52 protein-coding genes and 2 pseudogenes (1 of these 54 running past the window's edge) are annotated in these 57,434 nt (G+C 65.8%); 24 read left to right on the forward strand and 30 right to left on the reverse strand.

Features of this window, described 5'->3' with window-relative positions; genetic code table 11:
- A partial coding sequence (locus tag K359_RS64040; RefSeq protein WP_210164113.1) for a hypothetical protein occupies window positions 1-263 on the reverse strand: 263 nt, incomplete at its 3' end.
- A gap of 658 nt (window positions 264-921) precedes the next feature.
- Between K359_RS64040 and K359_RS0132785 the strand changes: the two genes are divergently transcribed.
- Window positions 922-2,889, forward strand: coding sequence for a methyl-accepting chemotaxis protein (locus tag K359_RS0132785; RefSeq protein WP_029083100.1), 1,968 nt, complete (start codon window positions 922-924; stop codon window positions 2,887-2,889).
- A 204-nt stretch (window positions 2,890-3,093) separates the two neighbouring features.
- Here K359_RS0132785 and K359_RS0132790 read toward each other — a convergent pair whose 3' ends face one another.
- Window positions 3,094-4,005: a sterol desaturase family protein gene (locus K359_RS0132790; protein ID WP_029083101.1), complete on the reverse strand. Its 912-nt coding sequence runs from the start codon at window positions 4,003-4,005 to the stop codon at window positions 3,094-3,096.
- A gap of 112 nt (window positions 4,006-4,117) precedes the next feature.
- Between K359_RS0132790 and K359_RS0132795 the strand changes: the two genes are divergently transcribed.
- From K359_RS0132795 to K359_RS0132805, 3 genes are read left to right on the forward strand one after another with little or no spacing between them, the layout of a single operon-like run.
- Window positions 4,118-4,723 (forward strand): TetR/AcrR family transcriptional regulator, encoded by a 606-nt coding sequence (locus K359_RS0132795; RefSeq protein ID WP_029083102.1) that lies wholly within the window; start codon window positions 4,118-4,120, stop codon window positions 4,721-4,723.
- Window positions 4,724-4,734: 11 nt separating this feature from the next.
- Window positions 4,735-5,514, forward strand: a complete 780-nt coding sequence (locus K359_RS0132800) for a sulfite exporter TauE/SafE family protein (RefSeq protein WP_029083103.1) — start codon at window positions 4,735-4,737, stop codon at window positions 5,512-5,514.
- Between the two features lie 35 nt (window positions 5,515-5,549).
- Window positions 5,550-5,996, forward strand: a complete 447-nt coding sequence (locus K359_RS0132805; RefSeq protein WP_029083104.1) for a DUF1801 domain-containing protein — start codon at window positions 5,550-5,552, stop codon at window positions 5,994-5,996.
- Between the two features lie 6 nt (window positions 5,997-6,002).
- Here K359_RS0132805 and K359_RS53665 read toward each other — a convergent pair.
- Together K359_RS53665 and K359_RS0132815 are read right to left on the reverse strand one after the other, a co-directional pair.
- A pseudogene (locus K359_RS53665) lies at window positions 6,003-8,191 on the reverse strand (putative bifunctional diguanylate cyclase/phosphodiesterase).
- A gap of 351 nt (window positions 8,192-8,542) precedes the next feature.
- Window positions 8,543-8,977, reverse strand: a complete 435-nt coding sequence (locus K359_RS0132815) for a L,D-transpeptidase (protein ID WP_245284794.1) — start codon at window positions 8,975-8,977, stop codon at window positions 8,543-8,545.
- A gap of 195 nt (window positions 8,978-9,172) precedes the next feature.
- Between K359_RS0132815 and mepA the strand changes: the two genes are divergently transcribed.
- The 6 genes from mepA to K359_RS0132845 all read left to right on the forward strand — a co-directional run bounded on the left by mepA (window position 9,173) and on the right by K359_RS0132845 (window position 14,525).
- Entirely contained in the window at window positions 9,173-10,120 is a 948-nt protein-coding gene (gene mepA / locus K359_RS0132820) for a penicillin-insensitive murein endopeptidase (RefSeq protein ID WP_029083106.1), read from the forward strand.
- A gap of 114 nt (window positions 10,121-10,234) precedes the next feature.
- Entirely contained in the window at window positions 10,235-10,744 is a 510-nt protein-coding gene (locus K359_RS0132825) for a hypothetical protein (RefSeq protein ID WP_029083107.1), read from the forward strand.
- A 191-nt stretch (window positions 10,745-10,935) separates the two neighbouring features.
- Window positions 10,936-11,721 carry a molybdate ABC transporter substrate-binding protein gene (gene modA, locus K359_RS0132830; RefSeq protein WP_029083108.1) on the forward strand — a complete coding sequence of 262 codons (786 nt, stop codon included), beginning with the start codon at window positions 10,936-10,938 and terminating at the stop codon, window positions 11,719-11,721.
- Between the two features lie 2 nt (window positions 11,722-11,723).
- Window positions 11,724-12,419, forward strand: a complete 696-nt coding sequence (modB, locus tag K359_RS0132835) for a molybdate ABC transporter permease subunit (RefSeq protein ID WP_029083109.1) — start codon at window positions 11,724-11,726, stop codon at window positions 12,417-12,419.
- Window positions 12,420-12,421: 2 nt separating this feature from the next.
- Window positions 12,422-13,093, forward strand: a complete 672-nt coding sequence (gene modC, locus K359_RS0132840; RefSeq protein ID WP_029083110.1) for a molybdenum ABC transporter ATP-binding protein — start codon at window positions 12,422-12,424, stop codon at window positions 13,091-13,093.
- A 193-nt stretch (window positions 13,094-13,286) separates the two neighbouring features.
- Entirely contained in the window at window positions 13,287-14,525 is a 1,239-nt protein-coding gene (locus K359_RS0132845; protein WP_156928776.1) for a hypothetical protein, read from the forward strand.
- Window positions 14,526-14,528: 3 nt separating this feature from the next.
- On the opposite strand, the gene K359_RS0132850 is transcribed toward K359_RS0132845, so the two are convergent.
- Window positions 14,529-16,322: a potassium/proton antiporter gene (locus K359_RS0132850; RefSeq protein ID WP_029083112.1), complete on the reverse strand. Its 1,794-nt coding sequence runs from the start codon at window positions 16,320-16,322 to the stop codon at window positions 14,529-14,531.
- Between the two features lie 323 nt (window positions 16,323-16,645).
- Between K359_RS0132850 and K359_RS0132855 the strand changes: the two genes are divergently transcribed.
- Complete coding sequence (locus K359_RS0132855; RefSeq protein ID WP_029083113.1) at window positions 16,646-17,962, forward strand: mechanosensitive ion channel family protein; 1,317 nt, start codon at window positions 16,646-16,648, stop codon at window positions 17,960-17,962.
- 270 nt (window positions 17,963-18,232) lie between these two features.
- Complete coding sequence (gene map / locus K359_RS0132860) at window positions 18,233-19,057, forward strand: type I methionyl aminopeptidase (protein ID WP_029083114.1); 825 nt, start codon at window positions 18,233-18,235, stop codon at window positions 19,055-19,057.
- Window positions 19,058-19,078: 21 nt separating this feature from the next.
- Here the strand turns inward: map and K359_RS0132865 are convergent, their stop codons facing one another.
- Window positions 19,079-19,798, reverse strand: a complete 720-nt coding sequence (locus K359_RS0132865; protein ID WP_029083115.1) for a DNA-3-methyladenine glycosylase I — start codon at window positions 19,796-19,798, stop codon at window positions 19,079-19,081.
- Between the two features lie 288 nt (window positions 19,799-20,086).
- Between K359_RS0132865 and radC the strand changes: the two genes are divergently transcribed.
- Both radC and glgX read left to right on the forward strand, forming a co-directional pair.
- Window positions 20,087-20,800 carry a DNA repair protein RadC gene (radC, locus tag K359_RS0132870; RefSeq protein WP_029083116.1) on the forward strand — a complete coding sequence of 238 codons (714 nt, stop codon included), beginning with the start codon at window positions 20,087-20,089 and terminating at the stop codon, window positions 20,798-20,800.
- A gap of 479 nt (window positions 20,801-21,279) precedes the next feature.
- A pseudogene (gene glgX, locus K359_RS53670) lies at window positions 21,280-23,395 on the forward strand (glycogen debranching protein GlgX).
- Window positions 23,396-23,503: 108 nt separating this feature from the next.
- Here glgX and K359_RS0132880 read toward each other — a convergent pair.
- Window positions 23,504-24,391 carry a LysR family transcriptional regulator gene (locus K359_RS0132880; RefSeq protein WP_029083117.1) on the reverse strand — a complete coding sequence of 296 codons (888 nt, stop codon included), beginning with the start codon at window positions 24,389-24,391 and terminating at the stop codon, window positions 23,504-23,506.
- Between the two features lie 107 nt (window positions 24,392-24,498).
- Here K359_RS0132880 and K359_RS53675 point away from each other — a divergent pair, with 107 nt between their 5' ends.
- The 5 genes from K359_RS53675 (at window position 24,499) to K359_RS0132900 (ending at window position 29,627) form a co-directional block, all read left to right on the forward strand.
- Window positions 24,499-25,245 carry a DUF1254 domain-containing protein gene (locus K359_RS53675; RefSeq protein WP_371261215.1) on the forward strand — a complete coding sequence of 249 codons (747 nt, stop codon included), beginning with the start codon at window positions 24,499-24,501 and terminating at the stop codon, window positions 25,243-25,245.
- A gap of 11 nt (window positions 25,246-25,256) precedes the next feature.
- Window positions 25,257-25,526 (forward strand): DUF1214 domain-containing protein, encoded by a 270-nt coding sequence (locus K359_RS66305; RefSeq protein ID WP_371261216.1) that lies wholly within the window; start codon window positions 25,257-25,259, stop codon window positions 25,524-25,526.
- Between the two features lie 117 nt (window positions 25,527-25,643).
- The gene (locus tag K359_RS0132890; protein WP_029083118.1) at window positions 25,644-27,509 is read left to right on the forward strand and encodes a sigma-54-dependent Fis family transcriptional regulator; all 1,866 of its coding nucleotides are present in this window, start codon (window positions 25,644-25,646) and stop codon (window positions 27,507-27,509) included.
- 211 nt (window positions 27,510-27,720) lie between these two features.
- Window positions 27,721-29,208 carry a hypothetical protein gene (locus K359_RS0132895; RefSeq protein ID WP_245284795.1) on the forward strand — a complete coding sequence of 496 codons (1,488 nt, stop codon included), beginning with the start codon at window positions 27,721-27,723 and terminating at the stop codon, window positions 29,206-29,208.
- Window positions 29,208-29,627, forward strand: a complete 420-nt coding sequence (locus K359_RS0132900) for a hypothetical protein (RefSeq protein WP_035977546.1) — start codon at window positions 29,208-29,210, stop codon at window positions 29,625-29,627. The genes K359_RS0132895 and K359_RS0132900 overlap by 1 nt, the downstream gene beginning before the upstream one ends.
- Window positions 29,628-29,677: 50 nt before the next feature.
- On the opposite strand, the gene K359_RS0132905 is transcribed toward K359_RS0132900, so the two are convergent.
- From K359_RS0132905 to K359_RS0132930, 5 genes are all read right to left on the reverse strand, one after another.
- Window positions 29,678-31,636, reverse strand: a complete 1,959-nt coding sequence (locus K359_RS0132905) for a DEAD/DEAH box helicase (RefSeq protein ID WP_029083121.1) — start codon at window positions 31,634-31,636, stop codon at window positions 29,678-29,680.
- Window positions 31,637-31,845: 209 nt separating this feature from the next.
- Window positions 31,846-32,601: an SDR family oxidoreductase gene (locus K359_RS0132910; RefSeq protein ID WP_029083122.1), complete on the reverse strand. Its 756-nt coding sequence runs from the start codon at window positions 32,599-32,601 to the stop codon at window positions 31,846-31,848.
- Window positions 32,602-32,885: 284 nt separating this feature from the next.
- Complete coding sequence (locus K359_RS0132920; protein ID WP_029083123.1) at window positions 32,886-33,440, reverse strand: flavin reductase family protein; 555 nt, start codon at window positions 33,438-33,440, stop codon at window positions 32,886-32,888.
- Between the two features lie 80 nt (window positions 33,441-33,520).
- A complete protein-coding gene (locus K359_RS0132925; protein WP_029083124.1) occupies window positions 33,521-34,621 on the reverse strand; it encodes an LLM class flavin-dependent oxidoreductase in 1,101 nt (366 codons plus the stop codon).
- A 229-nt stretch (window positions 34,622-34,850) separates the two neighbouring features.
- Window positions 34,851-37,193, reverse strand: coding sequence for a mechanosensitive ion channel domain-containing protein (locus K359_RS0132930; protein ID WP_029083125.1), 2,343 nt, complete (start codon window positions 37,191-37,193; stop codon window positions 34,851-34,853).
- A 337-nt stretch (window positions 37,194-37,530) separates the two neighbouring features.
- Here K359_RS0132930 and K359_RS0132935 point away from each other — a divergent pair, with 337 nt between their 5' ends.
- Window positions 37,531-39,258 carry an ATP-dependent Clp protease adaptor ClpS gene (locus K359_RS0132935; protein ID WP_029083126.1) on the forward strand — a complete coding sequence of 576 codons (1,728 nt, stop codon included), beginning with the start codon at window positions 37,531-37,533 and terminating at the stop codon, window positions 39,256-39,258.
- 109 nt (window positions 39,259-39,367) lie between these two features.
- Window positions 39,368-39,649 (forward strand): helix-turn-helix domain-containing protein, encoded by a 282-nt coding sequence (locus K359_RS0132940; protein ID WP_029083127.1) that lies wholly within the window; start codon window positions 39,368-39,370, stop codon window positions 39,647-39,649.
- Window positions 39,650-39,695: 46 nt separating this feature from the next.
- Here K359_RS0132940 and K359_RS0132945 read toward each other — a convergent pair whose 3' ends face one another.
- Window positions 39,696-41,786 (reverse strand): tetratricopeptide repeat protein, encoded by a 2,091-nt coding sequence (locus K359_RS0132945; RefSeq protein WP_051346547.1) that lies wholly within the window; start codon window positions 41,784-41,786, stop codon window positions 39,696-39,698.
- A 342-nt stretch (window positions 41,787-42,128) separates the two neighbouring features.
- Between K359_RS0132945 and K359_RS0132950 the strand changes: the two genes are divergently transcribed.
- Window positions 42,129-42,593 (forward strand): Rrf2 family transcriptional regulator, encoded by a 465-nt coding sequence (locus tag K359_RS0132950; protein WP_029083129.1) that lies wholly within the window; start codon window positions 42,129-42,131, stop codon window positions 42,591-42,593.
- Window positions 42,580-43,398 carry a class I SAM-dependent methyltransferase gene (locus K359_RS0132955; protein WP_029083130.1) on the forward strand — a complete coding sequence of 273 codons (819 nt, stop codon included), beginning with the start codon at window positions 42,580-42,582 and terminating at the stop codon, window positions 43,396-43,398. Before K359_RS0132950 ends, K359_RS0132955 begins: the two co-directional genes overlap by 14 nt.
- 59 nt (window positions 43,399-43,457) lie before the next feature.
- Here the strand turns inward: K359_RS0132955 and K359_RS63515 are convergent, their stop codons facing one another.
- The 8 genes from K359_RS63515 to K359_RS0132995 form a co-directional block, all read right to left on the reverse strand.
- Complete coding sequence (locus K359_RS63515) at window positions 43,458-43,619, reverse strand: hypothetical protein (RefSeq protein ID WP_165127456.1); 162 nt, start codon at window positions 43,617-43,619, stop codon at window positions 43,458-43,460.
- Between the two features lie 90 nt (window positions 43,620-43,709).
- On the reverse strand, window positions 43,710-43,994 hold the full coding sequence (locus K359_RS0132965; protein ID WP_029083131.1) for a hypothetical protein: 285 nt from the start codon (window positions 43,992-43,994) through the stop codon (window positions 43,710-43,712).
- A gap of 72 nt (window positions 43,995-44,066) precedes the next feature.
- Entirely contained in the window at window positions 44,067-44,480 is a 414-nt protein-coding gene (locus tag K359_RS0132970; protein WP_029083132.1) for a DUF3597 domain-containing protein, read from the reverse strand.
- 287 nt (window positions 44,481-44,767) lie between these two features.
- Complete coding sequence (locus tag K359_RS0132975; protein ID WP_029083133.1) at window positions 44,768-45,268, reverse strand: Rab family GTPase; 501 nt, start codon at window positions 45,266-45,268, stop codon at window positions 44,768-44,770.
- A complete protein-coding gene (locus K359_RS0132980) occupies window positions 45,268-47,019 on the reverse strand; it encodes an OmpA family protein (RefSeq protein ID WP_029083134.1) in 1,752 nt (583 codons plus the stop codon). Before K359_RS0132980 ends, K359_RS0132975 begins: the two co-directional genes overlap by 1 nt.
- 1 nt (window position 47,020) lies before the next feature.
- Window positions 47,021-47,404, reverse strand: a complete 384-nt coding sequence (locus K359_RS0132985) for a hypothetical protein (RefSeq protein WP_245284796.1) — start codon at window positions 47,402-47,404, stop codon at window positions 47,021-47,023.
- Between the two features lie 139 nt (window positions 47,405-47,543).
- A complete protein-coding gene (locus K359_RS0132990) occupies window positions 47,544-48,200 on the reverse strand; it encodes a response regulator transcription factor (protein WP_029083136.1) in 657 nt (218 codons plus the stop codon).
- A 153-nt stretch (window positions 48,201-48,353) separates the two neighbouring features.
- A complete protein-coding gene (locus K359_RS0132995) occupies window positions 48,354-49,424 on the reverse strand; it encodes a sensor histidine kinase (protein WP_084518585.1) in 1,071 nt (356 codons plus the stop codon).
- Window positions 49,425-49,711: 287 nt separating this feature from the next.
- Between K359_RS0132995 and K359_RS0133005 the strand changes: the two genes are divergently transcribed.
- The gene (locus K359_RS0133005) at window positions 49,712-49,999 is read left to right on the forward strand and encodes a hypothetical protein (RefSeq protein ID WP_245284797.1); all 288 of its coding nucleotides are present in this window, start codon (window positions 49,712-49,714) and stop codon (window positions 49,997-49,999) included.
- Window positions 50,000-50,178: 179 nt separating this feature from the next.
- Here K359_RS0133005 and K359_RS0133010 read toward each other — a convergent pair whose 3' ends face one another.
- The 9 genes from K359_RS0133010 to K359_RS0133050 all read right to left on the reverse strand — a co-directional run.
- Entirely contained in the window at window positions 50,179-50,526 is a 348-nt protein-coding gene (locus K359_RS0133010) for a RidA family protein (protein ID WP_029083139.1), read from the reverse strand.
- A gap of 13 nt (window positions 50,527-50,539) precedes the next feature.
- Window positions 50,540-51,661, reverse strand: a complete 1,122-nt coding sequence (locus K359_RS0133015) for an FAD-binding oxidoreductase (protein ID WP_029083140.1) — start codon at window positions 51,659-51,661, stop codon at window positions 50,540-50,542.
- A complete protein-coding gene (locus K359_RS0133020; RefSeq protein ID WP_029083141.1) occupies window positions 51,658-53,076 on the reverse strand; it encodes an NAD(P)/FAD-dependent oxidoreductase in 1,419 nt (472 codons plus the stop codon). Before K359_RS0133020 ends, K359_RS0133015 begins: the two co-directional genes overlap by 4 nt.
- The gene (locus tag K359_RS0133025) at window positions 53,073-53,369 is read right to left on the reverse strand and encodes a (2Fe-2S)-binding protein (protein WP_029083142.1); all 297 of its coding nucleotides are present in this window, start codon (window positions 53,367-53,369) and stop codon (window positions 53,073-53,075) included. Before K359_RS0133025 ends, K359_RS0133020 begins: the two co-directional genes overlap by 4 nt.
- Before the next feature lie 11 nt (window positions 53,370-53,380).
- Window positions 53,381-54,508, reverse strand: a complete 1,128-nt coding sequence (locus K359_RS0133030) for an FAD-binding oxidoreductase (RefSeq protein WP_029083143.1) — start codon at window positions 54,506-54,508, stop codon at window positions 53,381-53,383.
- Window positions 54,509-54,516: 8 nt separating this feature from the next.
- Window positions 54,517-55,323 (reverse strand): ABC transporter permease, encoded by an 807-nt coding sequence (locus K359_RS0133035; protein ID WP_029083144.1) that lies wholly within the window; start codon window positions 55,321-55,323, stop codon window positions 54,517-54,519.
- Window positions 55,320-56,225, reverse strand: coding sequence for an ABC transporter permease (locus tag K359_RS0133040; protein WP_029083145.1), 906 nt, complete (start codon window positions 56,223-56,225; stop codon window positions 55,320-55,322). The genes K359_RS0133035 and K359_RS0133040 overlap by 4 nt, the downstream gene beginning before the upstream one ends.
- The gene (locus tag K359_RS0133045) at window positions 56,222-57,265 is read right to left on the reverse strand and encodes an ABC transporter ATP-binding protein (protein ID WP_029083146.1); all 1,044 of its coding nucleotides are present in this window, start codon (window positions 57,263-57,265) and stop codon (window positions 56,222-56,224) included. The genes K359_RS0133040 and K359_RS0133045 overlap by 4 nt, the downstream gene beginning before the upstream one ends.
- Window positions 57,266-57,334: 69 nt before the next feature.
- A protein-coding gene (locus K359_RS0133050) for an ABC transporter substrate-binding protein (protein WP_029083147.1) crosses the window boundary here: on the reverse strand, window positions 57,335-57,434 show its end. Its footprint extends 938 nt past the window's final position; the window shows 100 of its 1,038 coding nt (coding positions 939-1,038); its start codon lies beyond the right edge, outside the window; it ends in the stop codon at window positions 57,335-57,337.

Genomic DNA, 57,434 nt, shown 5'->3' on the forward strand with positions numbered 1-57,434 from the left:
AGTTCGCTGGCGTTCCAAAGCTCACTCTTCCCTTCAGTGAGCGCTTTAGCCACTGCACTCGCGAAACCGTCGCCGGCTGGAGGCTCTCTCGAAATGATCCGATAGCGATCCAATGAGGGGCTCGTCGGCATCGCCATCGTAAGCCGCCGACAAATATTTGCAGCCACGGCGGCTGCATCGGCTGGAGGTATGCCCTTTTCGTCGCGCAAGGTTTGCGCGATTATTCGTTCTGCTTTGCCCGCGTCAATTCGAAGTTCTGTCATTTTTAGCCCCATTCTGAGGAAGCCACTCTGCTCTGGGAGCGCCGAACTCTCGGCCGTCTTTGACAAAAGACGATGCTTGTTAACTAAGCACGATTTGACAAAATACAATCGGTTCTTGGCCAGTCAGCGATACCGCGACGTCCGAACGAGGCGTTTACTGGTTCAACGGGCGCCACACGGACAAATGCGCGAGGTCTGAGATGGGTCATTCTCGACCGATTTCAACGTGGCTTCGCGATGTCCGCTTGTTCTCCGGAAGCGAACATCGGACCGCTGGCGTTTATGAGTACACGTCCCTAACGACCGCGAGGACGCTGCGCTCCCTCTCCCGTTTGCGGGAAGGGCTGGGGTGGGTATCACCCCGATTCCCATCGTGGAGAGAGCCCCCACCCGCCGCACTCCGGACGACGCTTCGCGTCGCTCGGCGCGCGTCGGCCTAAGAGCGAACTTCGCTCGTCTCGACCCCGCAAGCGGGAGAGGCGAAACGAGTCTGCGGTCCGACTGATTCAACTCAATCTCATCGCGCTTTGGCGGACAGTACGAAAGTAGCACCGGCGGCAATGGTCGCTGTACGAATACCGGCGGCAACAACACCCGGTTGTTAAGCTTTTTCTGAGACTTTGCGGACGGCGCTAATGCCTGGAGTTCCGCTGGTCCCATGTTCACGCTTCGCTCGATTGCCGCCCGCCTGATCCTGGCGATTTCGCTGACCGTTGCAGTCGCCTGCGCCATCCTCGGCGGCTTCTCCATCAGCCAGCAGCGCGCGTTGACGCGGCTCGCGCTCGATCAGCAGCTCAAGCTGCAATATGACAGCGTGATTGCAGCGATCGATTACGAGGGGCGCGCGGCACTGGCCGTGTCGGCTGTCATCGCCGCCTTGCCGCCGGTCGAAGACGCCATGGCCAAGGGCGACCGCGATGGCCTCGGCAAGCTGCTCAGCGCTCCTTGGGCGTCGATGAAGGCACAGGGCATCCCGCTGATCTCGTTCTGGCAGGCCCCTGCGACGAGCTTCTACCGGGTCCACGCGCCAAAACTGTTCGGCGACGACGCGTCCGCGCGACGCACGACGGTGGTGGAATCGATCAAGGCCGGGAAGCCGATCGTCGGCGTCGAGCCCGGCCGCGAAGCGCTTTCGATCTTCGGCATGACCCCGATCATGCACGACGGCAAGACGCTGGCCAATGTCGATGTCGGCGCCGCCTTCGGCAAGGAATTCGTCGACCGCGCCAAGAAGCGTTTCGGCATCGACCTCGCCGTGCATTCTTTCGACGGCCAGAGCTTCAGGCGGCTGTCCTCGACCTTCGGCGACACCGTGGTCGCGACCCAGGACGAGCTCAAGGGTGTGATGAGCGGTTCGGCGCTGCTGCGCGACGCGACACTCGACGGCCATGCCGTGGAGCTCTACCTCGGGCAGATCAAGAACTATGCCGGTGAGCCGGTCGCCGTGCTCGAGATCATCAAGGACACCAGCGACTATGAAGCCGCGGCGTCAAGCGCGCAGCGCAATCTGATCCTCGGCACGGTCGCGATCCTCGCCGCAGCGGTGTTGCTCGCGTTCCTGCTCGGCCGCGGCCTGTCCCGGCCGCTCACCGCGATCACCGCGGTGATGAACCGCCTGTCGAGCGGCGACACCAGCGTCACGATTCCCGGCAGCGAGCGCCGCGACGAGCTCGGCACGATGGCCAAGGCGGTCGACGTGTTTCGCCGCGGCATGATCGAGAGCTCTTCGCTGCGCGATGCGCAGGAGGCCGACAAGGTGAAGGCTGCGGTCGACAAGCAAGCGCTGCAGCGGCAGATGGCCGACCGTTTCGAATCCGACGTCAAGGGCATGGTCGCCGCCGTCGCGCGGTCGTCGAGCGACATGCAGCGCGTCGCCAACGAGATCACGACCAGCGTCAACGGCGCCTCCGAACGCACCTCGGCGGCAGCCGCCGCGTCCGAGGAGGCATCGGCCAGCGTCAATGCGGTCGCAGCCGCCACCGAAGAGCTGGCGTCCTCGATCACCGAGATCGGCCGCCAGGTCACCCATTCCAGCCATGTCGCCGACAATGCCGTCGCCAAGGCCAGGGAGACCACCGAGATGGTGACGAGCCTGGCCGCATCCGCCGAGAAGATCGGCGACGTGCTGCGGCTGATCAGCGCGATCGCCAGCCAGACCAATCTGCTGGCGCTCAACGCCACCATCGAGGCGGCGCGCGCCGGCGAGGCCGGCCGCGGCTTTGCCGTGGTCGCCGCCGAGGTGAAGGGATTGGCGAGCCAGACCGCGAAGGCGACCGAGGAAATTGCCGGCCAGGTTGGCGCGATCCAGTCAGCCACCGGCAATTGCGTCAGCGCAATCGGCGACATCAGCGGCACCATCCGCGAGATCTCGGGGATCGCGACCGCCATCGCGGCTGCCGTCGAGCAGCAGGACTCGGCGACGCGGGAGATCGCCCGCAGCGTGCAGCAGGCCTCCGCCGGGACCGTCGAGGTCTCCGCCAATATCGCCGGCGCGAGCGAGGCCGCCGGCCAATCCCGCGCCCTCACCGGCAATGTGCTGGATACCTCAGGCCAGCTCGGCGATCACGCGTCCGCGCTGTCGCACAGCGTCGACACCTTCCTCGCCGGACTGCGCAACGCCGCCTAGAGCATGACAAGACTAGGTTGATCTGGAGCGCCAGCGGAAGTCCACCTCTCCCTTGGGAGAGGTCGGCGCGTAGCGCCGGGTGAGGGATTACGGTCTCTCGTTGGAGCCGCGCCCCCTCACCCGATTTGCTGCGCAAATCGACCTCTCCCCAATGGGGAGAGGTAAACCCGGTCCGCAAACCCGACCTGCGGCGCAGTGTTCGAGTCATGGCCAGGGCAGCACAGGCGGCGGCGCCGATCGCTCCGCCTTGTCGTCCGGCCCTGACCCGTTCAGCCCCCAACTGCCCATGAACGGCATTTTGAGCAGCCCGCGCAGTGACTGCTTCTCTGGATCATCGAAACCGTCGAGGCCGTAACGCAGCTCCGCGAAGCGCGGACCGCGATTGTAGGTGCCGCCGAGCCGGTCCCAGATCGAGAGCAAATTCGAATAATTGCTGTCGGTCTCCGGCTGGTGACGGGAATGATGCATCTTGTGCATGTTCGGCGTCACGAAGACGAGCCGCAACCAGCGATCGAGCCGCTCGGGCAGACGGATATTGGCATGCTCGAACTGCGCGTTCAGCGCCGACAGCGTCAGATAGGTGACCAACACCCAGGCCGGCGTTCCGAACACGATCACGCCGGCGATGTGCCAGCCGATCCGCCACAGCGTTTCGCCGGGATGCTCGCGGAAGGCCGTGGTGACATCGACGAAGCGGTCGGCATGGTGCATGCGGTGGAAGCGCCACATCCAGCCGAGCTTGTGCATCGAGACGTGGGCGAAATAGGCAAACAGGTCGAGTCCGATAATGCCGAGCAGCAGCTGGCTCGGCGGTGACAGGCCGAGCCACCAGGACAGGCCGAATTTCGCATCCCACGTCCATTGCGCAGCCAGCGGCGACAGCGGGCTGAGCAGCAGGTTGACGCCGACGAAGATCACGGTGATGGCGACGTTGCGGCCGATGTTACGCATCCGCTCGCCGCGGCCATAGCTGAACAGTGGAAACGCGGCCTCGAACAGCAGCACGATCGCGAAGCTCGCGAGCAGAAACGCAATGCGCGCACCGGTCGACGGCAGCTCGACATTGGCCATCTCGCCTGCACCCGGATGCCACAGCAGCTTTGCAAAACCGATCATACCGATCGCTCCTCTCTTTACAAAACGAATATTCGTTCTTTATAGTGAGCTGAGATGTTCGTCAAGCCGGCCCGGCAGTCGTGGCCGCATTCGCGACTGACAAGGACCGACAATGCCGAAGGTGAAACCCGAAACCCTGGCGATCCGCCGCGAGGAGATCCTGCAGGCCGCAGAAATCTGCTTTGCCCGCCAGGGATTTCACCAGACCACGATCCAGGACGTGATCAAGCAGTCCGGGCTCAGCGCCGGCTGCATCTACGGGCATTTCGCCGGCAAGGAGGAGCTGATCCAGGCGATCGGGGAAAGCCGCCATGGTCGCGACAGCGCCCTGCTCGCGCTCAAGGGCCCGTCGGACGACGTGCTGCAGAGCCTGCGATCGATCGCCCGCGCCTTTCTCGGTGACCTGCAAAAGGAAGAGGGACTGCGCGCCCGCCGCGTCGCCTTGCAGCTCTGGGCGGAAGCGCTGCGCGACGACGTCGTCCGCGACCAGGTGACCAGCGGAATCCGCCAGCCGATCGCCATGATCGTGGAGCTGCTGCGTCGCGGCCAGAAAAGCGGCGCGATCGACCGCAGCGTGCAGCCGCGCGGCGCAGCGCGGGCGATGGTCGCGATGTTCCAGGGCATCGTGCTGCAACGGCTGTGGGGCGAAACCGTCTCGACATCGGAGGCGATGCAGGCCTTCGACATCTTCCTCGCGGGCCTTGCCGCCAGGCGCTGACGGAGCACGCGGTGAACATCCACGACCTCATTGCCGGCATCGTCACGGGCCTCGCCGGCGGATTGACCGCAGGCCTGCTCGGCGTCAGCCCCGGCGCCGGCCTGGTGGTGTTCTCTGTGCTGCTGCTCGGCGCCGGCCAGCACGTCGCGCAGGGCATCTCGCTGGTCGCGCAGGTGCCGCCGACCAGCCTGACCGGGATCAGGCGCTATTGGCAAAGCGGCAACCGCACACCGCTGCGCTGGATCGCTCTCTTGACTGTTGGTTTCGTTGGCGGCGGCGCTGCCGGCGCGCTTGCAGCGAACCATGTCGCCGAGCCCGCGCTGCGCTGGACCTATGTGGCCTATCTCGTCGCGCTTGACGCGATGCTGATCCTGCGCGGCGGCCGCGACAAGCCGGAGCATGACGGCCACGCCACGCGCGACCTATCGTGGCCGGCGCTGCTCATTGTTGGCCTGCTGGCCGGCCTGTCGTCCGGCTTTCTCGGCATCGGCGGCGGACTGGCGACCGTGGTCGGATTGAGCGCCGTGTTCGGGGTGCCGCAGCATCAGGCGCAGATGGTGAGCCTCGTGATGTCGCTGATCCCGACCACGATCCCGTCGGCCTGGATCTATTGGAGCGAGGGCTCGCTCGCGTCATGGCCGGTGCTGGCGGGCGTCATCGTCGGCCTGCTCGCCGGCACCGATCTCGGCGCCCGCGCCGCCAACCGCATCAACCGCGCGACGTTGCGCATCGCCATGATCTTCTTCGTGTCGCTGATGGCGGTCTATATGACCTTCAAGGCGCTGTGGTAGATAGAAGCGATACGTCCTCCTTAGCGGAGCCCGCCATGCGCAAGCCGGCAAGATCGACGAGCAAAGCGGCACGACGTCCGCAAGCGAAATCGACAGACGCGCTGTTCGACGCCTACCCTGCCCCCGTCAAGGCCAGGCTGCTGGCGCTGCGGCGCCTGATCTTCGAGACCGCGAAGGCGACCAGGGGCGTCGGCGCCCTGGAAGAGACGCTGAAATGGGGTCAGCCGAGCTACCTGACGCCGGAGACCGGCAGCGGCAGCACGATCCGGATCGATCAGGTGAAGCCGGCCGCCGGCCAGGTCGCGGTCTACTTCCATTGCCAGACCAATCTGGTCGAGACCTTCCGCGAACTCTATCCCGAGCTCAGCTACAGCGGCAATCGCGCGATCCTGCTCGATGTCGCCGGCAAGCTTCCGGAGCCCGCGTTGCGCCATTGTGTTGCGCTGGCGCTGACCTATCATTTGAACAAGAAAGCGACTTAGGCTTCGCTACGCCGCCGTCGCGACGCGCTGCGCCTTCAGCAGGCTGATGACCTCGGTGTTCGGCCGGGCGCGGCTGAACAGAAAACCCTGGCCCTCGTGGCAGCCTTCGGCGCGCAGGCAGCTCAGCTCCGCTTCGGTCTCGACGCCCTCGGCGGTGATGGTGACGCCGAGCCCCATGCCGAGGCTGACGATCGAACGCACGATCGCCTGCGCGTCCGGGTTCGCGCCGAGGTCGCGCACGAACGACTGGTCGATCTTGATCTTGTCGAACGGGAAGCTGCGCAGATAGCTGAGGCTCGAATAGCCGGTGCCGAAATCGTCCATCGACATCCGCACCCCGAGCGCGCGCAGCGCATGCAGCGTCGCGAGCACCTGACTGCTCTTCTCGAGCAGCAGCGTCTCGGTGATCTCGAGCTCGAGCCGCCGCGCCGGCAGGCCGGATTGCCGCAACGCATCGGTGATCAGCGCCAGCAGATTGCCGGTGCGGAACTGCAGCGGCGACAGATTGACCGCGACGCGCACGTCATCGGGCCATTGCGCCGCATCCATGCAGGCGCGATGCAGCATCAGCGAGCCCAATGGGTTGATCAGGCCGGTCTCCTCGGCCACCGGAATGAACTCGCCGGGCGAGATCATGCCGCGTTCCGGATGCGGCCAGCGTACCAGGGCCTCGAAGCCGGTGATGCGCCCACTCGCGAGATCGACCAGCGGCTGGTAATAGGGCCGCAGGCCTTCGTTCTTGATCGCATCGCGCAGATCGATCTCGATCTTGCGGCGGCTCTGCGCGCGCGCATCCACCTCGGCCTCGAAGAACGAGAAGGTGCCGCGGAATTCGCTCTTGGCGCGCGACAATGCCATGTCGGCGCTCTTCAACAGCTTTTCGGAATCCTCGCCATCGCCGGGCGACATCGCGATCCCGATGCTGGCGCCGATCACCACCGAATGTCCCTCGAGCAGATAGGGCCTCCGATCGCATCCAGGATCCGCCGTGCCAGCAGCACCGCGTCCTCAGGCCGCATCACGCCGCCTTCCACGATGGTGAATTCATCGGAGTTGAGACGCGCCAGCGCATCTTCCTCGCGCAGCGTCGAGCGCAGGCGCTTGGCGACCCCGCGCAACAGCTTGTCGCCGATGCCGTGGCCGAGCGTCTCGTTGACCGCCTTGAAATTGTCGAGCCCGAGGATCAGCACCGCAACCTTGTCGGTCGAGCGGCGGGTGTGCTGCAGCATCTCGTCCATCTGCTGACGCAGCAGGTTGCGGTTGGGCAGGCCGGTCAGGCTGTCGTGCTGGGCCATGAAGGCGAGCCGCGCCTCGGCGCGCTTGCGCTCGGTGATGTCCATCAGCGCGAGCAGCATCGCCGGCTGGTCACCATGCATCAGCTGGCGCGAATAGATCGCAAGGTCGATCAGCGTGCCGTCCGCGCGCACATGCTTCCAGGTCCGCGCCGCCTGCTCGTCGCTGCTGCGGCCGGCGGCCCATGGCAGTTCGGTATCGAACGCCTGCAGGCTCCTGATCGTCATTCGCTCGAATTCGGCACGGACGTAACCGTAATGCGCGATCGCGGCGTCGTTGACGGCGAGGATCCGTTCGCCGTCGAGCGCACACAGGATCATCGGCACCGGATTGCCGTCGAACAGCAGGCGGAACGACGCTTCGCGCTGCTTCAGTTCGGTGATGTCGACGCGCAGACCGACGATGCCGCCATCCGAGGTCAGTCGCTCCTCGATCAACACCACGCGGCCGTCGGCCAGCACCTGCTCGTGCCGTTCGCCCGGCTGGTACATCTTCTTGACCCGTTCGGCGATCCACTCTTCCTCGCGGCCTTTGGCCTCGGGATAATCGCCGCGCGCGACGCCGATGCGGATGGTGTCTTCCAGGCGCGCACCGTACTCGAACAGATCGGAGCTGCGCTGGTAGATTTCCGAGTATTTCTTGTTCCAGAGCGTGTAGCGGCCCTCGGGGTCCAGGAACACGATGCCCTGCGGCAGGATGTCGATCGCCTCGCGCAATCGCGCGTTCGACTTGCGTGCCTCTGCGATCGCTGCCTCAGCCTGCGCGCGCTGGCGCACCAGCTCGCCGATCTCGACGGCAGGGCGGCGCCAGCTGCCCGATACTTTCGGCACCGCCTGGGGCCGACGCCCCCGGGAGCGGGCCAGTTTGGCCTGGTTTGGTTTCTTGATCTTCTTCGGCCGCATCATCGGTATCGCACGCCCCACGCGCATTCCAGCTCGGCGATATTTCTGCAATAAGTCTCTGAAAAATTGGTATCTCCTGGCGAAGCGCTGCGCTGTATGAGATATCAGGGCATGCCTGCTTTGCAGGCGAGTTCACGCCACGCGCGAGTTGCCGGCGGTGTGCAAGCGACGAACAGCGCAGATTTGCAGCGTGGAAGCGCCGAAGCGTGGTGAAGGAAGCGTAAATCAGCGCGCGAATGCCTAATGAATGCGCCGAATGCGCTGCAAGCGCATCAATGTTTACCAGCATGTGACAGGGTTATCGCAGGGTTAAGCCGCTGCGCGCCTATGCCCGTCCGCGTGCCATGCCGGCTAGTTGGTGATCTCGATCCGCGTGCCGCCGCGGCCGTTGCGCTCGACCAGCCCATAGAGCTGTGCTGCGTGCGAGGGATGCAGGCGCACGCAACCATGCGAGGCCGGCCCGCCGAGACGCGTGAGCTCGTAGGTGCCATGGATGGCAAAGCCGCCATGGAAGAAGATCGAGTACGGCATCGGCGAGTTGTAATACTTCCGCGAGTACCAGCGGCGCGCCAACATCTGCGGACGGAAGGCTCCGCTCGGCGTGCCATAGCCGCGGCGGCCGGTCGACACCGGCCAGTTGTAGCGCGTCGCGCCGTCGACGCTGACCGCCATGCGCTGGGACGATTTGTCGATGTGAACGACGATGTCGGCCCGCGCCGGAGACAATGCCAATGTCGACGCGGCAGTCGCGGCGGCAAACGCCAGCCGTACGCATACGCTTGTCATAATGACGCCTACCCTGAAATTATTGCAGGCATGATGTCGCCTGCAACGTGTGCTTGTAAAGTGGCGTGGCTCATATGCGCGCCAGCAAGCCGCGGGTAATCTTAATCCGTCTTGTGGGCGATCAAGCAAATGGGATGAATGCGCGGTCCGCCTTGTTCGAATTCATGCTAGCCTTGCGCAGACAGAGTGATCCGAATGACCCCCCGCCTTCATCTGATCCCGCTCCTGATCTCAATCCTCGTCGCCTGCACCATATCCGCGCGGGCGCAGGACAAGGGCTCGCTCACTCCGCAGCCGTTGCCGCCGCTCGCTAACCCTAACGATCCAAAGATCGGGGCGAAGGAGCTGTTCGCACGCAAGGTGCTGCCCGCGGCGATGCCGACGCGGTCGATCGGCGGCTACACCAAGGGCTGCCTTGCCGGCGCGGCGCAGATGCCGCTCAATGGCGACACCTGGCAGGTGATGCGCTTGTCGCGCAACCGCTACTGGGGTCACCCCGACATGATCGCGCTGTTGAAGCGGCTCGCGGCCGGCGCGCACAAGGACGCCGGCTGGCCCGGCATCCTGGTCGGCGATATCGGCCAGCCGCGCGGCGGCCCTGCGCTCACCGGCCACGCCAGCCACCAGGTCGGGCTCGACGCCGATATCTGGCTGACACCGATGCCGGATCGCAAATTGTCGCGCGAGGACCGCGAGGAGATGTCGGCGGTGATGATGGTGCGCGACGACCGGCTCGACATCGATCCGCGCGTGTTCACGCCGGGTCATGCGCTCGTCATCCGCGATGCGGCGCGGGAGCCGGCGGTGCAGCGCATCTTCGTCAATCCCGCGATCAAGAAGGCGCTGTGCCGCGACGCCAAGGCCGACCGCAGCTGGCTGTCGAAGGTCCGGCCGTGGTGGGGCCACGACTACCATTTCCACATCCGCATGCGATGCCCGTCCGGCAGCCCCGAATGCGAGGGACAGAAGCCGCAGTCGGAAGGCGAAGGCTGCAAGCCATCCGATCTCGCTTACTGGTTCAAGGATTCGGTGTTGCATCCAAAGCCGCCGCCGAAGCCGCCGAAACCGCGCCCGCCGATGACGCTGGCGCAGCTGCCGGCGGACTGCAAGGCGGTGCTGAACGCGCCCGACGCCAAACAGTAGCATCCAAGCCAATAACATCTTCGTCAGGCGGCTATGCCGGTCGGCTCGAACTGCGTTATGATCTGATGTCGTCGCGCCGTAAGCGCGGTCGAGCGATGGATCGGGGCCGCTGACATGCGCAAATCGCTCCTCGCCGCATCGCTCCTGCTGATCTCGGCTCCCGCTTTCGCAGCGGAGGAGCCGAGCGGCTGCGACAAGTTCAAATGGTCGATCGACCGCGCACGCGCCGCGCTCACCGCGCCGGATCGCGCCAAGCTCACCTCGGGCAGCGAGCAGACGGCACTGCCATCAACCGCCATCACGCTGGCGCTGGTCACGCCCGGCGACGCCAAATTGCCGAGCCCGCCGGAGCGCGCGCCGAAGGACGGCACCTTCGCCGGCTTCACCAGCTTCAAGGCCGCGCCGAAGGCCGGGCTCTATACCGTCAGCCTCTCAGCCGGCGCCTGGGTCGACCTGGTGCAGGACGGGCATTTCCTGAAGCCGAAAGCATTCAGCGGGGCAACCGATTGCGACGGTATCCGCAAGACCATGAAATACGACCTCGCCGCCAGCCCCTTCGTGCTGCAGGTCAGCGGCTCAAAAGAGAACTCGCTGTCGATCGCGATCCAGCCGTCGGATGAATAGGACGCCCGGTTAGACAAACGGTCGCCTTTACCGTAAGTCCCAGCCTGCTATGTTTGCAGTGCGATATCCCCCGGGACCGTAAGTCCTTCGGGGACCAGCGGAACAGCGCGTCCGCCTGTCGCGCCCAGACCCCAACCAACGCCTGATTTGCGCGTGGCCGTTCGCGCGCGAGCTCGCACGGAGCGCTTTCCATGTCACGATTTGCCGGACTTTTCATTGCCTTCGTCATCCTGCTCGGCGCGATCCATCCGCCCGCGAGCGCTCAGGACAAGACGCTCACCGTCTTTGCCGCGGCCTCAATGAAGAACGCGCTCGACGACATCAATGCGGCCTACACCGCCAAGACCGGCGTCAAGATCAGCGCCAGCTACGCCGCAAGCTCGGCATTGGCAAAACAGATCGAGCAGGGCGCGCCGGCCGACGTGTTCGTCTCCGCCGACACCGACTGGATGGACTACGCGATCAAGCAGAAGAACATCAATGAGCAGACCCGGGTCAACCTGCTCGGCAACTCGATCGTGCTGATCGCGCCGAAGGATTCCAAGATCGACAACGTCAACATCGGACCTGGGTTCGATCTCGCCAAGCTCGCCGGCGACGGCAAGATCGCCACCGGCGACGTCAAGGCGGTGCCGGTCGGCAAATACGCCAAGGCCGCGCTCGAGAAGCTCGGCGCCTGGCAGGCGGCGGAGCCGAAATTCGCGATGGCCGACAGCGTACGCGCGGCACTGACGCTGGTGGCGCGCGGCGAAGCTGTGCTCGGCATCGTCTACTCGACCGACGCCAAGGTCGAGCCCGGCGTCAAGATCGTCGGCACCTTCCCGGCCGACAGCCATCCGGCCATCATCTATCCGGTCGCGGCGACCACGACCGCGAAGCCGGAGACGGCCGAGTATCTCGCCTTCCTGCGTTCGTCGGCGGCGAAGACGAGCCTCGAGAAGTATGGCTTCAAGTTCCTGATCAGCCCGACGACCTGAGCGTGTTCGAGATCTCGCCGACCGAATGGACGGCGATCCTGCTGTCGCTGCGGGTCGCTGTCATCGCAACGCTGGTGGCAACCCCGTTCGGGATCGCGCTCGCCTGGCTGTTGGCGCGGCGCGACTTCTGGGGCAAGTCGCTGCTCGATGCCGCCGTGCATCTGCCGCTGGTGCTGCCGCCCGTCGTCACGGGCTATCTCCTGCTGCTGACCTTCGGCAAGCGCGGCCTGGTCGGCGGCTGGCTGGCCGATCACCTCGGCATCGTGTTCGCGTTCCGCTGGACCGGCGCGGCGCTGGCCTGCGGCGTGATGTCGTTTCCGCTGCTGGTGCGGCCGATCCGTCTCTCGATCGAGGCGGTCGATCGCCGTCTCGAGCAGGCCGCCGAGACGCTCGGCGCCGCACCGTGGCGGGTGTTCGCGACGGTGACGCTGCCGCTCGCGCTGCCGGGCGTACTGGCCGGCATGGTGCTCGGCTTTGCCAAGGCGATCGGCGAGTTCGGCGCCACCATCACCTTCGTCTCAAACATTCCCGGCGAGACCCAGACCATTTCGTCGGCGATCTATTCGCTGATCCAGACGCCTGATGGCGACACCGCTGCAGCCCGGCTCGTCATCATCTCGGTCGTGCTCGCGGTCGGCGCGCTGGTCGCAGCCGAAGTGTTCGCGCGCCGCGCCACCGCGCGCCTGCACGGGCAATAGCGATGCTGCGCGTCGACATCACCAAGCAGCTCGGCGAGTTTACGCTTGCCGCATCGTTCACCAGCGAGGGCCGCGTTACCGGGCTGTTCGGCGCGTCCGGCTCCGGCAAGACCTCGCTGATCAACACGATCGCGGGACTGGTGCGCCCTGACCGCGGCACGATCGTGATCGATGGCGAGACGGTCGACGACACCACCGCCGGCATCCACGTCCCGACCTGGCGCCGCCGCATCGGCTACGTCTTCCAGGACGCACGGCTGTTTCCGCATCTCGATATCAGGCAGAACCTCGACTACGGCCGCCGCATGAACGGCCTCGCCGAGGATCCCGCGCAACACAAGCGCGTCGTCGACCTGCTCGACATCGGCGCCCTGCTCGACCGCCGCCCCGGAAAGCTGTCCGGCGGCGAGCGCCAGCGCGTCGCGCTCGGCCGCGCGCTGTTGTCGAAGCCGCGGCTGTTGCTGCTGGACGAGCCGCTTGGCGCGCTCGACGAAAGCCGCAAGCTCGAGATCCTGCCCTATCTGGTGCGGCTGCGGGACGAGGCCGGCGTCCCCATGGTCTATGTCAGCCACGACGCGGCCGAGCTGCGCCAGCTCGCCACCCAGATCGTGATGCTGCGCCGCGGCCAGGTGACCGCGTTCGGCGGTGTCAAGGTGCTGACATCAGGCGCCTAGAGCTCCGGTTCTGATTGAAGCAGAACCGAAGCTCTGGATTCTTGTTTTGACGCGTTTTCTTCACGCGAACCGGTGTCCACTTCGCTCGAAAACGCTCTAGCTGGCCGTTTTTCCGAAAGTCGGCATAAGATAGCCAATCTTGTCTGCTAGGCCCGCATCGGGACATCCGATCGGGCATGGGGAAGGGCACATTGTGCGACTGACAGGCTGGGTATTGCTGCTGATCGGCGCGGTGCTGTGCGCCACGATTTCGTGGGCCGCGCTCGGCTTTCTGCTGATGGGCGTCGGCCTGATCGCGCTGCAGGTCGCCGAACGCCGCCGAAGCCCGGCAGATGATGCCGCGCCGGCAGCCGCCGCGGGATTTACCCCTCCGCGGCTCAGTGCCGGGCTGCGGCCGCCGACCCTCGACCCGGTCACCGGCCAGGACGCCGGACCTCAGCGTCAGCCACGCCGGGTGGCTTGGCCCGACAAGAACGGCGCGCCCTACGACCGGGAGGCGTGGCGACGGCTGGTCGAGAGCGATCCTGATCTGGCCCAGATCGCGCATGTGCTCGCCGATTACGGCCCGCAATATGTCGACGAGCTGGCGGCCAGCTATCTCGCCGCACCCGACAAGAGCCGCCTCGGGGCGATCGTCGACGGCATCATCGCGCGCGCCCGCAGCGGTCAGCCGGTCCCGCCGGCCCCACCGCTCGAGGCATCGCGGCCACCGCCGGTGGTCGAGGTATCGCGGCCGCCGCCGGTGCCGGTGCCGCCACGGCAGGAGCCGAAGGTGGTGGTCGCCCCTGTCGCCAAGCCAGCGGCGCCGCCGACACCGCCGAGCAATCCCGCCGATGCGCTGGAATCGTCCCTGCTCGCCACGGTCGAGGAGGCTTCCGCGAGGCTCGCCGCCGAACGCGCGGGTCTCTTCAAGCCCGGCAGGGAGCCCAGCAAGGCAACCGAGAACCGGCCGCCGACGGCGAACCAGCGGGAACCGCTGTTCGGTCGCGCGCCCCGGGACACGAAGCCCGCCGCGCCGCCGCCGGTGCCGATGACGGCTGAGACTCCCGCCGATCTCGAAGCATCATTGATCGCCGCCGTCAGCCAGGCCGCCGCCAGGCGGGCGGATCCCCCCAAGCCTCCACCGATACCGGCGCCGATCGCGGCGAAGCCCGAACCGGAGACCCGAATCGTCGCGCCCAACCAGCCGAAGCCCGCTCCGCCGGCGCCGCTGCCACCTCCGCCCGCCATCATACCGCTCGCGAAGCGACCAGCCGGAAAGACAGCAGCGGACGATCTCGATGAGACACTGCTCGCGGCGCTGGCCGAGATTTCCGGCCAGAAGTTCAAGGACGAGCCCAACCCGGACTCGCCCGGCCCGCCGGCCGACGACGGCCTGTCCGAGATGATCAAGAAGTTCGCGCCGGATTCGCAGTTCCTGCGCAAGCAGTAGCGCTCAGACCCCCGCCACCGACGCCCAGATATCGGCGAGCTTGCGCCGCACGGTCTGCATCCGCGTCTGCGGCGCGACCTCCTCCTCTTCCTCCGGCAGCCGCAGGCCGACGACATTGACGCGGCCGCCGCTGATGCTGCGCGCCACCAGCACGATCTCGTCGAGCGCAAGCTCGGCGCCTTCCTTCGGCGCGCGGTCGAGATTGATGTCGAAATAATCCGCCAGCGTCAGCTTGGCCTGGTGCTCATCGACCTTGACGCCGTAGATCTCGGCGAGCTCGCCCAGCGTATGCTCGCCCGAGACCATGAAGTCGCCGAGCAGATGCGGATCGGGCGTGCTCGATGGCGCCATGTCGACGAAGAAGCGGTCGAGCGCCTCGGCGCGCTCCGGCGGCGCCAGCAGATAGATGTAGTCGCCAGGCGCGACCGGATCGGCCTCGACAGGCGTCAGGATCCGTTCGTCGCGGATCACCAAGGTCGGCTTCGACCAGGACGGAATCAGCCCGCGGCGGAAATACAGGCTCTTCGGCCGCACCGGATAGCCGACCAGCTGCTGCTCGAGCTGGCCGGGCAGGTCGAGCTCGACGCGACGCGGGCCGCGTTCGGCGCGCGGCAGCGCGACATGCAGCCGCCGTGCCGCCGGTCCCAGCGTCCAGCCCTGCAGCAACAGCGAGATGATGACGACGACGAAGGCGACGTCGAAGTACAGATAGGCCTTCGACAGGCCGACCAGCATCGGGATCGAGGCGAGGAAGATCGCGACCGCGCCGCGCAGCCCGGTCCAAGCGATGAAGATCTTTTCCCGCCAGTTGAACTTGAACGGCGCAAGGCAGATCAGCACCGCCAGCGGCCGCGCCACCAGCATCAGCGCGAACGCCACCAGCACCGCGCCGCCGGCGCTGGAGAGCAGGCGATGCGGCGAGACCAGGAGGCCGAGCAGCACGAACATCACGATCTGCGCCAGCCAGGTCGCGGCGTCGAGGAATGTCACCACCGAATTATGCGCGCGGGTCGGCCGGTTGCCGATGATGATACCGGCGAGATAGACCGCGAGAAATCCCGAGGCATGCACGATCTGCGAGCCGCCGAAGATCACCAGTGCCGCTGTGGTAACGAACGGCGCATGCAGGCCCTGCGGCAGCGCCACATAGTTCAACGCCAGCACCACCAGCCGGCCGCCGATCACCCCGATGATGGCGCCGAGCACCGCTTCCTGGACGAACTCCATCGCGATGTGCGAGGCGGAGCTCTGGCCGATCGAGATGAACTCGACCAGCATCAAAGTGAGGAAGATCGCGAACGGATCGTTGGTACCGGACTCCGCCTCCAGCGTCGCGCCGACGCGCGGCCGCAGGCGCAGGCCCTGGGTGTGCACCAGCAGGAACACCGCCGCGGCGTCGGTCGAGGCCACCACGGCGCCCACCAACAGCGACTCGGTCCAGTTGAGGTCGAGCACATAGCGGGCGACCGGCGCCGTGATCAGCGCGGTCAGCAGCACGCCGGCGGTCGCCAGCACCATCGACGGCACCAGCACGGTGCGGATGCTGGCAAACCGCGTCTTCAAGCCGCCGTCGAACAGGATCAGCGCCAGCGCCACCGAGCCGACCAGATAGGTGGTGCGGACGTCGTCGAACTGCAGCCTGCCGGGGCCGGAATCGCCCGCCAGCATGCCGACCAGCAAGAACACCAGCAGCAAGGGGGCGCCGAACCGCAACGCCAGCAGGCTCGAAAGGATGCCGGCCATCACCAGCACCGCGCCGAGCAGGATCGCTATACTGACGGAGTCGAGGGATGCCATGCGCCTTCGGGGGTCTCAAATACTTGCAATTGCATCCTTATCGTCGACACACCGGGACGCCAAACGATTTCTGCCATAGGCGGCAATGTGCCCGGTCCCGCTGCCCCGAGATCCTTTTCCGTTCCGACAAAATCGGAACGGGGCTCTCGATTCTTGTTCTGATGCGTTTTCTTCACGCGAACCGGTGACCACTTCGCTCGAAAACGCTCTAATGCGCCTCGACACTGTGGTGTATCGATGGTCGCGCGCGCGCCGTTGTGGGAATCTCCCAACACCTTCGAATCACATTTGCCTGACCCGCACTGCAAGTTGAGAATTTGCCGATGGACATGAGCTGGAAGGACGTCCTGGAATCGATCCAAATGGCCGCGCGCTCGGTCGGCGCCGAGGTCGCCTCGCCCTGGTTCTATCTGCAGTTCGGCATCATCCTCGCCGCCGCGGGCCTCGCCTACGCGGCCGATACCGCCATTCACTCACGGGTCGAGTTGTCGTCGCTGGCGAGCCGGTGGCCGCTGCCGCTCCGGCACTTTGCCCGCGTGATGGTGACGAGCGCCTCGACCGCCGTGTTCGCGGTGCTGATGGTGATCTCGCGCATCGTGATGTGGCACGCCACATGGCCGAGCCGCAGCTACCTGATCGCGGTCTCCGCCAAGCTGGCGCTGGCCTGGCTCGTGATCCGCCTCGTAACCTCGGTGATCGACAACGCCTTCATCGTCAAGACGGTGTCGATCGCAGCCTGGGTGGTTGCGGCGCTCAGCATCGTCGGCCAGCTCGATTGGGCGGCCGACACGCTGGATTCGTTCGCCGTCGTCATGGGCGGTCTGCGGCTGTCGCCGCTGCTGCTGATCAAGGCCGGCGCGGTGCTGATCCTAGCGTTGTGGCTGAGCAATATCGCCAGCAATTTCATCGACGGCCAGATCACCCGCTCGACCGATCTGACCCCGTCGATCCAGGTGTTGTTGGTCAAGATCATTCGCATCGGCCTAATGGTGGTCGCGGTCGCCATTGCCTTGAGTGCCGTCGGGATCAACTTGTCGGCTCTGGCGGTGCTTTCCGGCGCCGTCGGCGTCGGCATCGGTTTCGGCCTCCAAAAGATTGTCGCCAACTTCATCTCGGGGATCATTCTGCTGGTCGACAAATCGGTGAAGCCGGGCGACCTCGTCACCATCGGCGACAGCCAGGGCCGCATCAGCGCGATGAAAACCCGCTACATCTCGGTCGCCGCCGGCGACGGCCGCGAGTTCCTGATCCCGAACGAGGATTTGGTGACGCAGAAGGTCACCAACTGGACCTATACCGACAAGAATACGCTGGTGAAGATCGCCTTCGCCGCCAATTACGACGCCGATCCGAGACTGGTCTGCAAGCTCGCGATCGAGACCGCCGCGGCCCACGCCCGCGCGCTCAAGGGCAAGCCGCCGAACTGCATCCTGACCGAATTCGCCGAGCTCGGCATGAAGTTCTCTCTGACCTTCTGGATCGCCGATCCCGACGGCATGGACAATGTGAAGAGCGACGTCATGCTGGCACTGTGGGACGCCTTCAAGCAGCAGGGCATCAGGGTGCCCTATCCGGTGCGGGAACTCCGGATCCGCGGCGGCGCGCTGCCGGTCGAGAGCGTGGTCGAGGTCTCCAGCTAGAGCGTTTTCGAGCGAAATGGATACCGGTTCGCGTAAAGAAAACGCGTCAAAACAAGAATCTAGAGCCCCGTTCCGATTCCATCGGAACGGAAAGGGCTCTAGCGTTTGCGCACAGTTTTTTCGGAGGACCGGCTGCCGCTGTTCCGGATTGGGCCGCAAAATCAAGCTGTTTGGGAATTGTCCCCATGCCTAACCTTGGCTTGCACCGGGCGCGCCGATCATTAAATTAGAGCCTGAAATCAGCCCCTTCCCTGCAGAAACAGCCCGCCCATGAGCTATATCGACGCCACCGACACCTCGCTTCGCAAGACCGGCCAGATCAAGCTGCACGGGCAGAGCGGCTTTGCCGGCATGCGCAAGGCCGGTGCGTTGGTGTCGAAATGCCTCGATGCGCTGACCGACCTCGTCAAGCCAGGCGTCCCGACCTCCGATATCGACGACTTCGTCCGCAAGTTCGCCTTCGACCACGGTGCCTATCCGGCGACGCTGATGTATCGCGGCTATCGCTACTCGACCTGCACCTCGATCAATCACGTGGTCTGCCACGGCATGCCGGGCGATCGTCCGCTAAAGGAAGGCGACATCGTCAATGTCGACGTCACCTTCATCGTCGACGGCTGGTACGGCGATTCCAGCCGGATGTATGCGATCGGCGCCATCGCGCGGAAGGCCGAGCGGCTGATCGAGGTGACCTATGAGGCGATGATGCGCGGCATCGCGGCGGTGAAGCCCGGCGCCACTACCGGCGATATCGGTCACGCCATCCAGAGCTATGTCGAACCGCAAGGCATGAGCGTGGTGCGCGACTTCTGCGGCCATGGCCTCGGCCGCCTGTTCCACGACGAGCCGAACATCATCCATATCGGCCGCCCCGGCGAGGGCGTGCCGTTGAGGCCCGGCATGTTCTTCACCATCGAGCCGATGATCAATCTCGGCAAGCCGCATGTGAAGATCCTGTCCGACGGCTGGACCGCGGTGACCCGCGACCGTTCGCTGTCGGCGCAGTTCGAGCACTCGGTCGGCGTCACCGCCGACGGCGTCGAGATCTTCACGCTGTCCGAGCGCCATGGCGAGAAGCCCTGGGTTCAGGTGTAACCGGGGCCATCCTCGACAAGGTCAATAATCGCTTCGCGTCCGCTCGACGATCTCCTCGGGCGTGTGGTTCTCGCCGATCGACATCGCGCAGATCCGCGACAAATGCAGATAGGACAACCCGGTCTCCTCCGCCCAGGCGTTGAACTGCGCCTGCACCTTGGCGAGATCGCGCTTCGACTTGACCTCCTCGGCAATATCGAGGCCGGCATCGCGCAGGCAGGCGACGACGTCGCGCGAGGTGACGAAGCCGTCCCAGCCGAGAAAGCGCAGCAGCATCTGCCCGGTGTTGCCGCCGAGCCGGCTGCCGCGCTTGGTCAGCAGATCAAGCAACCCGACCTCATCCGACGACGGCCATGCCGCGAGGAATTTGCCGAAGCTGCCGTGCTCGCGCGCGATCTCCTGCACGAAGCGGCCATTGTCGCGCACTGACATGATCTTGGCGCCGTTGCGCACGATCCTCGTGTCGCTGGTCAGCTTCTCCCAGAATTCATCTGATTTGAAGGCGAGCTTGGCGGGCTCAAAGCCGAGGAACGCCTGCTCGAAACCCTCCCACTTGGCGTCGATCACGCTCCAGGCAAAGCCTGCGCAGAACACGCGCCTGGTCATCTCGGCCAGCACGCGGTCGTCGCCGAGCTTTGCCAGCACCTTGGCGCCCGCCGGCGGCCGCAGCAATTTCTCCAGTGCCTTCGGCCCGCCCTTGCGCTTCTCGGCGCGCGCGCGGATCACCTTGAATGACGTCACGCCGTCCTCCCCCTTTTCGATCTCGAACCGTTGCAGCGAACGGTAATTCGCCCGTCGCATCGTGGCAAACCGGGGAAGTGGGCGCCTCACACACGATCGTCGTTCTGGCAAAAGCCAGGACCCATTTGCGGTGTCATCACCCGCGAAAGCGGGTGATCCAGTATTCCAGAGACGCCACCGCTTGAATCGAGAAGCCGCGGCGTACTGGATCGCCCGGTCGAGCCGGGCGATGACCGTGGGTTGCATCGCCCCTTGCAAAACCCGGCAGGCACGGCATGGTTGTGGCCGATGCCCGCCAAAGCCAGTGACAGCACCGACCAGCCCGACGAGATGCCGCATTATCATGGCCATCGCGAACGGCTGCGCGAGCGTTTCCATGCGGCCGGCCCCGACGCGCTAACCGACTATGAGCTGCTTGAGATGGCGCTGTTCGCCGCCATTCCGCGCCGCGACACCAAGCCATTGGCCAAGGCGCTGCTGAAGAAGTTCGGCTCCTTCGCCGAAGTCGTGCACGCGCCGGTGGCGCGGTTGCGCGAGGTCGAGGGCATCAAGGACGCCTCGATCAACCAGCTCAAGCTGCTGGCGGCAGCCGCCGGCCGGATCGCCAAGGGCGAGATCAGGCGCAACATCGCGCTGTCGTCCTGGAACGACGTCATCGACTATTGCCGCACCGGCATGGCGTTTGCCGAAAAGGAGCAATTCCGCCTGCTGTTCCTCGACAAGCGCAACCAGCTGATCGCCGACGAGGTGCAGCAGACCGGCACCGTCGATCACACCCCGGTCTATCCGCGCGAGGTGATCAAGCGGGCGCTGGAATTGTCGGCGACCGCGCTGATCCTGGTGCACAATCATCCGAGCGGCGACCCGACGCCGTCGCAGGCCGACATCCAGATGACCAAAGCGATCGTCGATATCGCAAAGCCGCTCGGCATCGCGGTGCACGATCACATCATTGTCGGCAAGAACGGGCATACGAGCTTCAAGGGCATGCGGTTGATTTAGCATTGCACTCAACAAGCCCCCCGCTGTCGTCCCGGCGAAGGCCGGGACCCATTACCACAGGGTGAACTGTTGAAGCGGGCTGCGGCCCCAGCATCGCCAACCAACTGATATCTGGGGTTATGGGTCCCGGCCTTCGCCGGGACGACGGTGTCAGTCTGATTCAATGTGAAACAGCCTTTCCGATGTCATCACCCGCGAAAGCGGGTGATCCAGTATTCCAGAGACAGTCGTGTTTGAGCGGATGGGCCTCGGCGTACTGGATCGCCCGGTCAAGCCCGGCGATGACAGCGTGGTTGAAGACACAGCTCCGCATTCTCACGACACGGTGCGCAATTGGGCACCCGGGGGCATCGCGAAGCGAGAGCCCGGAATGACGATGGCGTCATACGAACCGCGCGCGATGCCACTAAAATAACCAATGCAACGTTTTCCGCGCGGCGGCGTTTGTTGCAGATTGATTTGATGGTTTGGGGGACGCGATGTCCGATTTCGTGGTCGAGGAAGGCCTGCCCTATCCGCTGGGCGCGCATTGGAGCGGCCGCGGCACCAACTTCGCGGTGTTCTCCGCCAATGCCAGCAAGGTCGAGGTCTGCCTGTTCGACGGCGAGCGCGAGACCCATCGCCTCGAGCTGCCCGAATATACCGACCAGGTGTTTCACGGCTTCATCAACGGCGTGCAGCCGGGGACGCTTTACGGCTATCGCGTCTCGGGTCCCTACCAGCCCGACGGCGGCCACCGCTTCAATCCGAACAAGCTGCTGCTCGATCCCTATGCGCGCGCCCACGCCGGCAGCCTGACATGGAATCCGGCGGTGTTCGGCTACAAGGTGGAAAGCGGCGACGATCTGACGTTCGACGAGCGCGACAGCGCGCCGTTCATGCCGAAATGCGTCGTGTGCGATCCCAATTTCGACTGGGCCCAGGAGCCGCAACGGCAGGAAGCCCACTGGGACGAGACCGTCGTCTACGAGACCCACGTCAAGGGCTTTACCAAGCAGCATCCCGGCATCCCCGAGAACCTGCGCGGCACCTATGCCGGCCTCGGATCGAACGCCGCGATCGATCATCTGAAGGCGCTCGGCATCACCTCGATCGAGCTATTGCCGGTGCATTCCTTCGTCAACGACAGCAATCTGCTGGACAAGCACCTCACCAATTACTGGGGCTACAACACCATCGGCTTCTTCGCGCCGGACCCGCGCTATGCCGCCGACGTACCGAACAGCCTGCGCGAGTTCAAGGAGATGGTGGCGCGGCTGCACGGCGCCGGCCTCGAGGTGATCCTCGACGTCGTCTACAACCATACCGCCGAAGGCAACGAGCGCGGTCCGACGCTGTCGTTCAAGGGCATCGACAATGCGAGCTACTACCGGCTGTTGCCCGACAAGCGGCGCTACTACATCAACGACACCGGCACCGGCAACACGGTGAACCTGTCGCATCCGCGGGTGATCCAGCTGGTGATGGACAGCCTGCGCTACTGGGCTGGCCACATGCATGTCGACGGCTTCCGCTTCGACCTCGGCACCATCCTGGCGCGCGAGGTCTACGGCTTCGACGAGCAGTCCGGCTTCCTGAAGGCTGTCAACCAGGACCCGCTGCTCGCGACCGTCAAGCTGATCGCCGAACCCTGGGACTGCGGTCCCGGCGGCTACCAGGTCGGCGGCTTTCCGGCGGGCTGGGCGGAATGGAACGACAAGTACCGCAACATTGTGCGCGACTTCTGGCGCGGCGAGGCCACGCCCGGCGCGCTGGCGCCGCGGCTACTCGGCTCGCACGACGTGTTCAACCGCGAGGGGCGCCGCACCTGGGCCAGCGTCAACTTCATCACCGCCCATGACGGCTTCACGCTGAACGACTGGGCGAGCTACAACTTTAAGCACAACGAGGCCAACGGCGAGAACAACAACGACGGCTCGTCCGACAACCATTCCTGGAATTGCGGCGCCGAGGGCCCGACCGACAATCCCGACATTCTCGTCTTGCGCGAGCGCCAAAAGCGCAACTTGCTGGCGACCCTGCTGGCCTCGCAGGGCACGCCGATGCTGCTTCGGCGGCGACGAGTTCGGCCGCACCCAGCGCGGCAACAACAACGCCTATTGCCAGGACAACGACATCTCCTGGTTCGACTGGAATTTGTCCGACGACGCGAACAAGCAGCTCGCCTTCACCAAGCGGATGATCAAGCTGCGGCGCGATTACCCGATCCTGCGCCGCAGCCGCTTCCTCTCCGGCGATCGCGACGCAGAGCTCAACATCCGCGACGTGGTCTGGATCAGCACGTCGGGCGTCGAGATGACGCGGGCCGATTGGACCACCGGCTGGATCAAATGCTTTGCCGCGCTGCTCGACGGCCGCGCGCGCAAGACCGCGACCGCACGCGAGGGCGAGGACGACACCGTGCTTGTCATCCTCAACAGCTATGAGGGCGAGGTCGACTTCAAGCTACCGACGACATCCGCCGGCGCGCACTGGTCGCTGCTGCTCGATACCAGCGCGCCGGAGCAAGCGGCGGGCGCGCAATTCGCGTTCGACAGCACCTACAAGGTGACGGGCCGCTCCTTCGTGCTGCTCACGACCGGCGAGGTGAAGTAGCTCTGTAGGGCGGATTAGCGAAGCGTAATCCGCCGTTCTGCGTTGGACGCGGAGCGGTGGATTACGCCTTCGGCTAATCCACCCTACGAAGCAGCTTACGACTTCCACTCAAACCGTGCACGCCTGCACGATCTTCGGCAGAAAGCCCTGGCAAAAATCCAAATAGGTCCTGACGATGGTCGATTGGTGACGGTGCGGCGGATAGACCAGGTTGAGCGACCACTCCGGCAGCGGATGCTGCGGCAGCAATCGGACCAGGCGCTTCTCCCGGATCGGCGCCGCCGCAAGGAAGGGCGGCAGCTCGGTGACCACATCGCCACGCAGCGCGCGCCTGCACAAATGCTCGTAGTCGTTGGTGGCCAGCACCGCCCTGGGCTCGACGACATGCCCGGCCAAGTCCCAGCGCGCCTGCTCATCGATGCGCGAGGCCCACGTCGCGCATGGCAGATCATGCAGCGCATCCGGATGTTTTGGCACGCCGAGGCGCTTCACCAGTTGCGGGCTGGCCACGAGGATATTGCGGGACGAGAGCAGGTGTCGCGCCACCATGGCCTCGTGAACGATCGCGCCGACACGAAGCGCGACATCGATGCCGTCCTCGACCAGGTCCACGCGACGCTCGGTCGTGTAGAGGTAAATCTCGATATCGGGATAGCGCCGCTGGAACGCGGCCAGCAACTCCCACCACGGCTCGAACGTCGGCGGCAATGACAGCCGCAGGCGTCCCTTCAGATGGGCCTGGTCGTTCACGATCACCTGCTCGGCCTCGAGCAGCGTCTCGATGCCGCGGCCGGCGTGTTCGTAAAGCCTTGCGCCGGCATCGGTGAGCCTGGCGCCGCGGACCGAGCGCTCAAGCAACTGGACCTTGAGCTGCCGTTCGAGATCGCGGATGCGGCGGCTCAATGTCGGCAGCGGCATTGCAAGGCGCGTGGCCGCCGCGGACAGGCTGCCCGCCTGCACAACCGCAACAAACATCCTGACGGCGTTGAGATCCATCCGGCACTCCTACCATATTCGGTAGGATATCTGCCAATCGTGGTCATTTATTTTCGTATTTGGACAGACTACCAGCTCGCACGGAGAGGACCTCATCCGGAGCGCCTATGAAAACGAGCATCCTGGCAGCCATGTCATTTGCATTGGCGGGAACCATCGCGTCCGCACAAACACCCCCATCGGCCCCGCAGCGCGTCACCATCGACACCTACAACCGCGCCCAGACCGATACCTATTTCGCCGGGGTGGCCGGCAGTGGCGGCTTCGGAAAATTCCGTCATGGCCGCGAGCTTGCTGCTCCGGTCCAGCAGGGCATCGTCCGTCCCAACCGCGACACGCTTTATTCGCTTGCGGTCTTCGATCTCGATGCCGGACCGGTGACAATCGAGCTACCCGGCGGCGCCAAGCGTTTCATGGCGATGCAAATCGTCAATGAAGACCAGTACACCCTTGCGGTCCATTACGGCGCCGGTCGCCACACCCTGACCCGCGACGCGGTCGGCACGCGCTACGCCGTTGCGGTCGTCCGCTTCCAGGTCGATTTTGCGAACGCCGAGGAGGTCCGGCAGGTTCACGCCCTGCAGGACGCGGTCAAGGCCAGCCAGGACCGGCCCGGCGCATTCGAGATCCCGAACTGGGATGCGGCAAGCCTGAAGACGGTGAAAGCCGCACTGTTGCAGCTTGGCGCCACGGTCTCCGATACGCGGCGGATGTTCGGCGCCGACGCGCATCAGGTCGATCCGGTGCGACACCTGATCGGAAGCGCGATGTTGTGGGGCGGCAATCCGGAGCAGGATGCGCTTTATCTTCCGATCACGCCCGCGCGCAATGACGGCGCACCATCTACCGGCTGACGGTCAGGGATATCCCGGTCGATGGTTTCTGGTCGCTCACCGTCTACAACAGTGAAGGCTACCTGCAACCGAACCCGGCCAATGCCTATGCGGTGAACAGCATCACCGCAAAGCAAGCCTCCGATGGCGCGGTCACCATCCAGTTCGGCGGCTGCGACGGCAAGGTCGCCAACTGCCTGCCGATCACGCCGGGATGGAATTACACCGTCCGGCTGTTCCAACCGCGCGCCGAGATCCTCGACGGCAGCTGGAAATTTCCCGAGGCGCAGCCTGCGGACTGAGCCGCGTCCGGTACCGCGATCCTCCACCCAAGGTCCCTCCCCGCGACCCCGCCGGCCAATTGACATTCGGCCGCGGGGTGCCAGACTTTGGCAAAAATACAGGGTGGAGACCTCTGGATGGCCAATCTTTCGGCCTCAAATCACGTCGCCCGTGTTTTATCGGCGGCCAATCAGGCGGCCGGCGTCGACACCGAGACGCGGATTGCCGCGTCCTGGCGGCGCTGCCTGGTCAATCACAACCTCGACCCGGCCCGGCGCGGGCCGCCGCAGACCCTCACCGAAGCCGAGGTCCGGCACATCGCCGAACCGATGGAGGACCTGATCCAGGTCGCGATCCCGGAGATCGAGGACCTCGCCCGCGTGCTCCACGATAGCGGCTACTGCGTCAACCTCGCCGATCCCAACGCCACCATGCTGGTGAGCCGGCTGCCCGAGGGCGACTACGCGCGGATGTTCCTGGAATGGAAGATCTACACCGGCTCGAACTTCGCCGAGACGTTCGAAGGCACCAACGGGCTCGGCACCGCGCTCGCCGAGCAGCGGCCGATCCTCGTGCATGGCGACGAGCATTTCCGCGAGCAGTGGCACATGTTCACCTGCGCGGTGTCGCCGCTGTTCGATCATGCCGGGCGCCTCGCCGGCGCCGTCAACATCTCTTCATGCCGCAGCGATCTCGGCCGCAGCGCGCATGAGCTGGCGCTCGCCGTCACCACGGAGGCGACGCGGCGGATCGAGCAGTCGTTCTTCCGCCGGCGCTACCGCGCTTCCTGGATCGCGACCCTGCCCGGCGATGGCCACGGCATGCTCGCCTATGACGACGACCGTCGCGTGGTCGGCGCCTGCCGCACCGCGCGCGGCGTGTTTGGATTGACCGATGCCATGATCGACGACGGCATCGATTTGTCGCATCTGATCCAGCTCGACGATCGCGCGACACGCGCCGCGGACGAGTCCGTCACCTTGCGCCGGGCCGACGGCACGCCATGGGGACGCGGCCACCTGGCGCCGCCGGCGCGGGCGCGTTCGCTGCGGCCTCCGCCGACACAGCCGCGTGAAAAACCGGCCGGGCAGTTCAGCGGGCTGCACAAGCTTGCCGGCCGCGATCCCGTGCTGATCAGAGGCGTGAAGCGGCTGATGACGGTCGGCAATCTCGATCTGCCGATCCTGCTGCGTGGCGAGACCGGCGCCGGCAAGGACGTGTTCGCGCGCGCCATCCACGCCGCCAGCAGTCGCGCCGGCCGCAACTATGTCGCGCTGAACTGCGCGGCAATGCCGGAGAGCCTGATCGACGCCGAGCTGTTCGGCTACGAGGCCGGCGCCTTCACCGGCGCGCGGCGCGAAGGATCGAAGGGACTGATCGTGCAGGCCAGCGGCGGCACGCTGTTCCTCGACGAGATCGGCGACATGCCGCTGTCGTTGCAGACGCGGCTGCTGCGCGTGCTGGAAAATCGCGAGGTCTGGCCGCTTGGCGCGCTGAAGCCGGTTGCGGTCGACATCCGCCTGATCAGCGCCACCCATCGCGATCTGGCGCTGATGGCCGAAGACGGCAGCTTCCGCTCCGATCTGTATTACCGGCTGCGCGGCATGGAAGTCCGGCTGCCGGCGTTGCGCGAGCGTGCCGACAGGCGCGATGTCATCGCGCAGATCGCCGACGAGGAGGCGCCGCACTGCCGCATCGCGCCTGACGCCTGGGTGCAGCTGATGGCCTATCCGTTCCCCGGCAACATGCGCCAGCTCCGCCATGTGCTGCGGCTCGCCGGCGCCACCGCCGAAGGCGGCGTCATCACCGAAGCCGATCTCGATTTGCCGCCGTTCAGCGCACGGAGCGCCGAGGCGGATCATGCGGGAAGCGAGCGCGCGGTGATCGTGGAGGCGCTGCGCACCAGCGGCGGTCGCGTGACCGAGGCCGCGAAGGCGCTCGGGCTCAGCCGCGCCACGCTGTATCGGAAGATCAAGGCGTTGAAGATCGCTTTCGACGGCTAACCAAATATTTCATTCGAGCAATGTTCCCGCGGACCGGGGCCCTCATGGCGCGATATCGCCTTGCCGGGAAAGGTGATATCCTGCAGCTTTCATGCAACGCCACGGAGCGGGTCCTATGACACGGTTTCCCCTCGCTGTGGTCGTTGGCCTGGTTGCCGCGACCATTTCGCAGCCTGCTGCCTCACATTCTGAAGACCAACGATTGGGCAAAGTGCATTTTGCGACATCCTGCAAGCCGGAGGCGCAGGAGCTGTTCGATCGCGCCATGCTGTATCAGCATTCGTTCTGGTACAGCGCATCGCGCCGCACCTTCGAGGAGGTGCTCGAGGCCGACCCGCAATGCGCCATCGCCTATTGGGGCATCGCGCTCAGCTATCTCTACAATCCGCACGGACCGCCACCACCGGAGAACCTGCCGCTCGGCCTCGCGGCCGTGAAGAAAGGCCAGGCGCTAGGTGCGCAGACGCCGCGCGAGCAAGAATACATCAATGCGATCGCCGCGATGTATGTCGACTATGACAAGGTCGATCACCGCACCCGCGTGCAGCGATTCCTCGCCGCCGAAGAGCAGGTCGCGACCCACTATGCCGACGATGACGAGGCCCAGATCGCCTATGCGATCACGCTCAATGTCGCGGCGTCCCCCACCGACAAGACCTATGCCAACCAGCTGAAGGGCGCGGCACTGCTCGAGCCGATCTTCAAGCGCCAGCCCGAGCACCCGGGCATCGCGCATTATCTGATCCATCTCTACGACTATCCGACGCTGGCGGAGAAGGGCCTCGACGCGGCGATGCGCTATGCCAAGATCGCCGAACGCGCGCCGCATGCCCAGCATATGCCGTCACACATCTTCACGCGCGTCGGCTACTGGAAGGAATCGATCGCCTCGAACAAGGAGTCCGCGCGCATCGCCAAGGAAGACGGCGAACTGCAGGACCAGGCCCACGCGATGGACTATCTGGTCTATGCCTATCTGCAGCTCGGCCAGGACAAGGAGGCACGCGCGGTGGTCGACGAACTCGGCAAGCTCGAGTTCAAACAGGATCGGTTCGCCGGCCCCTACGCGGTGGCGGCAAGCCAGGCCCGCTATGTGTTCGAGCGCGGCGACTGGAAGGGAGCTGCTGCGCTTGAGGTGCGTCCGACCAAGTACGCCTATGCTGACGCCATCACCTATTTTGCCCGCGCGGTCGGCGCCGCGCGCTCCGGTGATCCGGCGGCCGCCAAGGCCGATATCGCGAAGCTCGTCGAGCTGCGCGACAAGTTGAAGGACGCAAAGGACGCGTACTGGTCCAACATCGTCGACATCCAGCAGCAGATCGCGAGCGCTTGGGTGCTGTACGCCGAAGGCAAATTCGACGAGGCGCTCAGCGCGATGAATGCCGCAGCAGAAGCGGAAGACAAGACCGAAAAGCATCCCGTCACCCCCGGACCGCTGGCGCCGGCGCGCGAGCTCTACGCGGCAATGCTGCTCGATCGCGGCAGGGCGAAGGAGGCGCTTGCCACCTACGAGGCCGTGCTCAAGAAGGAGCCCAATCGGCTGGCGGCCTATCTCGGCATGATCAAGAGCGCCAAGGCGTCCGGCGATCAGGCCAAGACCCAGGAATGCGCGGTGCAGATCGCCCGGCTCACCGCGGATTCCGACGTATCGAGGCCGGAGCTGATCGAATTGCGCCAGACAACCGGAAGCAAGCTCTGATGCTGCGGATACCATCGCGCAACAATGGATGGCGCAACGGTGCGGCGGCGCTGCTCGGCGCCGTCGGACTATCACTGTGCCATGTGCCGCCGCTCGGCGCGATGGAGATTCTCGGTCAGGCCGGCGTGCTCGGCGAATGGGAGCTGACCGGGCATCTCACCGAAAGCGAGCCGGGCGCACGAAAGCAATTCTCCGGACCGCTGAAGATGAAGCATGTCGGGATCTGCACCCAGGACGGACCGGAAGAACGGGCCGGAGAGATCCGGCTGCAACTCGCGGGGCCGGATTCGCAGGTGACGGCGGAGCTGGTGCTGGACGGCGCGCCCTGTACGTACAGCGCCCGCAAGGCGCATGCCTATGAGGGAACGCTGTCGTGCGCAGGGCGCGCGCCGGTCCCGCTGATGGTGTGGCTGAAATAGAAGTTGCGGGACGCGCGCGATCGCTTCATCGCACGCGTCACGGCGGCAGATCAGCCGCGGTGCTTTTTCTTTGGCTTCTTTCCGGGTGCGCCTTTCGCAGGCCACGCAGTTACCCGCGGCGGCGGTCCCGCGTGGCCGGATTTGTCCTTATGCTTCTTTTTCTTGCCCGACGCCGGCTCACCGCCGAACTTCGCGCCGCTGTCGCGATAAAGCTTGCCGCGGTGCTTTGGACCGGCCGCATCGCGCGCCTCGTCACCGTGACGCGCACCGCCATCCGCGTCGACGGCCTCGCGCCGGGGCGCGTGTGATCGCTTGTCGGACGCCGCCTGCCCTTGCGGCGCGCCGGTGAGCGGCTCGATGCGGATGCTGTCTTCCTTGTCCGGACGCTGGACCTTGACAGCGAAGGATTCGGCGACCCGCTCCGAAATCTCAAACTCGGTGGTGGTGTCCATGATCCTGATGGCGCCGATGTCGCGCTTGTCGATGCCGCCGCGACGGCAGATCATCGGCAACAGCCAGCGCGCTTCCGCATTCTTCTTTCGTCCGATCGCCGCCCGGAACCAGACGCTGGCTTCCGCCATGCCGTGGCGCGACGACGATGTTCCGCTCTTCGATCGGGCTCTCGCGGGCCGGTCATCACCGCGTGAACTGCGCGGATCGTCCCGGCCGCGATCGTCGCGCGATCGGCCCTTGCTCTCGCCGGGATCGCTGATGTCTTCGGGCGAAGGCAGTCGCGCACGATAGAGCCGCGCCAGCGCCGCGGCGATCTCCTCCGGCGAGCGCTCGGCGAGCAATGCCTGCGCCAGCACCAGATCGTCGGGGCTCGACTCCTCGGTGAGCACCGCATCCTTCAGCATGCGTTCGTGATCGAGCTTGCGGATTTCATCCGGCTGCGGCGCGGTGCCCCAGACCGCATCGATGCCGGACAGATTGAGCAGCAATTCCGCACGCCGTCGACGCGCCGGCGGCACCAGCAGGACGCTGACGCCCTTGCGGCCGGCACGGCCGGTGCGGCCCGAGCGATGCTGCATGACCTCGGCGTCATTGGGCAGATCCGCATGGATCACGAGGTCGAGGCTCGGCAGGTCGATGCCGCGCGCCGCCACGTCGGTCGCCACGCAGACGCGGGAGCGGCCGTCGCGCAACGCCTGCAGCGCCTGGGTGCGCTCGTTCTGGGTCAATTCGCCCGACAGTGCGACCACGGAGAACCCGCGCTCCAGCAGCGCCGACTGCAAATGCCTGACGGCTTCGCGCGTGTTGCAGAACACCAGCGCGCTCGGCGCGTCGAAGAAGCGCAACACGTTGACGACTGCGTGCTCGACATCCCCCGGCGCGATCCGGATCGCACGATAGTCGATGTCAGCATGACCACCTTCGTCGCCCGCGACCTCGATCCGGAACGCCTGCTGCTGATACTGCTTCGCCAGCGCGACGATGCCGCGCGGGAACGTCGCCGAGAACAGCAAGGTGCGCCGCGCCTCCGGCGTGGCCTCGAGGATGAACTCCATATCCTCGCGAAACCCGAGATTGAGCATCTCGTCGGCTTCGTCGAGCACGACGGCCTTCAATTCCGAGGTGTCGAGGTGGCCGCGGCGCAGATGGTCGCACAGCCGGCCGGGCGTCCCGACGACGATATGCGCGCCGGCGGCAAGCTCGCGCTGCTCGCGGCGCGGATCCATGCCGCCAACGCAGGAGACGACGCGTCCATCGGCATATTGATAGAGCCATGCGAGCTCGCGGTGGACCTGCAAAGCAAGCTCGCGCGTCGGCGCGACGATCAGGGCCAGCGGCGCCGCCGCCCGTTCGAACCGCTCGGCGCCGTCCAGCAGATCGGTTGCGATCGCAAGCCCGTAGGCGACGGTCTTGCCGGAGCCGGTCTGAGCCGAAACCAAGAGGTCGCGGCCGACGGCTTCGTCAGCAAGCACCGCGACCTGAACGGGGGTCGGCTGATCGTAGCTGCGCTCGGCGAGGGCCCGGGCGAGCGGCGGGCTTGTGGTCGAAAATGACACGAGAAGGGAAATCCTGGTTGGCGCAGAACGCTGCACCAGGCAGCGTCGAGCCGCGAGGTCCGGCAGGCGGCACGGCCGCGCGTGGCGATTGTGATTTCGGCTGCTTTACGCCAAGCGCGGGCAAATCACCATGCCCCATGGACCGCAAATTGGGCCGTAAATGCGGTGCCCGGGCCAGATTTGATCCCGCCACGTGCCGCGGGGGACGATCAGCCCCCCGGCCGTGAGCGGCGCAGCCATTCGTCCAGGTCGATCCGGCCGAGACGGGCCTCGCCCAGCGGCACCAGCGAGTGCTCTTCGACCCGGCCGCCCCAATAGAGGGCGTCAGGGTCCCTGATCACCTCGCGCGGGTCGCCGACGGCCTTCAGGTAGCGGGCCACGATTTCGTTGAACGGTGCGCGGTCCGGACCAGCGATCTCAACGATGCCGTTGCGCGGGGCCTCGAGCGCCACATCGGCCACCATGGCCGACACGTCCTCCGCCGCGATCGGTTGGAACAGGCCGGGTGACAGCCTGACCGCCTTGCCATCTCCACCCGCATCGGCGATCGCCCCGACGAATTCCATGAACTGCGTCGCGCGGATGATGGTGTAGGGAATACCGGAGGCCTCGATCAGCTTCTCCTGGGCCACCTTGGCGCGGAAGTAGCCGTTTTCGGGCGTCCGGTCGGTGCCGACGATCGAGAGCGCGACATGATGCCGGACACCGGCCGGCTTCTCCGCAGCCAGAAGGTTGCGGCCGGAGGTCTCGAAGAATTCCATCACCGCCTTGTTCTCGAACGATGGCGAATTGGCGAGGTCAATCACCACGGCCGCGCCGGCCAGCGCCTGGTTGAGCCCCTCGCCGGTGATGGTGTTGACGCCACCCTTCGGCGAGGCGGCGACGACGTCATGGCCGCGCTGGCGCAGAATGGTAACGGTCCTGGACCCGATCAGTCCGGTGCCGCCGATCACAACGATCTTCATGATTGATCCTCCCTTGTTGACGAGAGATCCTGGAACGCGCCTGTGTTTCCCATTGCCGCCGGCAACCGCGATGAGCGCACCGACGCCGTCATCGACCGCGCCTGCACGCGCGACGGCGCTTATAGCATGCCACTTGCGCATATGATGCGCGCGTCGATTTGATCAGGATTGGTCAGCGATGCTGATTGACTATCGGAGGGCGGCTCGCGTCCGACGCGGCGAAAACACGGAAGAGCGGCGATAGTATCGTCGCAATCCAACCGATCGCCGACTCCGTCAATCGATCAGGAAAACTCGTTCCAGCTCACGCGGCGCGCGTCGAGATCGCCGAGCACGATGGGGTCGTGGATGTTGCGCACGCTCTGGAAACCAGAGCGTAGATAGATCAGCGGATCGACCGTGGTCACGGCGCGCACATGCTGGACTTCGCCGATGAAGACCGAATGGGTTTTGGTCTCGAGCTCCTGCGTCAGCACGCAGTCGAACGCCGCGACGGCATCCTCCAGCACCGGGGCGCCGGTCGCGCCCGTGGTCCAGCGGCCGAACGCAAAGCGGTCATCGCCGTTGACGCCCTTCTGGCCGGAGAAGGTCAGCGCCAGCATCGCGTGGTCTTCGTTCAGGAAGTTGATGACGAAATGGCGCTCTTCGCGGATCCTTGTATGCGCGCTAGCGTTACGGTTAACGCAGACCAGGACCGAGGGCGGATTGTCCGAGAGCGAGCAGGCCGAGGTCACCGTCAGGCCGGTGCGCTGGCCCGGCTCGCGGCCGACCGTCACCAGCGCCACCGCGCCCGCGCAATGGCGCATCGCCTGCTTGAAACTCTGTGCGTCGACCGTCATGCCCTGACCCTGAACCGATAAAATCCCCTTCAAGATATGCGACGCGGGGTGCGAGGCAAGCCCCGCACCCCGCGCAGCTGTCATGCAGCCTTCTCGAACTCGGCGCCGAGATGCTTGAGCCGCGGCATCACCTCGTTCTTGAGCAGCTCCAGCGAGTGCCGCCAGGCCTCCGGCTTGTGCTTGTAGTCGAAGCCGAACACGCAGAGCACGCCGAAGCCGCCGACCTCCTGGTAGATCTTCTCGATCTTCTCGGTGACGGTCGCCGGCGAGCCGACGATCCAATTCCGGCGCGCGCAATATTCGACGGTGACGTCGCTGTCGGGCACGTCGGGCGCATGCTTCAGATAGTCCTTGAAGCCGAAATGGCCGAGCAGCGGAAGGAAGTACTCGCCCATCATCCGGCCCATCATGTCGCCGGTCGACAGCCTCCACGCCTCCTCGTCGGTGTCGGCGACGAACACCTCGCGCACCAGCCGCCAGTCCTTGCGGCTCGGCTTGCGGCCGGTCTTGGCCGCTCCGGCTTCCACTGAGTCCCAATGGCTGCCGACATAGGCCGGGTTGAGGTTGAGGCTCATCGGAATGAAGCCGCGCTCGCCCGCGAGCTTCAGCGTGTCCGAGTTCTTCGACAGCCCCGCGACGCCGATCGGCGGATGCGGTCCCTGCAGCGGCTTGATATGAGGCTTGAGGAAATCGAACATCGTGTCCGGCTTGCTCACCGTCCAGAATTTACCCTTGTGCGTCCACGGGCCCGGCTCGGACCACATCTTCAGGATGATCTCGAGCGCCTCGCGAGTCATGTCGCGGTTCTGGCCCGACATGCCGTCGACATTGAACATCGCCCAGTCGCTCGGCAGGCCGGAGGCCGCGACGCCGAAATTGAGCCGTCCGTTCGAGAGATGGTCGAGCATCGCGACGCGGTTGGCGAGCTCGGCCGGGTGATGATACGGCAGCAGGAAGCCGCCGGGGCCGATGCGCAGATTCTTGGTCTGCAGCAGCGCCTGCGCGACCAAGAGGTCGGGCGACGGGTGCGGCTCCCAGGGTGCGGTGTGATGCTCGCCGATCCAGGCCTCCTGATAGCCGAGCTCGTCGAGCCAGCGCAGCGTCTGCAGGTCCCAGTCGTGGCCCTCCTTCAATCCGCACTCCGGCGGGTGCGAGGGCATGGTGAAGTAGCCAAGCTCCATGTGCATTTCCTTCCTTCTGGCTTTGCGGTTCAGTCATGCAATGCGTCTTGCCGCGCATTCGAAAGATGCGTTGAGCAAGCGCTGTGCCAGCGCGGAAATCGCAGGAGAGGAGGAGGAAAGACGGCGTTTTCGGCCAAGTATGAGCCATGCCTCGGGCTCAGCGAGGCCCTTGCCGTCTCATCGTCGCGAGACGGTGTCGCAACGATGAGACGGAACGCGGTGTCGCAAATCAGCCCGCGGCGCGGCGCGGCAGCGCGCTGGTGTCCGGCTCGGAGGGTGCCGGAAGCTGCATCAAAATGGTCTGGCCCATCGAGGCGATCTCGATGCCCTCTTCCTGGAAGCGCCGCTTCATGCGGCGGTTGAACTCGCGCTGCACCGACCAGCGGCCGCCATCGGTGCAGCGGATCTGGCCGACGATGGTCACGACCGAGCCGTCGACCTTGTCGACGCCCCACAATTCGAGATCGCCGCGGATCAGCGCGCGATACGCCGCCTCCTGACGCATCCCGGCGACGATGTCCTTCAGCACCTCGCCGGCGCGGTCGGTGTCCTCCTTGTAGGACACGTTGACGCTGACCGCGGCATTGCCGGCGCCGCGGCTGGCATTGGTGATCGTGGTCACCGCGCTGAACGGCACCACATGCACCGAGCCGTCGCCGGCACGCAGCCGCATGGTGCGGATCGAGACATTCTCGACCACGCCCGAGAGGCCCGACACCGTGACGTTGTCGCCGACCTGCACAGTGTTCTCGATCAGCAGGAACAGCCCGGTGATCAGGTCCTGAACCAGCTTCTGCGAACCGAAGCCGATCGCGATGCCGACGATGCCGGCGCCGGCGAGCAGCGGCGCGACATTGACGCCGATCTCGCTGAGCGCCGTGAGCCCGACCACCGTGACGATGATGCAGAACAGCGCGGTGCGCAGCATCGGCTGGAAGGTGCGCAGGCGCGCGGCGCGGGCAAAATGCCCCTCGCGCGACAGCGATTCGATCTGCCGGTCCATCAGCGCATTGGCGACCTCCCAGATCACGGCCGCGGCAAACGCGGCAATCCCGATCGTCACCAGCGCCGAGATCAGGCGGCTGCCGATCTGGCCGCCATAGAACCAGACGATGGCGTCGACGCCCCAGACCTCGAGCAGCGCGACGAAGCCGATCAGCGCGATCACCGCCGTAACCACCTTGCGCAGCAGCGGCAGATAGCGGTTGGCGCGGGTCTCCAGCCCGGGGAAGCGGTGCAAGAGATCCGGGCTGATACGGAAGCCGCGATCGATCAGGCTCAGCACCACCATGATGACGAGGCGGGTGACCAGCAGCACCGCGACGGTGCCGACGAAATATTGCAGCAGGAGCGAATACCCGTTGCGGATGTTGAGCGCCCACACCGCCCATAGCGCGAGGTCGAGCGCGATCGCCAGCACGTGCCAGAGCGACGCGAGGCGGTTGCGCGTCCGCGCCGCGATGCCGGTGCGACCGGCCGGCGCGCGGATCGCTTCCGCGACCTGCCGGCGGCACTGCAGGATGATGACGACGATGAAGAGATGCACGACGAGCATCACGAGCCGGAGCAGCGCGGCGTAGCCGGCGCGAGATAGCCCGAGCAGCAGCGCGACATTGGCAAAGGCGATGCCGGAGACGCCGACGGCCACGATGCGCCGCGCCCAGATCTCGATATAGGCCGCGGTCTCGGCACGGACGCGGAACAGGCCGAACGGCCCGGCCAGCGCGCGCACGGCGCAGATCAGCACGCGCGAGAACACATAGGCGTTGACGACCGCCAGAATCACGAGCCGCGTGGTCGACTGGTCGCCGATCTCGGTGCCGAGCAGCGCGGTGGCGACGCCGCCGAACACCACCACCGGCAACAATTCGAGCACGAGGCGGCCGAGCACGAAGGGCAGCCGGACCAGCGACTGCCAGGCCCGCGCCAGGCCGAGCCGGCGGCGATGCAGATCGCCCTCCGGGGTGACGTCGGCGACCGACGACGGCGGATCGGCGCTGGCCAGCGCCTGCACCGGCACCCGCGCAGTCTGCGGCAGCCGCGCTTCCAGGAATGCGACCGGCCGCTTGATCAGACGGAACACCACCCATTCGGCTGCCAGCGCGCAGCCGAACACCAGCGCCAGCTTCCAGGCGATATCGATCATGAGGCCGTAGGCAGCCGGATCGTTGGCGGTGCGCACGAACCAGTAATAGAACGCGGGGAAATGCGTCAGCGTGCGCGCGACGTCGGCGACTTCGCGCGACATCTCGCCGACCTGCTCCGAGACCATCAGCAACAGCTGCGCGCCGAGACTGTCGGCGGTGAGCGGGATCGGCGACTGCTGCTCGGGGGCCGGCGCGGGCTGCGCCGCCTGCGGCGAGGCGTTGGCGATGGCGCGCAGCGTGTTGATGATCTCGCCGCGCTTCTTGTCGTCCTGCAGCGTGTCGAGCGCGCGCCTGGCCTGCTCAGGCGTCAGCGCGTCGCTGGGTGCGGGTTGCGGCGGCGCCGGCTTGGCGGCCGGCTGCGCGAGCGCGGGAGAGAGGAACAGTGTGAAGACGAGAAGGATCGCAAAACGAAGTTTGTGCGACACGAGGACCTCATAAAAATAATCGCGCGACGGAAGATTCCTTGAGAGAATCTGCCTCGCGCTCGCATCATGTCGGATTACTCCTTTTCGCCTCGATGATGTGTCGGAAGTTTGCCGCTGCGGCGGCCATCTCTTGGCATTTGTCTTGGCATTTGCCGCAACACAATCGTCACAAGCGTTGAGCCGCGTTTACGCTCTGCAGCGCGTTCCGCGCTGAGCGGACCAATCCGCGCTCCCCACACGCCAGGGCTGAGATAGGACAATCTTTCGCTTGACGAGCAAGGGCCTCTATGATGTTCTTATTTTGTTCTTTTGCGTTCCATTGCGTTGCGGGGCTCTCATGCACGATGTTTTTGCCGACGACGGACCGGTGCAGCTCTTCATCCACGACGACGATGAAACCCCGCTGGAATTCGTGCAGGATTTGTTGCGAACGGTGTTCGGAAAATCCCAGCAGGAAGCCGTCGCGGCGGCTGCCTTGATCGAAGCCAAAGGTGCTATTCCGTGCGGCCCCTATCCGGCACCGGTGGCACGGGCAATATTCAACTCGGCGAAGTGGCTGATCCGCTCCAACGGCCAGCCATTGATGATCACCTCCGAATCCGCCGACGCCAGCCGCCCCTGCGATCTCTGCGAAGCCCCGCGGGCCGTGACGGAGATTTTTCTCGCCGGTATGACCGGTGCGACCGCCTCGCTGTGCAGTGATTGTCTGCTCGCCGCACGCCGCAGCTCGGAAGAATTGCCAAGCGAAACGTTTCGATCCGCTTACGTTGCGCTCGACTGGCATTTCGCCGACGTGCCGCGCAACCTGATCGTGACGCGGGCGCGACAGTTTCCGGGTCACATGCGCGCCGACGTTCAGGTCGCGATTGAGAAGCTGCTCACCGATCCGATCCACTTCTTCGGCATCCATGAGGAATATCGCTACGAGACCCTCGACTTCGCGGCGCTGATGAAGGCCGGCCGCAATGCACCGGCGATCGCGCCGCCGCAATATCACGACGTCGACATCGGCGAGGCCGAACCGGTGAAGTGCCTCGCCAATGGACTGTGGCTGTGCCGAACCGAAGAGCTGCGCTACGCGGTGCTGCTGACATTCCATCGCGAGCCATCACTGCGGATCGAGCTTGCGGTGCCCGCCGGCGCGGCCGGCAATGCTTTCGTGCAGCGCATCTTCGCCGAGCTGGAAATAGCCGTGCATGCGGCGCGATCCTATCGCGGCAAGATCCTGTCGCTGGAGGATGGCGCCAATTATCGCGGACGTTCGCGTGGCTTGACCGTGCATCGTTTGCCGACGGTTGCTCGCGATGACGTGATCCTGCCGGACCGGACGTTGCGGCTGCTCGACCGCAACGTGCTCGGCTTTGTCGAAAGCCGCGATCTGCTGCGCGGGCTCGGCCAGTCGACCCGCAAGGGCATCCTGCTCTACGGCCCGCCCGGCACCGGCAAGACCCACACCATTCGCTATCTTGCCACCAACCTGCCCGGCCACACCACGCTGATCGTCACCGCCGAGCAGGTCGGCCTGCTCGGTGCCTATATGAGCCTTGCGCGGCTGCTGCAGCCGACCATGGTGGTGATCAAGGATGTCGACCTGATCGCGCGCGACCGCGAGGACATGGGCGGACCGTGCGAGGAATCCCTGCTCAACAAGCTGCTCAACGAGATGGACGGCCTGAAGGAGGATTGCGATATCCTGTTCGTGCTGACCACCAACCGGCCAGAAGAGCTGGAGAGCGCGCTGGCCGGCCGGCCCGGCCGCATCGACCAGGCGATCGAGGTGCCGCTGCCCGACGAGACCGGGCGCGGCAAGTTGATCCGGCTCTATGGCAAGGGCCTGCCGCTCGACGAGGCCATCATCGACCAGGCGGTGGCGCGCACGGCAAGCGTCAGCGCCGCCTTCATCAAGGAGCTGATGCGCCGCATCGCTCAGGCGAGCATCGCACGCGGCGGCGGCCGGGACGTCACCGCTGAAGACATCGACGGCGCGCTGAATGAGATGCTGTTCGACGGCGGCCGGCTCAACGTCAAGCTGCTCGGCGGAGCGCAGGGAATGAGCGCGGGGTGATGGCCGACGCATCGGGACGTCCCCGCGCTCCACTCCATCTCAAAAATGAGATAACCTCCCGCTTGCCCGCGGAGATCGAGTTGGCGTTGCAGCGAGCAAAGGGAATTGCATGACCATTCCATTCGAAAAGCTCAAGGCGCGCTTGTTGGCCAATCCCAAGGTCAGGGCTGAATACGATGCCCTTGCGCCCGAGTTCGAGATCGCTGCAGAGCTGGTCAGGGCGCGTCGACGCGCGGGACTATCGCAATCCGAACTCGCAGCCAGGATGGGCACGAGTCAGTCGACCGTCGCTCGCCTCGAAAGCGGCCAAACGCTGCCGAGCACCAAGACGCTGCTACGATTTGCCAAGGCGACTGGCAGCAAGTTCCAGATCCGGCTCTCGGCGGCGTAACGCCAAGCAACAGACGATCCGCCCGCCCATCGGCGCCGCTGGCTGATTATCCCCGCTGCACCGGCGCCAGCAGCAAGTCACGCTCGCCGGCCGCGAGACGCGCAAGCTCGTCCGACATCCGCGCCAGCACGCGGTCCCAGGCCTGCGGTCGGTCCTGGCGGAACAGCCGCATGGTCGGATACCACGGCGTGTCGGCGCGATCGCGCAGCCAGCGCCAGTCCAGCGCATAGGGACACAGCAGCCAAACCGGGCGACCGAGTGCGCCGGCAAGATGGGCGACCGAGGTGTCGACGGCGATCACGAGATCGAGCGCGCAGACGGCAGCCGCGGTGTCGGCGAAATCGCCGAGCGTCGGCGCGAGGTCGACGATATCGGAACCGAGACGCCGCAGGATCGGAGCATCATCCGGCCGTGGTTCCTTCTGCAGGCTGTAGAGCTGGACACCAGGTGTGACCAGCCGCGGCAACACGGCGTCTGCCGGCAGCGAGCGCTGGCGGTCGCCCTTGTGCCTCGGGTTGCCGGCCCACACCACGCCGACCTTCAGCCCGGCAGCGCCGGCGAGCGCCGCGCGCCAGCGCGCGAGCTTGACGGCATCCGCCTGCAGATAGGACACGTCAGCGGGAATCGTATCGACGGTGGTGCGGAAGATCCGCGGCAGGCTCAGCAGAGGCAGCTGTAGATCGAACGGCGGCAATGGCTCGCCGCGGGCGAACACCGCGACATCGGGCAGCATCGGCCGCAGCAGTGAGACCAGCGCCGGCTGCACCTGCAGGATGATCCGGCCGCCTCTGCCCGCCAGCATCGGCACATAGCGGACGAAATTGATGGCGTCGCCGAGCCCGTATTCGGCAAACAGCAGCAGCGTGCGCCCGGCGAGCGGCTCCCCCTGCCATTCGGGCTCGTCGAACACGGGATCGCCGTCACTGAGCATCTTGGTCTTGCGGCGCCACTGGTACTCTTCAAAACCCTCCTCGAACTCGCCGTTCATCAGGAGGAAATGCGCGTGGTTGTAATGCGCAAGCGGCTGATCGGGATCGAGCGCGATGGCCTTGCGCGAGGCCACCAGCGCCGCATCGATGTCGCCGGCATTGCGCAGCGCGACCGCGAGATTGGCATGGCCCTTGGCGTAATGGGGCTCGAGCTCAATGGCGCGCCGATGTGCCGCGACCGCCGCCTCGACCAGATTTTGCGCCTCGAAGATGATCCCGAGATTGGTGTGCGCAGCCGCATAGTCCGGCTTGAGCGCCAGCGCGAGCTCGGCGCAGGCGATGGCGTCGTCGACCTGCCCAAGCTCGAACAGGCAGGCGCCGAGATTGTTGAGGATGACGTGGTCGGACGGGTCGCGGGCCGAGACATTCCGATAGATGCGGAGGGCCTCCTCGCGCTCGCCCGCTTCGTGCAGGACCATCGCAAGCAGACGCTGCGGGGTGAGGTTCTCCGGATCGAGCGCCGTCGCGCGGCGAAATTGCACAATCGCGTCGTCGAGCAGGCCCTGGCGGTAGAGCGCGCCGCCGAGACCGCAATGCAGCCCGGCATTGTCGGGATCGGCGCCAATGCCGCGGCGATAGGCGGTGGCGGCGTCGCCGAGCTTGTTCTGATCGGTCAACACATTGCCGAGATTGAGCCAGACGCCGCGATAGGCCGGGTCCCGCGCGATCACCTCGCGATAGGCCTGCTCCGCCTCGACCGGCCGCCGCTGCCCGGCCAGCGCAACGGCGAGGTTGAACTTCGCCCGCGTCAGGCCGGGATCGAGCGCGATGGCGCGGCGGAATGCCGTCTCGGCCTCGTCGAAGCGCGACAGGTCGCACAGCGCAACGCCGAGCTTGATGTGCAGGCTGGCATCCTTCGGCCGCAGCGTCACGCCGCGCTGGAACGCCGCCGCCGCGCCCTCATGCTCGCCCTTCACGGCGAGCGCGTCGCCGAGCGTGGCGAATGCCGGCCCATGATGCGGATCGAGGCTGAACACCCGGTTCAGCAGCACCGCGCCCTCCGCAGCACGATCGGTCACGAAGGCGATGACGGCGGACAGATGCAGCGCCGGAACATGGTCGGGATCGGCGGTCAGGATATCGCCGCACAGCGTGCCGGCCTCCGTCGCGCGGCCAGCGCCATAATGCGCCACCGCATCCAGCAACATTCGATCAACCGCCACACTGCCCACGATACCGCCCTCGCCCTTCACAATCCCGATAGGGATTAAACGGGCGGCGCCGCCAAATCCGGCACGAATATCCCGATTGAAGAATCATAACCCGGGTGCAGGCCCTGATCTCTTCTTCCCCCTGAAAGGGGGAAGGTCGGGATGGGGGTCAGCCGCAGACGACGCTGCAAGCGGAGAGAGCGGATCCCCACCCGCTTTGCTCTGCGGAGCAAGGCGACCTCCCCTTTTCAAGGGGAGGTAAGAGGGCGACCAGGAGCGATGATGCGCCCGCCATCGCCCCTCTTGACGTCCGGCCCATCATGCAACATATGAAGTTACATGATACGCGATAGCCGTTTGTCTGGTGTGCTGCACGGCCTGCTCCACATGATCGGAGCGGGCGAGCCGGTCACGTCGGAGCAACTTGCCCAGGCGATGGCCACCAACCCGGTGGTCGTACGCCGCGTGATGGCGGGCCTGCGCGAGCGGGGGCTGGTCCGTTCGGAGAAAGGCCATGGCGGCGGCTGGACGCTGGCGCGCGATCCCGCCGACATCACGCTCGCGGACATCTATCGCGCGGTCGGCGCGCCCACCATCGTTGCGATGGGCCATCGCTCGGAAAATCCCGGCTGTCTGGTCGAACAGGCGGTCAACGACGCGCTGTCTGGCACGTTTCGAGAGGTCGAGGCGATCTTCCTGAAGCGGCTCGGCGCGGTGACGCTCGATGCCCTCGCCAAGGATTTCAAGCGCCGGCTCGCCAAGCACAAACAAAGCCTCGAGGACCAGATCCATGCAGTCAAGTGAGCAGGCGAAACCGCTGCCGTTCAACGATCCCGCGCACTGGGACAAGATGGTTGCCACCTACGAGGCGCAGTCGCAGCCGTTCACGACGCACTTCGCCGACGCCGCGGTCGCAACACTCCCGATCGGCCCGTCATCCAGGGTGCTCGACGTCGCCACCGGCACCGGTGCGGCAGCGCTTGCCGCCGCCCGCACCGGCGCAGACGTCACCGCGATCGACTTCTCCGCCGGCATGGTGGCGCGGGTCCGCGCGCATGATGTCGCGAATATCGAGGCGCGGCAGATGGACGGCCAGGCGCTCGACCTGCCAGATGCCGTATTCGATGCGGCGGTGTCGGTGTTCGGCGTGATGCTGTTTCCCAACTGGCGCGCCGGATTGCGCGAGATGGCGCGGGTGACGCGATCAGGCGGGACGGCCGCGATTGCGGTCTGGAAAAGCGCCGACGGCGCCGCGGTGCATCTGCAGCTCGCGCAGATCATCCGGCGGCTCTATCCCGACAATGTCACACCGATGCCCTGCACGGGCCTCGCCGAGCTCGCCGATCCCGGCCGCCTCACTGCCGCGCTCATCGCCGCCGGCTTCTCCGATCCGGCGGTGGCCGAGATCACCCATGACTTCAAACTCAATGTCGGCAATCCCGGCGATGTCGACAGACTGTTCGAATTCATGCCGCACTGGAGTGGGCTCGACGCGGGCCAGAGCGCCGCGGTCGCGCGCGCCTTCCGGAGCGAGATCGAGCGCGGACGGGTCGGTGACATCTTCGCGATTCCCTCGACCGCACTGGTCGCGACGGCCCGGCGGCTCTGATCGCAGTGCGGAGTTTGGCGGGCTCGGTGAGGCGGGTCTGTGGCCGTGCAGTTCTCGCCTCAGCGCGTATCGTCGTCCTGCTTCTCTCCATCGCTCGGCGGCTGCAGGCCGGGGCTGTTGGCCCAGCGGTCCTCGATCACCCGCCGGTGGCTCGGCCGCAGTGTCGACGGACCACCGGGCTCCTGCGACAATTTTCGGGGCAGCTTGACCTGTTCTGGCATGGCGAGGCTCCAGAGCTGGGCGGTGTGCGGGCCATTCGCAGCGCTCGCTACGCAAGGCGTGGATCGCCGGTCGCAACGAAAGCGCGAAGATTATTTGCGGTCTGCCGGCTTCGCTGGCGCTGCGACCGGCGCCGTGGGAGCAGCCTGCTCCCACGGCGCCGGCAGGATGACCCGCGCCGGCGGCAGGTTCTGCGCGGCGCGCTGCACATTCGCATTCGCCGGCCGCGGCTCGTCGCTGGCGCTATCGGCATGTGCGATGGCAATGGCGATACCGAGCGTCAACGCGATAGATCCAAGTGCCGCGCCGATCGATCCGGCGGACCGCAACATGGCGGACCGCCGCTTGTTCAGGATGGCAAGATGAGATGAGGCCATCACAACTGCTCCTCACGCAATCCAGATCGTTCGAAGCCGTGCGAGACGCGCGCCTCGCACCAAGGCAAATCGTCAGGTCTTGATGTCGGCCGGCAGCTTGCCGCCATTGGCGGCGAGCTTGGCCATCACCTGCTGATGCAGCCAGACGTTCATCGTGGCGGTGTTGTCGGTATCGCCGGTGTAGTGCAGCTCCCTCGCGAGCTCCTTGCGCGCTGCAAGGCTGCTGTCGAGGCCGAGCGCCTTCATCAGATCGACGATCGAGCTGCGCCAGTCGAGCTTCTCGCCGGTGGCCGCGGCGGCCTTGTCGACGATCGCCGCGACGTCGACGGTTTGCGCCGCGGGCGCTGTCGATGCAGCCGACGTCGACGGTGCTGCCGGCGAGGCACCCGGCGCAGCCGTCGTTGTGGTCTCAGCGGCGGTCCCAGCGGTTTTGGCCTGGGCGCCATGGCCGAAGATTGCACCCATGATGCTTCCAAAAATGCTCATGATCTCTCACTCCGTGCGCCCGAGACACCTTCTGCCTCATGGCTGGTTCCAGTGACGGAGCGGACGATAGGCAGGCCATTGGCCGAACGGAAGATGACCATCGTCACTATCGGAGTGTGGGCTGCGTGGTGCACTTTGCGGGAAGAGTGTGCGGCTCGCCAAGCGGCCGCATATCGAGAGCGTTTCATCGTACGCCCCACGTGCGATGAAGTCAGCCGTCCCGGCCCGATTCGCCAGCCCCGAGAAGTCGGGGCGGCTGACACAAACCTGCGCCTAGGTTTCCTGAGCTAAAGCTGACGGCGGCGGATGGTCTGCGCGAGTTCGACAAAGCATTCCGCAATGCCTGTGCCGGTCTTGGCGCTGACCGATTTGACGCTCGACTTCGCGAGCTCGCCGATCGCGCCGGCGCTTCCCGCGGCCTCCGGCAGGTCGATCTTGTTCAACAGCGCCCGGTACGGCCGGCCCGGAAACCGTTCCTCGAAACCGCGGACCAGCTCGACCATGCGGGTCACCGTCTGCGGCCGCGTGACGTCGGACACGATGATGGCGGCGGATGCGCCGGTGACATAGACGGTGTCGAAGATCTGCGTGCCGAAATCGCCGTCGGTGTCCCACAGCACGAGGCGCATCGGATCGCTGCCGTCCGCCGGCACCACGTCATGACTCAGGATCTCGACGCCCAACGTCGATTTGTACTGGCCCTCGAACCGATTGTAGATCAGCCGGTAGAGGATCGACGTCTTGCCGACCCCCATATCGCCGAGCAACATGACTTTTGCGGTGAGCATCAGCGCGACACTTCGCCTCGATAGACCGTCTCGAACGACACCCGGCGGTTGCCGCCGGCGGTGGTGTCGGGCCGGTCAGTGATCGGCATCGTCGCGGCGCGCGACACCAGGATCAGCCGCGACGGATCGACGCCAAGCGCGGTCAGCCTGCGCTGCACCTGCTCGGCGCGCTTGCGCCCCAGCGTCCGGTTGGTGCCTTCCGTGCCGCTCTGGTCGGCGTAGCCGACGATGCGCAGCCTGAGATCGTTGTTCGCCAGCAATCCGGCGAGCTCGCGAAGCTGCTGCTCGGCCTGATCGGCGTCGAGGAATTCGTCGGCGTTGTAAACGAAGAAGATCGCGGTGGTGGCGATGAACCGGTCGAGCCGCCCTGCCGGACCGTCGACGACCGACTGCAGCTTGACGACCTGTTCGCCCAACTTCGCGTACTGCTCGCCGAGCTTGTCATATTGCGCGTTCAGCGCGGCATATTTCTGGTCGCCCGACTGGGCCTGTGCGCTCATCGCCTCGCGCATCTGGTCGAGGCTCGCCTGCAGGCGCGCCATGCTCTGCTGCAGGCCCGCGATGCCGGCCTGCGATGCCGCGACCTGCTCCGGTGCGGACACCAGGCCGATGCGGTTGACGATCCTGTACGGCGCCGTCGCGGCTGCGAGCGCGTCGAGCAATGGCGCGGTCTCCAGCTGGCTGGGCTCGATACCCGAGACCGCCACGCTGCGGCTGCCGTGATCGAAATCAAGCCGAACCGGGAACGAGGCCAGCAGCGGCTGCTTGGCGGCGAGCTGCTCCAATGCCGCGTGGGTCCGCCGCTCCAGCAGGCTGCGCGTCAGCGACGTCATGGCGAGCCAGAGCAACAGCGCGGCCACCGCCGCGAGCAAGGCGATCAGGATGACCTTGCCGCGCCGGCTCGCGATCCTGCGCGGGGTGTCATCGGTTTCGATCGACGCGGCGAGCGTGGCGAGCATCGGCCCATCGCAATCCGCGCCGCGGTCGATGCGCTCGATCGCATCGAAGAACAGCGAATTGATCCTGGCATTGTCGGCGGGACGCAGCGGCCCGAGGCACTCCGCCGCCAGGATGAAGCGGGGCGAGGCGCGCAGCGCGAGCTGCCGCCCGCCGAAATCGAGCGTCTGCAGATTGCCTTCGCCGGCGAGCGCCTGCACCGAGAATTCCAGGATCGCCGCGACCATCGCACTGAGCAGGTCGGCGCGTTCGTCGTCGGTGGCGTCGCGCTTCCAGTCCGCGATCAGGCGGCCATTGCCGCGCTCGATGATCAGCAGGCGGTTGACGCGCGGCGGGTTGTCCGCGAGCACGAATTCGCTGATCGGGCGTCCCGTCACCAGCGACTTGACGCGCCCCACCCACAGCTGGGCCGAGGTCAACGCATTGATGCGCTGCTCGAGCGAGGCAACCAGTTCCCGAAACGAATTCGCAACCGCGGCGCTGACCAGCCGGCCGACGATCGGATAGAGCGCCTCGATCATCTGCTCGCGCGAATTCTTGATCTCGCTCCGGATCGCGGAGACCACGACCGGCGCGATCGCACTGGCAAGCTCGCGCGGCCGGTTGACCTCGGCGCGCTCCAGCGCCTCCACCAGGATGCCGGCGGTTGCCGTCTCCAGGCGGTCGGCGTTGCCGACATATCGCTGCAGCGAGTCGAGGTCGGCCTCCAGCGACGTCAGACGCGTCGCTTCGGGCTGAAACAGCAATGTCTTGAGCTGCTCGATCTCGCGGTTCTGGCCGGCAGCAGCTGCCATGCTAATTGCCCGAGCGGCCCGATCCCAATCCGCTGATCGCAGCGCCGAGCTGGGTGATGGCCGCACCGACATCCTTCAGCGAGTCGAGGCGCTTCTGCTCGGTATCCCGCTCGAGGTCGGAGAGCCGCGCCTGTAGCGCGGTGAGCTCGTTGGTGAAGTCCGCCTGCATCTGCTTGAGCTGCGCCTGCATCTCCTCGCGCAGACCCGAGAGGTTGGTCTCGAGCGAGCGTTGCGCGCCGCCGAACAGCAGATCGCGGACCTGATCGATCGCCGCCATGCCATGCGCCGCCGGATCCACGCCGTTGCCGGCCGCCGGAGCGTTTGCCAGTCCATCGGTGGTCTGGCGCTCGATACCCTTCATGGTCATTCCCTGCTTATTACTCATGGCCGCGCAATCCGGACGTGCAGTGTCAAAAAGCAAATCCGGAACAATCCTATAGCCAATTTTACGGGCGCGGCCCAGAGAAAGGCGAGCAATCTCAGCCGGATCAACCGCGTAGTTGTGCTGCTTGGGGCAATTATTTCTAGTAAGTTATTGCCTTTATTGCCAGTTCCGTACGGTTCTTGACCTGGCATTTCTCCAGGATCGTGCTGACGTAGTTCTTCACGGTTCCTTCGGCCAAATGCAGCCGTTCACCTATCTCGGTATTGCTCTTGCCCTCGACGATCAGCGTGAGAATTTCATTCTCCCGCGCCGTCAGCCCGTCGCGAACCGGCAGCTTCGCCGAGACGCGCGGGCCGCGCAGCCGCTTGAACTCGTCGAGGATGCGCGCGGCGACGCTCGGCGACAGCCCGGACTGGCCGTTGATCACGGCGCGGATCGTGCCCGCGATCTCCTCGATCCTGGCGTCCTTCAACAGATACGCCTTGGCGCCCGCGCTGACCGCCTCGAAGATCAGATCGTTGGTCTCGAACGTCGTCAGCACCACGATATGGGTCTGCGGCAGCTCGCGGAGAATCCGCTGGGTCGCGGCAATGCCGTCGACCCGCGGCATCTGCAGGTCCATCAGGATGACGTCCGGCCGATAGCGCCGCGCGAATTCGATGGCCTGCTCGCCATCGGCCGCACCAGGCAGGATCTCGAAATCGTCGTTCTGCTGGGCAAGCAGTGTCGCGATACCTTCCCTGATCAGCGTCTGATCCTCGGCGATCAGCACCCGTACCTTCTCAATCCTGCTCACGGGCTTCCGTCATCCTCTCGAAGGTCTTCTCGCTCCAAAGCATGATCCGATCGAATCGGATCATGCTCTTATCCTCTTGTTGGTCGCGTTTACTTTACGCGAACCGGTAGCCACTTTGCTCGAAAAAACGCGCTCAATGCGCGGGCCGTGACATCAATCAGCCAGCACGCCGACAGACGCTGTCGGCGGCACCGCCACGGGCAGCAATATCCGGACCAGCGTTCCCTGGCCAGGCGCGCTCTCCACCGCGCAGCTTCCGCCGACAAGTTCAGCAAATTCGGCCATGCCAATCAATCCGAAATGTCCTGGAGTAGGCTCTGCGGGATCGAAGCCGCGGCCGTCATCGCGGATCTCGACAACGAGCTTGCGGCCGACCGCGGCCGGCTCGGCGAAGGCGTGAAAGGAGACGCGGCGCGCCTGGGCATGTGCCTGAACATTGCGCAGCGCCTCAGAGAGGATGCGTTGAACGGTCAGACCGCAGTCGCGCAAGCCGGGCCGTGCCTGCTCGTCGATCTGGATCGAGACCCTGACGCCGCTGCGTGCGGCGAAATCGCTCAGCAGTCCCTCGACATCGGGATCAAGCTTCAGATCGTCGGGCGTGCGCAGACGATCGATGGCTTCGCGGGCACGCGAAAGGCCGCTCGCCGCCGCGTCTTCCGCGGTCGCAAGACTGTCGGCCACGCGTGCGGGATCGGCCGACAAATAGTGCCTGATCAGCCGGATCTGGGTCAGCAACGCCACGATCGAATGCACCAGCGTATCGTGCAGATCGCGCGCCAGCCGCAGACGGGTCCGCGCCAGCGAGGCAAACCGCACCTCGGCGCTCGCCGCCTCGAGCTGCTGCTCCATCAGCCGCCGTGCCCGGCGCTCGCTGCCGAGCAGCGTTTCGACCTGACGGCCCGCGAAGTCCGGCATGGCGATGACGAAATAATGCGACTGCGCGCCATTCCACCGCACCACCGCCGTTATCGGCTGCGTGATCCCCGGCGAGGCGCCACGCACACCGGCGAGCGCGATCATGTCACGCTGGCCCTCGGCCAGTGCCGCCAACTCGGCTTCCATGCCGACCAGCAGCATGCACTCGCAGCAATCGACGCCGATGGCGGGAAGCCATTCGACCAGCCGCCCGATCTTGCGATGCATGCGTCGGTCAGCAGCGATGACGGCGAGACCGATGACATCGGCTTCTGCGGCCGCAAGCAAATCCGCGCTCAGATCGATCATGCGTTGCCCATCAGCTCAGCGAGCAGCCCACTCTGGCGTAAGCCGGTGGCGGCCGCAAACGAATATGACTTTCGTCACAACCGATCCTGACTTTCGTCAGATGCCGCAACCGCACGAAATGCGGTTGTCTCTCAACTATGAGCAACGGCGCAATCCATGATGTGCCACTTGCCGTCGCCGATGGCGACGCCAGCCGGGCTGTGCCCTTGCAGGGCCGCGCCGGTCGACCGGAGCTTGAGCTGACAATGAGGGCCGCGCCACGAAAATCGTCGCGCATCGAGCTGCGTATGTTGGCGGAAGCAGAGAAGCCCGCACGGCGCCGGCGCCTGAGTGCCACCCAGAAGGTGGCGTTGCAGGAGGCTCTCGCCGGCCGCCTGCAGCTCTATCCGCGCGGATATGCCGCGCGCAAGACCGGGCCGTTCCACTCCCGGCGTGCCATTCTCGGACTGGTGCGCGCCGGCCTGATGAGCCTCAGCGCCACGGCGCGTTATGCGGCCGTGACCAAGCGCGCGCGGGAAATTTATGCAGCTCCGACGGCGGACGGCGTGGTCCAGGGCGCGATGAGTTCAGATTGAACCCTCATCGCGCCCTGGGCTCCTGTCTGCGCACGATCTCCGCGCAAACGCGTTCCGCGTTTGTCGCGAGGGAAAACCGCGATGCACTTTGCGCTAACGCGGCCCGTCGGGTCCGGATCATGCTTCTCGTTTGAGCATGATCTGTTCGGAAAACCGCTATGCACTTTTCCGGATCATGCTTAGCCCTTGAGCGCGGTCACCACCACCTCGATCAGTGCGCCGCCGCCGAGATCGGCCACACCGACCGTTGCCCGCGCCGGCAGATTGTCGCCGAAGAATTCGGTCCAGATCGCGTCCATCTCCTTTTTCTTCGACAGGTCGGTCACGAAGATCGAGGCGCTGACAACGCGCGAGGGGTCCGTTCCGGCCTGCTTCAAATAGCCCGTGATCTTGCCGAGGATGTTGCGGGTCTGCTCGCCCATCGAGACGCTGGTGTCGTCGGCGATGGTGCCGCCGATGAATACGAAGCCGTTGGCTTCGACGGCGCGATGCATGATCGGCGTGCGGATGCTGCGGGTGATGGTCATGATGTCCTCGTCTTCAGGGTTGGGAAGTCTGGAAGCGCTCGATGCCGAGATCGCCGATCCGGGTCTGGGTGCCGCCATTGGCGATCAACTCCGCCATTACCGCGCCGGCGGCGGGACCGAGCTGAAAGCCATGCAGCGAAAAGCCGAACTGGTGATAGAGCCCCTTGTGACGGGCACTCGGCCCCAGCACAGGCAGCTCGTCCCTGGTGCGCGCCTCGATGCCGGCCCAGGCGCGCATGATGGTCGCGGCACGCATCACCGGGAATAGCTCGAACACGGTGCGCGCACTCACCGCAAGGCTGTGCCAGTCGAGCACCGTCTCGTTGCGGTCCTGATCCGGTATTGCCAGATGGCCGCCGCCGATCAGCACCGTGCCATTGGCGAATTGCTTGAACGACAGCTTGCGGCCACGCAGGATCACGACGGGATCGATGAAATGCGGCACGCGCGAGGTGATCATCAGCATCGGCGCCACCGTCTCGACCGGAACCGGCTCGCCGAGACTGGCGGCGATCCGCCCGGCCCACGCGCCGGCGGCGTTGACGAGCACCGGCGCGGCGTAGCTGTCGGCACCGACATCGACATGCCAGAGCCCGTCATGCTGGCGGATATTGCTGGCGGCGACGCCCTCGCGCACGGTCGCTCCGAGCATCTCGGCCTTGCGCCGAAACGCCGTGGTGGTCTGCGCCGGATTGGCCGCGCCATCGCGCGGTGAGACCACGCCGCCGGGACAGCTGTCGGCCACCGCAGGCACCAGCCGCCGCAGCTCCGTTGCGTCGATCAGCTCCTCATGGGTGAAGCCGAGCGCGTTCAACTCCGCAACCCGGGCGCGGCACGTTTCCAGCTCCGCGGCGTTCTCGGCGACCAGCACCTGGCCATGGCTCTCGAAGCTGCAATCGTCGTCGACCAGCTGCTCGATCCGCTCCCATATGTCCATCGAACGAATGGAGAGCGGAATCTCGGCGACATGCCGTGCGAGTTGCCGGACCCCGCCGGCGTTGACGCCGGAAGCGTGGCGTCCGGCATAGTCCTTCTCGATCAGCACCGGCTTCATGCCGGCCAGGCACATATGAAGCGCGGTCGAGCATCCGTGGATGCCGCCACCCACGATGATGGTATCCGCAAGCTTCGTCATCCGCGCACCACCGCTTTGACGTCGGCCTCGGTCCGCGGCATGGCCGCGAGCTCCGCCAGCGTGATCGGCTTCACCGGCGCGCGTAGCCGGTAGTAGCCGATCTCCTGCGGGCTCTTGCCGCGCGCCTCTGCCATCAGCTCGGTGACGGTGAGACCGCAAAGACGCCCCTGGCAGGGACCCATGCCGGTGCGCCGATAGGCTTTGAGCTGGTTCGGACCGGTCGCACCGATGGCGACGGCATCGAGAATGTCCTTGGCCGTCACCTCCTCGCAGCGGCAAACGATCGTGTCCGCCGACGGGATCCGGAACTGGCGCGCCGGACGGAACAGCACGTCGAGAAAGGCGCGGCCGCGTTCGGCCTGCGCCAGCGCCGTCTTGAGCAAATTTTCGGCGGTGAGTTTCGCCGTGGCGGCAGGCGCCAGCGCTTCGACCGCGGCGCGCGCGGCGATGCGGCCACGCGCCACCGCAACGTTGGCGCCGCCGATGCCGGCGCCGTCACCCGCGATGGCGATGCCTGCGACCGACGTGTTGCCGTCGGCATCGAGCACCGGCGACCAGCAGAGCTGGCGGTCATCCCAGCGGTGCTCGATCCCTGCCGCCATCGCCAGATTGACGTTGGGCACGACGCCCTGATGCAGCAGCAGCAGCTCCGCCGGAATGGTCTCGCGCCGCCCGCCGGCGACATAGCTCACGCTGGCAAGCTGGCCATCGCCGGATGCAACGAGCTCGCTGACGCCGGTGACGACGGGGACCTTCGCCTTCACCTCGCGCATCATCGCGAGCCCCTTGGCGAAATAGGGCGACATCAGGAATCCCAAGGCGTGAGGCAATGCCGCAAGATAATTGCGGCGTTCCGTCGTATCGAGGATGCGATCGATCCGGCCGCCGAGCCGCAGGATCTGGGCCGCCAGCAGCCACAGCAGCGGCCCCTGGCCCGCGATGACGGTGCGGCCATCAGGCACCAGGCCCGACGATTTCAACATCGTCTGCGCGGCCCCCGCGGTCATCACACCCGGCAGCGTCCAGCCGGGAATTGGAAATGGCCGCTCCAGCGCGCCGGTCGCGAGAATCACGCGCCTTGCCTCGACGAAGGACGACGTGCCGCCGACCGAGACGGCGAGCTCGAGATAACGATCGAGGCTCCAGACGGTCGCGCGGTGAACGATCTCGGCGCCGCTCGACTGCACGTCCGCAACGATATCGGCGCCCGCCCAATAATCGGCCCCCAGTTGCTCGGGCGCCGTCACCGGCGTCGACGCGATGCTGCGCCAGACCTGGCCTCCGGGGCCCGGATTCTCGTCGAGCAGCAGTGTCGACAGGCCGGCCCCGGCCGCCATCGCGGACGCGGCAAGCCCTGCCGGGCCCGCTCCGATCACCACGACGTCATAATTGTCGCGACGAGGCGTCGTGGTCATCGGCCGATCTCCCTCTTGCCCTTCTGGATTTCGATCTGCATGCCCTCAGTGACCGGCACCAGGCAGCCCTGCCGATTGCCGACGCCGTCGATGGTGACGAGGCAGTCGAAACAGACGCCCATCATGCAATAGGGCAGCCGCGGCGCACCGTTGACTGCGGTGGCGCGCCGCACGTCGCGGCCAGAGGCCAGCAGCGCCGCGGACACCGTGTCCCCGGCGCGCGCCTCGATGGCGGCGCCATCGACAAAGATCTGCACGCTCGGCCGCTTGTCTTGATCGGATCGTTTGAACATTGGATGCCTCTTCAATGCTGGCCTGCGCGCGGCGCGCCGAAGCGGCGGGCCGAGAACGCCCCCACCAATTCGGGCTCGAGCGCGCCGTCGGCGATCATGCGAGCGACGTCGAAGGCGTGGTTGGATGCCAGCGTCACGCCGGAATGGCAGCAGGCAACGAATGCGCCGGGCGCGCGCTCCGACTGGTCGTAGATCGGAAAGCCGTCCTGCGTCATCACGCGGATGCCGGCCCATGTGCGCACGACGTTGAGGCGTGCGAGATGTGGGAACGTGCGCTGCGCGCGATCCGCCATCACCGCACTCACCGCATGATTGACCGCGCGATCATCGAGCTGCTCCTCGCGGCTGTCGCCGATCATCACCGTGCCCTCGTCGGTCTGGCGCACGGTGGTCAGCGGGTGCGGCAGGAACGGCACGGTGCGCTCGGTCACGACGATCTGTCCGCGCGTCGGCTCCATCGGCGCATCGAGGCCAACCATCGGCGCCAGATTCTGATTGGCGTTGCCGGCCGCGAGCACGACTTTTGCCGCGCGGATTTCGCCCTGCGGCGTCGCGAGCCTGAATTCGCCGCCCTCGCTGACGATCGCGGACACCGGCCGCTCCGGCAGATAGTCGACGCCGAACAGTTTCATGCCGGTATGAAAGGCGCGGAACGTGCGCAGCGAATTCACGTGACCGTCGAGCGGACAGAAGCTGCCGCCCGAGACTTCGGGACCGATCAGCGGCAGCATCTTCTTGACTGATGATGCCGACAGCATCTCCATCCTGTAGTCGGCCGCGCCGACCTGGTTGTGCATGCGCGTGACGAGCTGGCCGCGCTGCGCGAACTCGTCCTCGCCGAGCGTCAGATGAAATCCGCCATTCTGCTGCAGGGCGACGTCGAGGCCGGTCTGGTCCTTCAATTCGGCCGCGAGCCTGCCCCACGCTTCCGATGCCCGCACCGTCCAGCCGGTGTAGGCCGGCATGCCGAGCCCCTTGCTCTGCACCCAGACCAGCGCAAAATTGGCGCGCGAGGCGCGTTTGGCGATATCGCCTTCGTCGAGCACGGCCACCGTCTTGCCGAGCCGGCCCAGCCCCCAGGCAACTGCGGAGCCGAGCAGGCCGCCGCCGACGACCGCGACGTCATAGTCCTTGTGCATAGGTTCTCCTATCGCCCCGGATCGCTCTTGCCGGCGAGCACGCGGTCGAGCCCGTAGAAGCGGTCAAGCAGGATCAGCGCCGTCATGGTGATCGCGATCACGCTCGCGGATACCGACGTCACCAGCGGATCGATGTTGTCCTGGATGTAGAGGAACATGCGGACCGGCAGCGTCTCGGTGCCGGGCGCGGCCAGGAACACGGTCATGGTCAGATCGTCGAAGGACTGGATGAAGGCCAGCGCCCAGCCGCTGATCACGCCGGGCAGGATCAACGGCAGGGTGACGCGGCGAAACAGCGTCCAACCGCCGGCGCCGAGCGAGACCGCCGCCATCTCGATCGAGCGGTCCATGCCGGTTGCCGCGGCCAATGTCAGGCGCAGCGCGAACGGGAACACCACGATCAGATGGGCAACCAGCAGCGCCGCAAAACTCCCGCCCATGCCGATCGAGGTGAAGAAGCGCAGGAAGGCGATGCCGAGCACCACATGCGGGATCATCAGCGGCGACAGGAACAGCGCCACCAGCGCGTCGCGGCCGCGAAACCGGTAGCGTGCGATCGCCAACGCCACCGGCACCGCGAACAACAGCGCGACGAAGGACGACAGCATGCCGAGCCCGAGACTGACCCAGAAGGCGTGCACGAATTCCGGATAGTTCGCGATCGCCCTGAACCAGCGCAGCGAGAAGCCGTTGGTCGGCAGCGACAGGAAGCCCTCGGGCGTGAAGGCGACCAGGCAGACCACGACGATCGGCGCCAGCATGATCACAACGAAAATGGCGTGGAAGGCGAGCGCCAGCGGGCCGTTGGTTCTCATCGGAACACCTCGGCATAGCGCCGCTCGATCAGGGCGTTGCTGCCGACCACAATCAGCGCCAGCGCCACCAGCAGCAGCACCGCGACCGCCGCACCAAGCGGCCAGTTCAGCGTGTTGAGGAATTCGTCATAGGCAAGCGTCGCCGCGACCTTGAGCCTGCGGCCGCCGATGATAGCGGGCGTGGCGAATGCGCTGGCCGACAGCGAGAACACGATGATCGCCCCCGACAGCACGCCGGGAATGATCTGCGGCAGGATGATGCGCCGGACGATGGTGAAGGCACCGGCCCCGAGCGACATCGCGGCATTCTCGATCTGCGGGTCGACGCGCTGCAGCGCGACCCAGACCGAGAGCACCATGAACGGCATCATGACATGGGCCAGCGCTATGACGACGCCGGTTTCGGTGAACATGAAGGGCAGCGGCGCGTTGATCACCCCAAGCGACATCAGGAGCTTGTTGACGAGCCCGTTGTTGCCGCCGAACAGCAGCGCCCAGCCGAGCGTGCGCGCCACCACCGAGATCAGCAGCGGGCCGAGGATCAGCAGCATGAAGAAGCCCTTCCAGCGTCCGCTCATGCGGTTGAGGATGTAGGCCTCCGGCGCGCCGAGCACGGCGGTGATCAAGGTCGCCAGCAGCGCGATCCGGAATGTCCGCCAGAACATCTCCGCGTAATAGGGATCGCTCGCGATCTCGCGCCAGTTCTTCAGGATGAAGACCGGCTCGATGCCCTTGTATTGGCCCCAGTCGTGAAACGAGAGCATCACGGTCATGGCGAGCGGGATCACCAGCACGCCGACGAACAGCATCAACGCGGGCGCGGACAAGAGCCACGGCGCGCTTGTTGAACTCTGGCCGGACGATGCCGCAACGGCTCGCGGCGCGGTGTCGACAGCGCTCATGCGACGCCTCCACTCGGGCGCACGCTCATGTCCTCCGGCCGCCACGCCAGGAGAACCGCCTCGCCTTCGGCCGGCTGCGGCTTGCCGTCGTTCTGACGGACCACGAGCGCGGGCCCGCATTCGGTCTCGCACTGGAACAGCCAGTGATTGCCCTGGAAAATCCGGGTGACGATTTTGGCGGCGAGCCCTGCGTCGGCAAAGCTGATGCGTTCTGGGCGAAGGCTGATCGTCACCGGGCCGGCCACAGTCGCCGGTGCCGGCGCATGCCAGGAGCCGGCGACCAGCCGTGCCGGCGTGGCTGTCCGGTCCACGGTCGCGGCAAAATCATTGGTCTTGCCGAGAAACTGCGAGACGAAGGCCGACGCCGGCCGCTCATAGGTCTCCTGCGGCGTGCCGATCTGCTCGATGCGGCCCTGGCTCATGACCACGATGCGATCCGACAGCGACATCGCCTCGTTCTGATCGTGGGTGACCAGGATCGTGGTGGTGCCCAGCGTGCGCTGGATCTGGCGCAGCTCGATCTGCATCTCTTCGCGCAGCTTGGCGTCGAGGTTCGACAGCGGCTCGTCGAGCAGCAGCACGCTCGGCTGGATGACAAGCGCCCGGGCCAACGCCACGCGCTGCTGCTGGCCGCCCGACATCCGCCGCGGATAGCGCTCCTCGAAGCCGGCAAGCCCGACCATTGCGAGCGCAGCAGTCACGCGCTCGGCGCGCTGGCTCCGCGGCACGCGCCGCATCTCGAGCCCGAAGGAGACGTTCTCGGCCACGGTCATGTGCGGAAACAGCGCATAGCTCTGGAACACCACGCCAAGGCCGCGCCTTGCCGGATGCACCGCGGTGAGATCACGCCCCTCGAGCCGGATCGCGCCGCGCGACGGCTCGAGGAAGCCCGCGATCATCTGCAGCGTCGTGGTCTTTCCGCATCCGGACGGACCGAGAAACGAGATGAACTCGCCCTTGCGGACCGCGAGGCTGAAATCGTCGACGACGGTCTTCGAATCGAACTGTTTGGCAACGTGCTCGAGTTCGAGAAAGGACATCGATGTGCTTTCCGGATATTGAAGGAGCCGGGATTGATGGCGCGGGCGAGAGGCGGCTTGCGCCCGAGGTCAGCGCTCGACCTCGCGATTCCAGCGCTTGGTCCAGTCCTCGCGCTTCTCGTTGATCGCCGTCCAGTCGGGATTGTAGAGCTTCGCCGCGCGCTCGCCG

This window comes from Bradyrhizobium sp. th-b2 (assembly GCF_000426785.1).
Lineage (GTDB): Bacteria > Pseudomonadota > Alphaproteobacteria > Rhizobiales > Xanthobacteraceae > Bradyrhizobium > Bradyrhizobium septentrionale.

Bases quoted from the DNA above. Each gene is read 5' to 3' on its own strand.
- K359_RS0132785 (WP_029083100.1), top strand. From the start codon at position 922: ATGTTCACGCTTCGCTCGATTGCCGCCCGCCTGATCCTGGCGATTTCG.
- K359_RS0132790 (WP_029083101.1), bottom strand. From the start codon at position 4,005: ATGATCGGTTTTGCAAAGCTGCTGTGGCATCCGGGTGCAGGCGAGATG.
- K359_RS0132795 (WP_029083102.1), top strand. From the start codon at position 4,118: ATGCCGAAGGTGAAACCCGAAACCCTGGCGATCCGCCGCGAGGAGATC.
- K359_RS0132805 (WP_029083104.1), top strand. From the start codon at position 5,550: ATGCGCAAGCCGGCAAGATCGACGAGCAAAGCGGCACGACGTCCGCAA.
- K359_RS0132815 (WP_245284794.1), bottom strand. From the start codon at position 8,977: ATGACAAGCGTATGCGTACGGCTGGCGTTTGCCGCCGCGACTGCCGCG.
- mepA (WP_029083106.1), top strand. From the start codon at position 9,173: ATGACCCCCCGCCTTCATCTGATCCCGCTCCTGATCTCAATCCTCGTC.
- K359_RS0132825 (WP_029083107.1), top strand. From the start codon at position 10,235: ATGCGCAAATCGCTCCTCGCCGCATCGCTCCTGCTGATCTCGGCTCCC.
- modA (WP_029083108.1), top strand. From the start codon at position 10,936: ATGTCACGATTTGCCGGACTTTTCATTGCCTTCGTCATCCTGCTCGGC.
- modC (WP_029083110.1), top strand. From the start codon at position 12,422: ATGCTGCGCGTCGACATCACCAAGCAGCTCGGCGAGTTTACGCTTGCC.
- K359_RS0132850 (WP_029083112.1), bottom strand. From the start codon at position 16,322: ATGGCATCCCTCGACTCCGTCAGTATAGCGATCCTGCTCGGCGCGGTG.
- K359_RS0132855 (WP_029083113.1), top strand. From the start codon at position 16,646: ATGGACATGAGCTGGAAGGACGTCCTGGAATCGATCCAAATGGCCGCG.
- map (WP_029083114.1), top strand. From the start codon at position 18,233: ATGAGCTATATCGACGCCACCGACACCTCGCTTCGCAAGACCGGCCAG.
- radC (WP_029083116.1), top strand. From the start codon at position 20,087: ATGCCCGCCAAAGCCAGTGACAGCACCGACCAGCCCGACGAGATGCCG.
- K359_RS0132880 (WP_029083117.1), bottom strand. From the start codon at position 24,391: ATGGATCTCAACGCCGTCAGGATGTTTGTTGCGGTTGTGCAGGCGGGC.
- K359_RS53675 (WP_371261215.1), top strand. From the start codon at position 24,499: ATGAAAACGAGCATCCTGGCAGCCATGTCATTTGCATTGGCGGGAACC.
- K359_RS0132890 (WP_029083118.1), top strand. From the start codon at position 25,644: ATGGCCAATCTTTCGGCCTCAAATCACGTCGCCCGTGTTTTATCGGCG.
- K359_RS0132900 (WP_035977546.1), top strand. From the start codon at position 29,208: ATGCTGCGGATACCATCGCGCAACAATGGATGGCGCAACGGTGCGGCG.
- K359_RS0132910 (WP_029083122.1), bottom strand. From the start codon at position 32,601: ATGAAGATCGTTGTGATCGGCGGCACCGGACTGATCGGGTCCAGGACC.
- K359_RS0132920 (WP_029083123.1), bottom strand. From the start codon at position 33,440: ATGACGGTCGACGCACAGAGTTTCAAGCAGGCGATGCGCCATTGCGCG.
- K359_RS0132925 (WP_029083124.1), bottom strand. From the start codon at position 34,621: ATGGAGCTTGGCTACTTCACCATGCCCTCGCACCCGCCGGAGTGCGGA.
- K359_RS0132935 (WP_029083126.1), top strand. From the start codon at position 37,531: ATGCACGATGTTTTTGCCGACGACGGACCGGTGCAGCTCTTCATCCAC.
- K359_RS0132940 (WP_029083127.1), top strand. From the start codon at position 39,368: ATGACCATTCCATTCGAAAAGCTCAAGGCGCGCTTGTTGGCCAATCCC.
- K359_RS0132945 (WP_051346547.1), bottom strand. From the start codon at position 41,786: ATGTTGCTGGATGCGGTGGCGCATTATGGCGCTGGCCGCGCGACGGAG.
- K359_RS0132950 (WP_029083129.1), top strand. From the start codon at position 42,129: ATGATACGCGATAGCCGTTTGTCTGGTGTGCTGCACGGCCTGCTCCAC.
- K359_RS0132955 (WP_029083130.1), top strand. From the start codon at position 42,580: ATGCAGTCAAGTGAGCAGGCGAAACCGCTGCCGTTCAACGATCCCGCG.
- K359_RS63515 (WP_165127456.1), bottom strand. From the start codon at position 43,619: ATGCCAGAACAGGTCAAGCTGCCCCGAAAATTGTCGCAGGAGCCCGGT.
- K359_RS0132965 (WP_029083131.1), bottom strand. From the start codon at position 43,994: ATGGCCTCATCTCATCTTGCCATCCTGAACAAGCGGCGGTCCGCCATG.
- K359_RS0132970 (WP_029083132.1), bottom strand. From the start codon at position 44,480: ATGAGCATTTTTGGAAGCATCATGGGTGCAATCTTCGGCCATGGCGCC.
- K359_RS0132975 (WP_029083133.1), bottom strand. From the start codon at position 45,268: ATGCTCACCGCAAAAGTCATGTTGCTCGGCGATATGGGGGTCGGCAAG.
- K359_RS0132980 (WP_029083134.1), bottom strand. From the start codon at position 47,019: ATGGCAGCTGCTGCCGGCCAGAACCGCGAGATCGAGCAGCTCAAGACA.
- K359_RS0132985 (WP_245284796.1), bottom strand. From the start codon at position 47,404: ATGAGTAATAAGCAGGGAATGACCATGAAGGGTATCGAGCGCCAGACC.
- K359_RS0132995 (WP_084518585.1), bottom strand. From the start codon at position 49,424: ATGATCGATCTGAGCGCGGATTTGCTTGCGGCCGCAGAAGCCGATGTC.
- K359_RS0133005 (WP_245284797.1), top strand. From the start codon at position 49,712: ATGTTGGCGGAAGCAGAGAAGCCCGCACGGCGCCGGCGCCTGAGTGCC.
- K359_RS0133010 (WP_029083139.1), bottom strand. From the start codon at position 50,526: ATGACCATCACCCGCAGCATCCGCACGCCGATCATGCATCGCGCCGTC.
- K359_RS0133015 (WP_029083140.1), bottom strand. From the start codon at position 51,661: ATGACGAAGCTTGCGGATACCATCATCGTGGGTGGCGGCATCCACGGA.
- K359_RS0133020 (WP_029083141.1), bottom strand. From the start codon at position 53,076: ATGACCACGACGCCTCGTCGCGACAATTATGACGTCGTGGTGATCGGA.
- K359_RS0133025 (WP_029083142.1), bottom strand. From the start codon at position 53,369: ATGTTCAAACGATCCGATCAAGACAAGCGGCCGAGCGTGCAGATCTTT.
- K359_RS0133030 (WP_029083143.1), bottom strand. From the start codon at position 54,508: ATGCACAAGGACTATGACGTCGCGGTCGTCGGCGGCGGCCTGCTCGGC.
- K359_RS0133035 (WP_029083144.1), bottom strand. From the start codon at position 55,323: ATGAGAACCAACGGCCCGCTGGCGCTCGCCTTCCACGCCATTTTCGTT.
- K359_RS0133040 (WP_029083145.1), bottom strand. From the start codon at position 56,225: ATGAGCGCTGTCGACACCGCGCCGCGAGCCGTTGCGGCATCGTCCGGC.
- K359_RS0133045 (WP_029083146.1), bottom strand. From the start codon at position 57,265: ATGTCCTTTCTCGAACTCGAGCACGTTGCCAAACAGTTCGATTCGAAG.